This window comes from Cyanothece sp. BG0011, from assembly GCF_003013815.1.
GTDB lineage: Bacteria > Cyanobacteriota > Cyanobacteriia > Cyanobacteriales > Microcystaceae > Crocosphaera.
The window spans coordinates 1-56,268 of sequence record NZ_PRLH01000142.1 but is presented as its reverse complement, the minus strand read 5'-3'; the positions used below and the strand labels follow the sequence as shown (position 1 = coordinate 56,268).

General features: G+C 38.7%; 30 protein-coding genes and 1 pseudogene. 19 read left to right on the top strand and 12 right to left on the bottom strand.

What is annotated here, in order from left to right:
- The first annotated feature begins 167 nt into the window (after positions 1 to 167).
- A complete protein-coding gene (locus C4E06_RS18280; RefSeq protein WP_107669447.1) occupies positions 168 to 470 on the top strand; it encodes an SdrD B-like domain-containing protein in 303 nt (100 codons plus the stop codon).
- Entirely contained in the window at positions 436 to 3,774 is a 3,339-nt protein-coding gene (locus C4E06_RS28150; RefSeq protein ID WP_198648796.1) for an SdrD B-like domain-containing protein, read from the top strand. The genes C4E06_RS18280 and C4E06_RS28150 overlap by 35 nt, the downstream gene beginning before the upstream one ends.
- 301 nt (positions 3,775 to 4,075) lie before the next feature.
- Here the strand turns inward: C4E06_RS28150 and C4E06_RS18260 are convergent, their stop codons facing one another.
- The 4 genes from C4E06_RS18260 to C4E06_RS18245 form a co-directional block, all read right to left on the bottom strand.
- The gene (locus C4E06_RS18260; RefSeq protein WP_107669443.1) at positions 4,076 to 8,782 is read right to left on the bottom strand and encodes a type I polyketide synthase; all 4,707 of its coding nucleotides are present in this window, start codon (positions 8,780 to 8,782) and stop codon (positions 4,076 to 4,078) included.
- Positions 8,783 to 8,862: 80 nt separating this feature from the next.
- On the bottom strand, positions 8,863 to 10,662 hold the full coding sequence (locus C4E06_RS18255; RefSeq protein ID WP_107669442.1) for an NAD(P)/FAD-dependent oxidoreductase: 1,800 nt from the start codon (positions 10,660 to 10,662) through the stop codon (positions 8,863 to 8,865).
- 277 nt (positions 10,663 to 10,939) lie between these two features.
- Positions 10,940 to 11,203 (bottom strand): acyl carrier protein, encoded by a 264-nt coding sequence (locus C4E06_RS18250; RefSeq protein ID WP_198648795.1) that lies wholly within the window; start codon positions 11,201 to 11,203, stop codon positions 10,940 to 10,942.
- 257 nt (positions 11,204 to 11,460) lie between these two features.
- Positions 11,461 to 12,264, bottom strand: coding sequence for a helix-turn-helix transcriptional regulator (locus tag C4E06_RS18245; protein WP_107669440.1), 804 nt, complete (start codon positions 12,262 to 12,264; stop codon positions 11,461 to 11,463).
- 778 nt (positions 12,265 to 13,042) lie between these two features.
- Between C4E06_RS18245 and C4E06_RS18240 the strand changes: the two genes are divergently transcribed.
- The 10 genes and pseudogenes from C4E06_RS18240 to C4E06_RS18190 all read left to right on the top strand — a co-directional run bounded on the left by C4E06_RS18240 (position 13,043) and on the right by C4E06_RS18190 (position 36,709).
- Complete coding sequence (locus C4E06_RS18240; RefSeq protein WP_107669438.1) at positions 13,043 to 16,879, top strand: type I polyketide synthase; 3,837 nt, start codon at positions 13,043 to 13,045, stop codon at positions 16,877 to 16,879.
- Positions 16,880 to 16,929: 50 nt separating this feature from the next.
- Complete coding sequence (locus C4E06_RS18235) at positions 16,930 to 17,646, top strand: hypothetical protein (protein ID WP_107669436.1); 717 nt, start codon at positions 16,930 to 16,932, stop codon at positions 17,644 to 17,646.
- Between the two features lie 131 nt (positions 17,647 to 17,777).
- A complete protein-coding gene (locus C4E06_RS18230) occupies positions 17,778 to 19,535 on the top strand; it encodes an SDR family NAD(P)-dependent oxidoreductase (RefSeq protein WP_107669434.1) in 1,758 nt (585 codons plus the stop codon).
- A gap of 161 nt (positions 19,536 to 19,696) precedes the next feature.
- Positions 19,697 to 24,517: a PfaB family protein gene (locus C4E06_RS18225; protein ID WP_107669432.1), complete on the top strand. Its 4,821-nt coding sequence runs from the start codon at positions 19,697 to 19,699 to the stop codon at positions 24,515 to 24,517.
- Positions 24,518 to 24,548: 31 nt separating this feature from the next.
- Positions 24,549 to 26,144, top strand: a complete 1,596-nt coding sequence (locus C4E06_RS18220) for a PfaD family polyunsaturated fatty acid/polyketide biosynthesis protein (RefSeq protein ID WP_107669430.1) — start codon at positions 24,549 to 24,551, stop codon at positions 26,142 to 26,144.
- A gap of 138 nt (positions 26,145 to 26,282) precedes the next feature.
- Positions 26,283 to 27,560 carry an NAD(P)/FAD-dependent oxidoreductase gene (locus C4E06_RS18215; protein WP_107669428.1) on the top strand — a complete coding sequence of 426 codons (1,278 nt, stop codon included), beginning with the start codon at positions 26,283 to 26,285 and terminating at the stop codon, positions 27,558 to 27,560.
- A 962-nt stretch (positions 27,561 to 28,522) separates the two neighbouring features.
- On the top strand, positions 28,523 to 30,040 hold the full coding sequence (locus C4E06_RS18205; protein ID WP_107669424.1) for an efflux RND transporter periplasmic adaptor subunit: 1,518 nt from the start codon (positions 28,523 to 28,525) through the stop codon (positions 30,038 to 30,040).
- A gap of 43 nt (positions 30,041 to 30,083) precedes the next feature.
- Positions 30,084 to 33,177 (top strand): annotated as a pseudogene (locus C4E06_RS18200) (efflux RND transporter permease subunit).
- 4 nt (positions 33,178 to 33,181) lie between these two features.
- A complete protein-coding gene (locus C4E06_RS18195; RefSeq protein ID WP_107669422.1) occupies positions 33,182 to 33,967 on the top strand; it encodes a thioesterase II family protein in 786 nt (261 codons plus the stop codon).
- Positions 33,968 to 34,387: 420 nt separating this feature from the next.
- Positions 34,388 to 36,709, top strand: coding sequence for a putative PEP-binding protein (locus C4E06_RS18190; RefSeq protein WP_107669420.1), 2,322 nt, complete (start codon positions 34,388 to 34,390; stop codon positions 36,707 to 36,709).
- 41 nt (positions 36,710 to 36,750) lie between these two features.
- Here C4E06_RS18190 and C4E06_RS18185 read toward each other — a convergent pair whose 3' ends face one another.
- A complete protein-coding gene (locus tag C4E06_RS18185) occupies positions 36,751 to 37,005 on the bottom strand; it encodes a hypothetical protein (protein ID WP_107669418.1) in 255 nt (84 codons plus the stop codon).
- Positions 37,006 to 37,164: 159 nt separating this feature from the next.
- On the opposite strand from C4E06_RS18185, the gene C4E06_RS18180 reads away from it, so the two are divergent.
- Both C4E06_RS18180 and C4E06_RS18175 read left to right on the top strand, forming a co-directional pair.
- Complete coding sequence (locus tag C4E06_RS18180) at positions 37,165 to 37,788, top strand: class I SAM-dependent methyltransferase (protein ID WP_107669417.1); 624 nt, start codon at positions 37,165 to 37,167, stop codon at positions 37,786 to 37,788.
- A 360-nt stretch (positions 37,789 to 38,148) separates the two neighbouring features.
- On the top strand, positions 38,149 to 39,474 hold the full coding sequence (locus tag C4E06_RS18175; protein WP_107669415.1) for a hypothetical protein: 1,326 nt from the start codon (positions 38,149 to 38,151) through the stop codon (positions 39,472 to 39,474).
- A gap of 32 nt (positions 39,475 to 39,506) precedes the next feature.
- On the opposite strand, the gene C4E06_RS18170 is transcribed toward C4E06_RS18175, so the two are convergent.
- Together C4E06_RS18170 and psaK are read right to left on the bottom strand one after the other, a co-directional pair.
- Positions 39,507 to 39,926 (bottom strand): FHA domain-containing protein, encoded by a 420-nt coding sequence (locus C4E06_RS18170; RefSeq protein ID WP_107669413.1) that lies wholly within the window; start codon positions 39,924 to 39,926, stop codon positions 39,507 to 39,509.
- A 240-nt stretch (positions 39,927 to 40,166) separates the two neighbouring features.
- Positions 40,167 to 40,442 carry a photosystem I reaction center subunit PsaK gene (gene psaK, locus C4E06_RS18165; protein ID WP_107669412.1) on the bottom strand — a complete coding sequence of 92 codons (276 nt, stop codon included), beginning with the start codon at positions 40,440 to 40,442 and terminating at the stop codon, positions 40,167 to 40,169.
- A 112-nt stretch (positions 40,443 to 40,554) separates the two neighbouring features.
- Between psaK and C4E06_RS18160 the strand changes: the two genes are divergently transcribed.
- Together C4E06_RS18160 and C4E06_RS18155 are read left to right on the top strand one after the other, a co-directional pair.
- Positions 40,555 to 41,187 (top strand): phosphoribosylanthranilate isomerase, encoded by a 633-nt coding sequence (locus C4E06_RS18160; RefSeq protein WP_107669405.1) that lies wholly within the window; start codon positions 40,555 to 40,557, stop codon positions 41,185 to 41,187.
- A gap of 350 nt (positions 41,188 to 41,537) precedes the next feature.
- A complete protein-coding gene (locus C4E06_RS18155) occupies positions 41,538 to 42,833 on the top strand; it encodes a Glu/Leu/Phe/Val dehydrogenase (RefSeq protein ID WP_370051347.1) in 1,296 nt (431 codons plus the stop codon).
- A 315-nt stretch (positions 42,834 to 43,148) separates the two neighbouring features.
- Here C4E06_RS18155 and C4E06_RS18145 read toward each other — a convergent pair whose 3' ends face one another.
- Complete coding sequence (locus C4E06_RS18145; RefSeq protein WP_107669396.1) at positions 43,149 to 44,189, bottom strand: DMT family transporter; 1,041 nt, start codon at positions 44,187 to 44,189, stop codon at positions 43,149 to 43,151.
- A gap of 15 nt (positions 44,190 to 44,204) precedes the next feature.
- Complete coding sequence (locus tag C4E06_RS18140) at positions 44,205 to 49,571, bottom strand: translocation/assembly module TamB (protein WP_107669395.1); 5,367 nt, start codon at positions 49,569 to 49,571, stop codon at positions 44,205 to 44,207.
- Between the two features lie 308 nt (positions 49,572 to 49,879).
- Here C4E06_RS18140 and C4E06_RS18135 point away from each other — a divergent pair, with 308 nt between their 5' ends.
- On the top strand, positions 49,880 to 51,820 hold the full coding sequence (locus tag C4E06_RS18135) for a M48 family metallopeptidase (protein WP_107669393.1): 1,941 nt from the start codon (positions 49,880 to 49,882) through the stop codon (positions 51,818 to 51,820).
- Positions 51,821 to 52,034: 214 nt separating this feature from the next.
- Positions 52,035 to 52,334, top strand: a complete 300-nt coding sequence (locus tag C4E06_RS18130; RefSeq protein WP_107669391.1) for a ChaB family protein — start codon at positions 52,035 to 52,037, stop codon at positions 52,332 to 52,334.
- Between the two features lie 87 nt (positions 52,335 to 52,421).
- Here C4E06_RS18130 and C4E06_RS18125 read toward each other — a convergent pair whose 3' ends face one another.
- Positions 52,422 to 52,961 (bottom strand): hypothetical protein, encoded by a 540-nt coding sequence (locus tag C4E06_RS18125; protein WP_107669390.1) that lies wholly within the window; start codon positions 52,959 to 52,961, stop codon positions 52,422 to 52,424.
- 288 nt (positions 52,962 to 53,249) lie between these two features.
- Here C4E06_RS18125 and C4E06_RS18120 point away from each other — a divergent pair, with 288 nt between their 5' ends.
- Positions 53,250 to 54,200 carry a class I SAM-dependent methyltransferase gene (locus C4E06_RS18120; protein ID WP_107669388.1) on the top strand — a complete coding sequence of 317 codons (951 nt, stop codon included), beginning with the start codon at positions 53,250 to 53,252 and terminating at the stop codon, positions 54,198 to 54,200.
- 159 nt (positions 54,201 to 54,359) lie between these two features.
- Here C4E06_RS18120 and C4E06_RS18115 read toward each other — a convergent pair whose 3' ends face one another.
- Positions 54,360 to 54,944 (bottom strand): Uma2 family endonuclease, encoded by a 585-nt coding sequence (locus C4E06_RS18115; RefSeq protein WP_107669386.1) that lies wholly within the window; start codon positions 54,942 to 54,944, stop codon positions 54,360 to 54,362.
- 101 nt (positions 54,945 to 55,045) lie between these two features.
- Positions 55,046 to 56,131 carry an RIP metalloprotease RseP gene (gene rseP, locus C4E06_RS18110; RefSeq protein WP_107669384.1) on the bottom strand — a complete coding sequence of 362 codons (1,086 nt, stop codon included), beginning with the start codon at positions 56,129 to 56,131 and terminating at the stop codon, positions 55,046 to 55,048.
- Between the last annotated feature and the right edge of the window lie 137 nt (positions 56,132 to 56,268).

Sequence of the window (56,268 nt, the reverse complement as noted above, 5' to 3'; positions counted from 1 at the left end):
TCTGGCGAAAGTAGTATTGACCGATGTGGGGTGGCAGTGGTCGAGACCTTTAATATCAGTGGTTTTGCTGGTGGCAATGGTTACGCAGAAATCTACGATTTGATCCTAACCAAGATACCATTGTCAACCTTAATAGTTATGATTTAAGTCAAGTTAGTGCCTATGTAATGGTCAGACAAAATGGTAATACTTTAGCCATTTTAAACAATACTTCTTTACCTCAAATTAATGGGACAGTTTGGAACGACTTAGACAACAGTGGTACTCAAAATAATAGTGAACAGGGTTTATCCAACTGGCGAGTTTATTTAGACCAAAACCAAAATAACCAATGGGATGCCAACGAACAATCTACATTGACAAATAGTTTGGGTAATTATTCATTTAGTGGGTTAAATCCCCAGGATAATTACTACATTGCTGTCGAAGGTTTCAATGGTTGGCAAAAAAACGTTTCCTTTGGGAAATAATTACCCAGTTTCTACAGAGTTTAACCAAACCACCAGTCAACTTAACTTTGGTTTTCGTGCAGCAGGAACTGTTGAAGGAATCAAATGGAACGATGTCAATAATGATGGCATTAAATCTAATAATGAACCAGGTTTCTCGGGACAACTGATTTATCTTGATCAAAACCAAAATGGTCAATTGGATGCAGGAGAAACATCTACCACAACTGATGATAATGGATTTTATTCGTTTGAAGGATTAACACCAGGCAATTATACCATTAGTGAAGTTGTTGATGTTGGTTGGCAATCTACATTGCCCAAATATTTAGAACCCAAGACAGGAACCCTTAATGTTACTTATGATGAACTGTTTCCCAATGAAGCAAAAGCAGCTTTTGAACAGGCGGCTGATATTTGGGAATCTCTTTTAGTCACCAATGTTCCCCTTGATATTCAAGTTGGTTGGTCTTCATTTCCTGCGGGTTTAGCTAATGGTGGACCGGGGGGTTTTGTGACGAATTTTGATAATATTCCTGAACCCAATGTCTTTTATCCGGTTGGTTTAGCTAATCAATTAGCAGGGAGTGATTTAAAACCTAATGAACCCGATATTTATGTTACTATCGATAGCGAGCAAAACTGGTATTTAGGAACCGATGGTCAAACCAGTTCTAGTTATGATTTAGTAACAGTTGCCTTACACGAAATTGCTCACGGGTTAGGCTTTTTCACCTTATTAAGTCATAGTCCTGGTAGTGGAATAGGTAGTTATACTAGTCGTTTTATTTACGATAAATTTTTGGTTAATGGCTCAGGGGAAAGTCTATATAATCATCAACTTTTTCCTAATAATTCAACTGCTTTAGGAGAACAATTAGTTAGTCAGAACCTCTTTTTTGATGGAGACAATGCCCAACAAGCTAACGGGGGAAATTCCGTTAAAATTTATGCCCCTTCTAGCTACGATGTAAGTTCTAGTTTGTCTCATTTAGACAACTTGAGTTATCGACAACGTAACGCAATTATGACTCCTACCTATAATCAAGGGGTGATTCATAATCCCGATGATATTATGTTAGGAATTTTAGAAGATTTGGGGTGGACAATTAATAATAGTTCTCCGTCTTCTCCTCGAAGTTATACAGTCTCTCTTAGTGCAGGAGATATCATTAGTGATATCAATTTTAGCAATGTTCGTATTAATAACGTTCCAGTTGTTGAAGCAGACAAAAATATAGTATTAGAACCTAACACTTCCATTGCCTTAAATATTGACCCCCCAACCGATGCTGACGGAGATAATTTACTGATTATTACTGATAATATTCCTGATGGAAGTTTTGGAGAAATACAACGTCCTGACGGTACTATTGTTAATGTAGGAAATATCCTTTCTCTAAATGATTTGACTGCCTTAAGTTTTGTCGCAAATGGAAGTTTAACAGGCATAGAAACCTTCGGTTATACGGTTAGTGACGGAGTAAATACAGCCTCTTCAACTGTCACCTTATCCCTGAATCAACCCCCCTTAGTTGAAGGCCCAAAAACATTAAATCCTGACGAAGATATCACCATCAATCTTAATATTACTGCTCCGAGTGATCCAGAAAATGATCCCCTAGAAATTACAGTTGATACTCTTCCTCATTCAACTAAAGGAGAACTTCAAAAATTTGATGGGTCTCCTGTCGCTGTTGGGGATATGTTAACAAGTGAAGAATTAACGAGCTTACAATTTGTTCCTGTTCCTGATGCGAATGGCAACGCAGGAAACTTCGGCTACACTGTAGATGACGGCAACAATAATCCTGTGTCTTCTAGTGTGAGTTTTGATATTACACCAGTTGATGATGCACCTGTGGTTGTTAATGAAATTTCAGATGTTAGCATTTATCAAGATGCAGACAACACCATCATCGATTTAAGTGATATTTTTGCAGATATTGACAATGATGATCATGCGATCACTAAGTCAGTTTTTTCTAATGATAATACCTCATTAGTCACAGCAACGATTGTTGATCAACAACTAATTCTGGACTATCAAGACAATCAATCGGGAACAGCAACCATTACCATTGAAGGTCTATCCAACGGCCAATCTGCTTTTGATTCCTTTGACGTGACTGTTAACCAGATTATAACAGGAGCTCCCCTCAATTTAGGAGAAGCAGATACCATTACCCTCGATCACAATCTTCAAACCATTACCCTTGATCATACCTACAATAACCCGATCATTTTTGCCCCATCTGTCTCTTACAATGGCAACCAACTAGCCACCCCTCGTATTACCAATATTACTAACAATAGCTTTGATATCTATCTCCAAGAACCCGTTAATGAAGATGGGACTCATATCCTAGAAACCTTAAGTTATTTTGTTTTTGAAGCAGGAACCTATCAACTGTCTGATGGAACCTTAGTCGAAGTCGGAAGCTTTGATACTGATGCTACAGCTAATGTGCAAAACCTCAGTTTGACCCCCTGGCAAACGGTTGAGTTTGACATTGACTTTGCCGATACTCCTGTAATCTTTAGTCAAGTGCAAACCCTCAACGACAGCAACTTAGTCCGAACTCGTCAACAAAATGCCACGGCCAATGGGTTTGACGTAGTCCTAGAAGAAGACGAAGTTTACGGAAGAAACGCAGAAGGACATTCTCATGAAACCATCGGTTATGTGGCTATTGCCTCTGGTAATGGTAATAGTAATGGGGTCAGTTTCCAAGCCGGTAGTACCGGTAATACTGTTACCCATGAGTTATTTAATATTAATTTTGGTGACCAGTTTACAGAGATTCCTCATTTCTTGGCAAATATTGCTACCTATGACGGTCCAGATGCGTCTGCCTTACGTTTCCAAAATCTCACCAGTAATGGGGTTGAGGTAACCGTACAAGAAGACATTACCTTTGATACAGAAACCAATCATACCACTGAAGTTGTTAATTATTTAGCGGTGGGAGGGAATAATGGTTGGCAAGGAACCGCTTATGACCCCCTGACCGGAAATCGTGCCATTGTTGGTACAGATGCCGATGAATATATACTAGGAATTGCTGAAAATGATACCCGAACTGGCCAGGGGGGAAGTGATATTTTTGTCCTAAAATCTAATCAAGGAACAGATACCATTACTGATTTTGAGTTGGGAGTTGATAGTATTGGTCTATCAGGAGGTTTATCCTACAATCAGTTAGCCTTAGACTCCTTGGGAGAAAACACCTTAATCTCTTACAATAATCAAGCCTTATTAGTTTTAAACGGAGTTAATTCTAATCACTTGACCAATAATGATTTTGTGGAAGTTACCATCTAGTTTTTAAACTCATATCTTGCACCAGTATAAAATAACTTAATAGCTAAAAAGAAGACAGTCAATGCTCAAGCAGTTAGGCTTAAAATAAGATACTTTTGCCTGTCTTGGTGAGCGTTCCCTTGCGCAGATGCGAAGGCGCGGGGTCTCACCGCTCTTGCCTCTTGCCTTTTGCCTACCCCCCCTGCCCCTACCCCCCCTGCCCCTAACCCCCCCTGCCCCCCTTTTAAAGGGGGGTGTGGGGGGTGTGGGGGGTGTGGGGGGCAGGGGGGTAGGGGGATTAGGGAAGGTGCAAGATGTGAGTTTACGATAGTAATGCTTCGAGTTCAGCGAGTTCTTGTTCGGCTAGGGCTTCTGTTTCGGCTTCGGATAGCCCTTCGAGTTCCGTTACGGTTGCTTCTAAACCAACCGCCTTTTGAGACATTGTGGGTTGGGAGTGGTTTGACTCAACGCTCCAAGCAAACACTTGATCACTGAAATAAGTCACAACATCCTCAATGGTGGGATATTCAAAAGCTAGGGTGGATGGTAGAGAAACGTTAAATAATTTTTCTAAGCGATGTTTGAGTTCTACCGACATTAAAGAGTCCATCCCCATGTCAAAAAACCCTTGATCGGTTTCGGGTAAAGATGATCCTCGTAGCCCCAGCACTTGCGCCACTTGTTGTTGTAATTCCTGGGTCAATAAAGGGATTCGTCGATGGGGTGGAGTTTCTTCTAATTCTTGTGCTAAATTTCGGCTTTTTTCTGGAGATTCTCCTGGATTTTCTGGCAATAATTGTTGTAAAAAGGGAGTTTTTCCTTTCGCCGCCACAATATTTCCAAATTTACCCCAATCAATATCGGCCACCATCATTTGCTCAGATTCTCCTAAGAGTAAATTTCCGAGAAGAGTCAAGGCTGATGTGGGATCTAATGGGTTAATTCCCATCAATTTTAACCCTTGTTCATACCCTTGGTTTGCCATACCGCCTTCTGCCCAAGGCCCCCAGTTAATACTCATGCCAGGTAGTCCTAAACTTCGACGGTAATGTACTAACCCGTCTAAAAAGGCGTTAGCCCCTGCATAATGAAGTTGTCCTCGTGAACCCAGTAATGCAGACATGGAGGAAAAACAGACAAAAAAGTCTAAAGGGAGATCACGGGAGAGTTGATGTAAGTTCCAACCCCCTGTAACTTTAGGCTTTAACACGGCTTCAAAGCTATCAATATCCATCTGTTCAATGATTTGATCCGTTAAGACTCCAGCCCCATGAATAATACCCAGTAGGGGCGGATATTGTTGTTTAATCTGGTTAAATAGTTGCTGCATCTGGTCATAGTTAGTGACATCGGCAGCGATCACGGTTACTTTGACTTTTTTGGCTTCTAAGGCTGCAATTTTTGCTTGTTTTTCTGCTGATTGTTCTGCTAAACTGCGACGACTGGTTAAAATTAAATGATTAGCTCCTTTGTCCACTAACCAATCTGCTAAGGTTAATCCTAAAGCCCCTAACCCTCCTGTAATTAAGTAACACCCTTCATTGTTCAGAGATAAAGGAGGAGATGAACTGGGTTGAGTGGGGGTTAAACGGGCAACATAACGTTTATCCTCCCGAAATGCAACTCGCTTTTCCCCTGTTTCTGCTGTAATTTGAGTAATCATCGGCATCAGGGATAAGCTAGAATCATCTAGGTCAATTAATCCCCCCCATAGTTGAGGATGTTCTAAGGCTATCACTTGACCCATTCCCCATAAGCTGCTTTGGGCTATATTACAGCTTTTTGGGTGACTGATAACCGATTGTGCTTGTTGGGTTATAATCCATAGTTTGGGGATAATGGTAGTTGGGTTTTTGAGTAATGCTTGTACTAAATACAACAAAGACTCATGGGACTGTTTCAAGTCCATTGAACTGTCTAAACCCCAGAGATAAAGGATTTTAGTAATGGGTTGAGCAAGACTGATTAGTAATTGTTTAAAATTCTCACAACTATCGGGATTAATTTGATAATGTTGATTGTCTAAAGTTTGATAACTGTTGCCAGAGGAGACTAAAATACAAGGATGATTTAAAGCATTAGCTATGGTTTCTCCTGTCCCTTTTTTATCACTAAAAATCAACCAATTTTCCTGTTTATTTTCTGATTGATTGATAGATAAATGATTTTCTTCCCACTGTACTTTGTAACAAGCTTTGGCTAAATTTTGACCTAATTGACTTGTCCCTTCTGTCTCTACTAATAACGACAAAATTTGAGGTAACACTTGTTTAGCTTCTGGGGATAGTTGCGGCTTTTTATTTAATGCTTCTGTTAGCTTTTGGGTCTTTCCTTCTATTAATAGTTGTAATAAAGAAGATTTGGGGGTTGCTTCCTTAAATTGAGGTTTAATATCATCAATCCAATAAGATTCTCTTTGCCAAGGATACAAAGGTAACTCGACTTTTTCACAGTGATTAGGATATAATTTTTCCCAATTAATTGACTGTCCCCAAGTATAAAACGTCCCCAGGGAATTTAATAGGGTTATCCGTTCTGGATCTTTGCGTCTTAGGGAAGGTAAAACCACTCCCTCTGTTTGTTTTTCGATTAAAGTTTTCTTCATATATCCTGATAAAACCGGATGGGGACTAACCTCTAAAAATAGGGTATGACGGGACTGGATTAAAGCTTCAATAGCAGGGTTAAATCTAACGGTTTGACGCATGTTTTTACCCCAATACTCAGCATTTAAGGCTGTCCCATCGATCTGATCTCCCGTAACTGTTGAAAAGATAGAAACCCTTTCTTTTTGAGGATTTAGATGACTGATTTTTTTAACTAAAGCTTCAGCCAAGGGTTCCATTTGTTGACTATGGAACGCATAATTAACCGGTAATTCTTTATAAAAAATATTGGGTGATTTCTCTTTTAACTCAGCCACAAAATCATCAATGGCTGCTGAGTTTCCAGAAATAACAGTTGAGCTAGGACCATTAATCGCTGCTACTTCTAATTGATCATTCCAAAACGTCAATAATGATTGTACTTGCGTCACAGGCAATTCTACCGCCAGCATCTTACCGTTACCAGTCCCTTGCTGCATTAATTGTCCCCGATGACAAATTAAAGAAACTGCCTCTTCAAGGGTCAAAACCTCGGCAAAATGGGCTGCTGCTACTTCTCCTAAACTATGACCGATGACAGCTTTTGGTTCAATGCCCCAAGAACGCCATAATTGAGCTAACCCTACTTGTAAGGCAAATAAAGCTGGTTGAGCGATTTCTGTTTTTTGGAGGCGAGTCTCGGACTCAGCAAGGGTAAACTGCTCTAATAATGACCAGTGAGCATACTTTTGAATCAAACGGTCACATTCTTCAATGACTGCCCGAAATACCGCTTCTTGGGCTAATAATTCCCGTCCCATACCCCACCATTGAGGCCCTTGACCGGAAAAGACAAAGGTAATTTTCGGTTTACGTTTCGAGGGTTTCGGTAAACTGTCTAAGTCAACGGCTTCTAGTTCTTGTAAACTAGCTTGTAATTCTTGGGGAGAATTAATCACCACAGCTCGGCGGTGAGCATGGTGCGTCCGCCTTGTACTCGCACTATAACAAAGATTCTGTACATCGTTTGGGGTCAGTTCTTTGTCTTCTATTAAGCCTTGATACCCCTGCACTAGGTTAGTGACTGCTTCGGGGGTATGGGCTGAGATAGGCAGTAAATGGGGAAACCGTAAGGGGGGTTGCTGAGTCGTTTGAGATAAGGTAACGGCTTCTAAGATGATATGAGCGTTCGTTCCCGAAAAACCAAAGGAACTGATACCCACTTTAGCAGGCGTCTCTTTTTGGGGCCAAGGAATTAGAGTCGATTGTACTTTAAGGGGTAATTTATCAAAAGGAATATAAGGGTTAGGCTGATTAAAATGAAGACTAGGGGGAATTTGTTGATATTTCAGAGATAGTGCCATTTTGATGACACTGGCAATGCCAGCGGCCGCTTCTAAATGACCAATATTACTTTTAACCGATCCCACTAAACAAGGATCATCAGGGTTGCGCCCTTCTCCTAAAACGGTACCTAAGGCCATGGCTTCAATGGGATCACCTAACGGGGTGCCAGTTCCATGTAATTCCACATAATTGATCTCTTTGGGCTGAACTTCAGCACTGTGCAATGCCCGACGAATTAAGGTTTCTTGGGCTGGTCCGTAGGGAACCGTTAAGCCTTTACTCCGTCCATCATGATTAATGGCACTGCCTCGGATCACTGCATAGATAGGGTCATGATCGGCGATCGCTTTTGATAAGGGTTTAAGGAGAATACAACCAGCCCCTTCGCTACGCACATAGCCATTAGCACTAGCATCAAACGTCTTACACCGTCCATCGGGAGATAGGGCTTTTAATCGACTCAAGGCAATATTACCAATGGGAGATAAAATGACATTGACTCCTCCTGCTAAGGCCATTTCTGCCTCTTGGTTCCAAATGCTTTGGCAAGCTAAATGCACTGCCACCAAGGAAGAAGAACAAGCCGTATTAACAGCTAAACTCGGACCCCGTAGATTAAACAAGTAAGAAAGACGGCCCGCCGCTATATTCATTTCATTGCCGGTGAGATCGTAACCTTGAGGTTGATCGTTATAGGTTGAGCCAGGGATACGACTATAATCGTTGGTACCAATCCCCATAAATACCCCTGTATTAGAACCAGCGATTTGTTCTTTTACCATTCCCCCGTCTTCTAAGGCTTCCCAAGCCACTTCTAATAATAAACGTTGTTGAGGATCGATTAATCGGGCTTCTTTTGGGGAAATGCCGAAAAAGTTGGGATCAAAGCCATCTAGGTCTGATAAAAAGCCTCCATAACGGGAAGCTATTTTGCCGGGGGTCTCTGGGTTACTGTCATAAAATTCGTCTATATTCCAGCGATCGCCGGGAATTTCTGTAATAGCGTCAATTCCTTGAGATAATAATTGCCAAAAAGCTTGAGGATCTTTAGCTTGAGGAAAACGACAGCCAATACCGATAATTGCAATAGGTTCCATGATCAAGAAATAGAATTTGTAAATAATCAGAAGCTAGAAAAGTTTATGCTGAAAAAATCCCCACACCTGGTTAAGTCAATCTAGGCATTGACAGGAATTTTTTCTGATGAGTCTGAAGATGTTTCTTTAATCCAACTATTCAGTTGAGGTTGATGATGATAATTGACAAATTCTTCCCGCATTGTCTCAACTGCTGTGTTATCTACCATATCTTTAGTTAAGTAGCGATACACCATGTCTGCAATCATAAATTGCAACATATTAACAAAATGTTCCATCAAGTAAGCCAGATTCTTTCTGTTTAAAAAGCCACGCCAGCCAAAGGCTTTCCAAAGAAACTTTCCATACCAAATGCCTCGATAGAAATTACTGGCTTTCATTGAAGCAAAAACATTACACTTTTGGGGTTCGAGTTTCGTGTTTTCAACGAAATCATCAAAATGTTGTAGCGTATGGTAATGTCCCCATAATTGATCCCCTCGATAGCAGTCCATAAACCCGATATTTTTACCCTGTTCTATCACTTGATTAAATTGTTCATAAAGATGCTCACAGTAGTTGTTTTGATAATGTGTTAACCCTGGATTATATCGAGATAGAAAATCAACATCTAAAAACCATTTTCCGAGATATAGAGGTACTTGAATCCCAAACCAGCCAATATAATCATGGTAAATACGCCAACTCATGACACTAGCATCGCCTAAATGTTTATCATGATGTTTAATGAGATGATTATTAAATCGTGTGTGGGCGATAATAAAATCATTATAGGCTGCTCGTTTTTTCTCGGCTAAAGGATCGCCAGCTAACTTGGAGCGAATAATTTCTGTTGTACATTCAATTTCATGAGCAATCATACTAGATCCCAAAGAATAAAAGGGATCAAAAATACAAGCTGCATCTCCTAAAACATACCAATTATCTTCAGATAACATGGTTTTACTGGTATGAGCAGGACGCGGGAGATAATGAAAGTCAATATTCTCTCCACTGGTAACTAAACGATAGAGAACTTCATGATTAGCCTGTAAGAAATCATAGAATTTTTCTTTTGTATTAATTTGTTGGTCGGCGATCGCTGAGCGATGATAGGCCATACCGATAGAAATCTCTTGACTATCTTTTTCTGTGGGAATCATCCATATCCAATGGCCATGACCAAACCAATGATTAGTTGCATAATAATGACTACAAGTTGTTCCGTGGGGGTCATACCCATCATGAAAAATGGTGCGATCAATGTTATTAACCCTAACCCATACTGAACCTGTATCCAATCCAAAGAGATTGTCAGCACCAAATAATAAATTATCTGTTTTTTTACCGATTAAAAACTTACGTCCTGCTGCATCAATCAGGTGCTTAGCTTTGAGCGTTACATATTCATTATTAAGTTTAACTTTAACGGTTTTTAGTTCATCTCTGGCACTTAAATCAAAGTCTATGACTCGACCTTGATAGAAGGTTGCTCCCATTTCTTTATCCATTTGTAGCAAATCTTGCTCAAATTTGGCTCGGTTCATTTGAAAGGAAGCTAAAGGAGGTTGACGATTATTCCAGATATGATAATAATCATCAGTTGTTGTCGTTTTTTCGGTTGTTTTTGGCCAGTGAAAATTAAGTCCAAATTTGGGGGGATGATTTTCGGTCATATATTCATATAAACCTAATTCTTTACAGACAAAAAGTGTAGCAATTTCTACCATAGATTCCCCAATTTTGAGGTCTTTATTCGTCCTTTGTTCTGGTCTTGGATCAATGAGAGCAATTTTTATATTAGGAACGTTCAGCAGTAGATGTCTTGCTTGACAAACCCCTGCAAACCCTGCTCCCATAATCACAACATCATAAACGTCGGTCTGTGCAGTAACAACCATAAAACAAATTTTTCCTATATATTGAGAGGTGAAGAACATGACAAGGGAACAATGATTCACTGAATCAAATGAGTCATTTGATGTTCTTAAATACCAGTCTAATCTCGTCTCATTCTCATCGGGTATGGGATATTTTTCGTAAAAACTGGAGTTTTTATTGGACTTATCAATTCTTATATTTTTTCCTCACACCAACCATAGATATCTATGGTGTGTTGACACCATAGATATCTATCTTTTTTTGATATTTATTAAGAAGACTCTTAACAATTCAATTTTAAAGATATAATTCTCCCAATCTTTCGGAGAGTTCAGCAATGGTTGGATAATTAAACATAACAACAGGATTTAACTCTTTTCCTAGCCATTTTTCTAATCGACCTAATAAAATTAAGGCTTTACTTGAATCTAATTCATAATTATCAAAAGGCTCTTCAACATCAATATCATCTGGTTCTACATCCAGTTGTTGAGCAAATTGATCAATAAGCCAGTTTTGGATATCTTCTACGGTTTTGGGTTGTTCAGTTTTAATAGTCATTGTGGGAGATTATGAATTGATGAATAAGAAATGAAAAAACTATGAAGTAATCCTCACCCAACATCTGAATACTTTAGGGTTAGTGTATCAGTTATGGAGTTAAAATGGAAGATTTAAACTTTAAAATGCAAACAATCAAGAATATCAACTAAATGATTGAAGGCAATTTCAAGTGAACTGTAAAGTTAGGGAACAGGTAAACTAGGATTCGTATTTAAGGGATATTGTCATATTACCTTAGTTTTGCACCAATGCCATTATGCTGATTGCATCTGATGTTGTTGTCTCCAACGTTTGGGGGAGATTTCATGAAGTTGACTAAATCTTCGAGAAAAATAATAAGCATCACTAAAGCCAATAGACATGGCAATTTTCGTAATAGAATCCTGGGTATTCAATAATAAGGAACGAGCTTCTAGCATTCTTCGTTCTAATATCCAATTAATAATGGTTTTGCGCGTTCTCCGCTTCACCAAGTTGGTGAGATAGGCGGGAGAATAACCCACTGCTTCTGCCACATCGTTTAAACTGATGGGTTGAGTATAGTGGTTTTCAATGAACTCAAAAATGGGTTTTAGTTGAGTACAGTTTGGATAAAAAGAAGTTTGCTTTTGACAACTCTGTTGGTGGTTAGGAACGACTCTTAATAAGGGTTGAGGGGATACCTTGGCTAGTGGGCGAACTAAAATACAACCGTATACCTCACTGTCATATTCGAGAAAATTGATGGTAACGTCAAGGACTTGTGTCTCTGTATCAGTGGATAATTCTGTCTGAAAGTTGACTGATGATTTTTCTTGGATTAAGGCCCAGTATTCTGACCAAGTTTGGGAGAAAAAATCTATCTCTATGTCATTAATTGTTGTTTGTAATAAATGCTCCCTTGAACAACCGATTAAGGCGCAAGCAGCATCATTAACATATTGAAAACGAGTCTGGCAATCAACACAAAATATTGCTTCTGTAACTTGATTAATCAAACATTGGGTTAAGGAACTAGGTTCAGAGAATCGTTCTTGAGTTTGGGAATTAATTAAGTCAAAAGAGGGATTTGATCGCATTTTTTGTGTATTTTAATGATTTTGGACAAAAATCGCTAACATTTCCCACACCACACCCAGGGACTTAAGTATCTTCACACTCTATTCTTGAATTTTCTATCTAGTAAGTTTTCTTAAGTAAGATTACTTACTATTTCCAGATTTGATCAACCACACTATCACACATTTGATTGAAAAACAAATTTTTGTAATAATTTGGCAAAATTCTGGGATATCCTCCAAAAATTTACGAGTAATTATACTTAAGTAGAATTACGTTAAATCTCAAATAAATATTACCGATTTAAGCAAAAAACCCTGAATGAATATAATTTAATCATCTTAGAAAATAAAAATTCTCCATGATTTTCCATCAATCATCCATTGTGTGTAGGATTTGTAGCCTTTAAACTTCGAGTAATCAAATGCTCCTTATTTCCTAGGTATCTAAAAATAAGATACATCAAATAAGGATAGTCTAATTGTCTTCGATAGACCTGAGTTTTTGTGATTTTGTTAGGAAGATCAGAAAAATAAAAATCATCCATTTCAATCAGCAAATAATCCATTGTGTGTTAGTTGAAGACAATATAAACTTAAGATATAGAAAATTTGAGATTTGATTTTTCTGTTATAATATTTCCCAATCAAATGGAAAATATTCAAAGTAGATTTTTCTAAATTCTAAAAATTTAGCCAAGGTGATTTCAGTAGAATCACCGAGATAAAAAATCTCCCTAACTATTGATATCTAATAAATTGCTGTTATGTGCTGCGTATTTGAAAACACACAATTGATATGATGGCTCAATCATTAACTCCAAAAATATCGGCTTTACAAAAAACACCCATTGCCATTATTGGTATGTCTGCCCTATTTGCTAAAGCCAAAAATTTACAGGAATACTGGGAAAACATTCTCGGCAAAGTCAACGGAATAACAGAAGTTCCAGAAACCGCCTGGAAAATTGAAGACTATTATGATCCCGACCCGAAAGCTCCCGATAAAACCTATGCCAAACATGGTGGTTTTATCCCTAAAATTGATTTTGATCCCCTAGAATTTGGTTTACCACCTGATACTTTACAGGCACTCGATTCAGCAAATTTGCTCTCTTTAGTGATGGCTAAACAAGCCCTAGAAGACGCAGGATATGGTAAAGATAGAAACTTTAATAGAGAAACCACTGGTGTCATTTTAGGGGGAAGTGGACTGTGGAAAAGCATCACCCCTTTAGCCAGTCGTCTACAGTATCCTCTCTGGGAAAAAGTTCTCAAAAATAGTGGCTTACCCCAAGAACAAATCGATACCATTATCGAGAAAATGAAGGCCGCCTACGTACCTTGGCAGGAAAACTCTTTTCCTGGAATGTTACCCAATGTCGTGGCCGGACGGATTACCAACCGTTTTGATTTGGGCGGAACGAATTGTGTGGTTGATGCAGCCTGTGCTAGTTCTTTAAGTGCCTTAAAAATGGCTGTGAGTGAACTGATGGAAGGGCGATGCGACATGATGTTAACGGGAGGGTTTGATACAGATAACTCCATCCTTAACTATATGTGCTTTAGTAAAACTCCTGCTTTTTCTAAAAAAGACTGTCTTAATCCCTTTGATGCCACTTCCGATGGCATGATGGTCGGAGAAGGGCTAGGAATGTTAGTCATTAAACGTTTAGCGGACGCAGAACGAGACGGCGATCGCATCTATGCAGTTATCAAAGGCATTGGAACCGCCAGCGATGGCCGCTACAAAAGCATTTATGCACCCCGTCCCGAAGGACAAGCCAGAGCCTTACGACGAGCTTATCAAGAAGCAGGATTTTCTCCAGCGACCTTGGGATTAGTCGAAGCCCACGGAACGGGAACACCGGCAGGAGATTTTTGTGAATTTACCGCGCTCAATCAAGTTTTAACGGAAAATAACGCAGAAAAACAAAAGATTGCCCTAGGGAGTGTTAAATCTCAAATCGGTCACACCAAAGCAGCAGCCGGTTCGGCCAGTTTAATTAAAGCCACCCTAGCCTTACACCATAAAATCTTACCCCCCACCATTAACATCACCCAACCCAATCCAAAATTTAAGATCGAAGAATCAGCTTTTTATCTGAACACCGAAACCCGTCCTTGGCTACAACGAGGAGACACCCCGAGACGGGCAGGGGTCAGTTCCTTTGGGTTCGGAGGAACGGACTATCATGTCGTTCTAGAAGAATATACCCCCCATTATTGTCAACATCGTGTTCATCGGCGACCTCAATCGATTTTACTCTGGGCCGATAATCCCCAACAACTGAGTCAAATTTGTCAAACCAGTCTGGATAAGTTGCAATCTCCCGAAGGCTCGCAATATTACAATCATCTCCAAAACCAGAGTCAATCAGCCCTCATTCCCCAAGCAGCAGCGAGAGTCGGCTTTGTGGCCACGTCCTTAGAAGAGGCTCAAAAACTGCTTAAAGCCGCCCTCAAGCAACTCCAAGGGCAACCTGATGCCGAATCCTGGAACCATCCTCATGGAATTTATTACCGTCAAAGGGGCTTATCCCTACAAGGAAAAGTAGTGGCACTGTTTCCCGGACAAGGGTCTCAATACCTCAATATGGGTCGAGAAATTGCCCTGAATTTTCCAGAGGTACAGCAGGCTTATCAAGCGATCGATGATCTCATGATCAAAGATAGCCGTCCCCCTGTGTCTGAGGTGGTTTATCCGATTCCAGGGTTTAATGAAGAGGAGTTTCAACAACAAACCAGTCAGTTACAGCAGACTGAAAATGCCCAACCTGCCATCGGTGCGTTGAGTGTGGGACTCTATAAAACCCTAGAAAAAGCTGGATTTAAGCCAGATTTTGTCGCCGGCCATAGCTTTGGTGAATTAACCGCTTTATGGGCTGGCGGAGTGTTCAGCGAGGAAGATTATTATTATCTCATCAAAGCCAGAGGAGAGGCCATGGCCACTCCCACTGGGGCTAATGATTGTGAGGGTGGGGCAATGTTAGCCGTTAGCGGTAATATTAGCACCGTCGAACAACTGATCAAAGCCATGAGTCAAGTTCAGGTGGCTAACTATAATGCTCCTGATCAAGTGGTGCTATCAGGATCGAAACCTGAAATTGCTACTTTGGAAAAAGTTTTGAGTAAACAGGGTTACAAAGTTACCCCGTTACCGGTTTCTGCTGCTTTTCATACGCCCTTTGTTCTCCATGCGAGTCAACCCTTTGCTCAAGCCTTGGATCAAGTGACGTTTAATCCCCCAACAATTCCGGTTTATGCCAACATGACGGGAAATCCTTATCCAGGGGAACCTTCAGCAATGCGGACTCTGTTGGAGGCTCATATGCTCAATGCTGTGCAGTTTGTCCAAGAAGTAGAAAATCTCTACGCTCAAGGGGGATATTGTTTTGTCGAAATTGGACCTAGGCAAATTTTAACCAATTTGGTGAAACAAACCTTAGGCGATCGCCCCCATCTGGCAGTTGCGCTCAACCCTAGTCGCCAAAAAGATAGCGATCTCCAACTCTCTCAAGGAGTAATGCAACTTAGGGTGATGGGTTTAGGGTTAACCGATTTAGATCATTCTGTTATCGAACAAACCCATCAACTCGCTAAACGCAAAGGGATGACGATTCAATTAGGTGCTACTAACTACATTAGTCCTAAAACAAAAGCTTTCATGGAATCGGCTTTAGAGCCATCTGAATTGCTTTCAGTTGCACAAGCATCGACTCAAGAGCTTACTGAACAATCTCCTGAGATTCCATCCACTGATCCGGTTCGTGTCTTAGACAGTGTTGAAGAAACGTTGTCTATCACTGAACCTAACCAACCCGCTCATTCTCAATCCGATTATCAACTTATTGTTTCTGAAGATCAAATTGTCGCCATGAATAACTCTGCTCTTACCCTTATTAGTCAACTTTTCCAACAATTCTATCAATACCAACAAGGACCCCAAAAAGTTCACGAAGAATACCTAAAAAGTCAAGCTGAGAGTTTTCAAGCGTTTTTACAATTACTTCAACAACAAATTGAGCCAGGAACGCGGAGGCAACAGAGAGTTCAAGTTCCTGAAACCCCGGTAATGGAAAGCCCTCAACCTACTCCTGTGGCTTCTCAACCTTCGGTAATGGAAAGCCCTCAACCTACTCCTATGGCTTCTCAACCTTCGGTAATGGAAAGTCCTCAACCTGCTCCTGTGGCTCCTCAACCTCCGGTCATAGAAAGTCCTCAACCTGCTCCTGTGGCTCCTCAACCCCAACCTGAACCAGTTCATATTTCTCCCATTGCCAACTATTTAGAACCTCGTAATCTTGACCCTGTATCAACCCCTGAACCCAGTCCTCCGATTGCAGACGTTCCTTCTTCTCATACTGTTGAAGACAATGGGATGAGTCAAGCACTATTAGAAGTGGTCAGCGATAAAACCGGTTATCCTACAGAAATGTTGGAATTAGACATGGATTTAGAAGCTGATTTAGGCATTGACTCTATTAAGCGAGTGGAAATCATGGGAACCCTTATGGAATCTTTCCCTCAGTTACCTAAGCTCAGTCCGGAAGCTTTGGGAGAACAACGCACTTTGGCACAAATTGTTCAGTATTTACAAGGGCAAATGATAACCGCAGAAAAAAAAATAGCCTAGACGAAAAACGCCCAACACTACGATCCCATGGTGATATTGGGCGTTACCAAATGAAGTTAATTCCTCTACCGGCTCCAGATTTTTGGGATTTTGCAGCGAATACTTGTAAAACTTGTCTGTTGACCGATGATGGTTCGGCTACCACCACTCAAGTTGCTCAATGTTTAATCAATCAAGGATGGCAGGTAGGAGTTCTCAGTTTCCCTGACTTTTTAATTCCGTCCCGTCCCTCTCTTCCCTCAACGGTTCAACGCTTTACCCTAACTCATCTGAGTGAAGAACATTTACAAGAGCAATTGAGCAACGTTGTGGAAACCTACGGACTTATTGGCAACTTTATCCATTTACATCCTCTCCATGACGTTCTTCCCCATCAGGGACACACCAGAGTCAACCCCAATAAAGCCATTGTTAAACAGGTGTTTTTATTGGCTAAACATCTGAAATCTTCCTTACATCAAGCTGCAAGTCAAGGCCGCGCTTGTTTTCTCACTTTGGCTCATTTAGATGGAGAATTTGGCCTTAGTGGTAACCAGGAATTTAGTCCTATCAGTGGCGGATTATTTGGATTAACCAAAACCTTAAATCTAGAGTGGCAATCTGTGTTTTGTCGTTCTCTGGATATTAGTCCTGATTTAGATGAAGGCACAACGGCTCAAATTATTTTAGCTGAGTTACATGATCCCAATACTCTGATCCAAGAAGTCGGTTATACCCCTAAAGGGCGAGTGACTTTAGATTGTGAATTAGCTCCTTTAACCATTTAATTGCTAGGAAGTTTAGGGGAACTGTCTTAACTAAACTCCTTATAACATCTGTTTTTTTAGGAAGCCTTTTTGATAGTTGATGACTCATTTCTGTCTGATCAATGCACAATACTCTTTAATAATTTTTCCTCATGATTACTAATACTCAACTTAATTCGTCCTCTGTTGTTCTCGTGAGTGGAGGGGGTCGAGGAATTACAGCACAATGTATTATTTATTTAGCTCAACATTTTCATTGTAAGTTTATTTTAGTAGGCCGTTCTGAAATATTAGAAACAGAACCAGAATGGAGTCTAGGTTGTACGGATGAGCCTGCTTTGAAAAAACGGATTATGCAACATTTAATGGCTCAACAGGATAAACCAACTCCGGTTAAAGTGCAAAGAATTTATAAGCAGTTATGTCAAAGTCGAGAGATTCATCACACTCTATCGGAGATTGAAAAAAGAGGAGGAAAAGCTGAATATTGCAGTGTAGATATTACGGATACACTGGCACTGAAAACGGTTTTAAAACCGATCATAGAGCGATTGGGAAAAGTAACAGGAATTATTCATGGGGCAGGAACTTTAGCTGATAAATTAATTGAAAATAAAACGGAACAGGATTTTTATCGGGTTTATGATGTTAAAGTTGAAGGTTTAAATAGTTTACTGACTAATGTTGATATTGCTGAATTAAAGTTTATTGCTTTATTTTCTTCTTTTGTTTCTTTTTATGGCAATGTTGGTCAATCTGATTATGCGTTGGCCAATGAAATTCTTAACAAATACGCTTATTTACTTCGACAACAATATCCTCATTGTAAAGTCGTTTCTATTGGTTGGGGACCTTGGGATGGAGGAATGGTAACGCCTCAACTTAAAGCATTATTTGAACAACAAAATATTAAGGTCATTCCTCAACAAGTTGGAGCGGAAATGTTGGCAGAAGAATTAATACAAACTCAATCAAATACTGCTCAAATTATTGTCATGAGCAAACCGATTTCTCCTGCACCTAGTCTGATCACTTCTGAAAAAAAGAGTTATCGTTTATATCGTCGTTTAACCTTGGCTGGTAATCCATTTGTTTACGATCATGTTATCGGTGGAAATCCTGTTTTACCAGCAATGTGTGCTTTAGGTTGGATGACAAATAGTTGTGAACAATTGTATCCTGGTTACTATTTTTCTAGTTGTGATAACTATAAAGTTCTTAAAGGAATTGTTTTTGATCAAGGATTAGCTAATCTCTATTGTCTTGACTTAACTGAGGTTGAGAAAAATGAAGAAGAAATTACGTTTGAATCCTTAATCTGGAGTGAAACCCCAAAAAGCATTCCTCTCTACCATTATGGCACTTTAATTAAACTGAGAAAGCAACGAAACTCTATTCCTTCGATAGGTTCTGATGTTAGGCAAATCCCTCAAACTGCTGGTGATTTACAGCCTTATGAACAAGGAATCTTATTTCATAAACCCAGATTTCAAGGAATTCAAAAAGTTATCAAACTAGATACAAAAGAAGCAATTTTTTCTTGTTATTTGGGAACAATTAATATTAGAGAACAAGGTCAATTTTTTACTCAATCTTTTAATCCTTATACAGCAGATATGCTATTTCAATGTTTATTAGTTTGGGTCAGAAAATTTTATAATTTAGGGAGTTTACCCCTAAAACTAACCAGTTTAAAACAGTTTGCTTCCCTTCCTTTTGACCAAGAATTTCTGATTCAACTTTCTATAGATGAACATAGTAAAACCAAAGTTGTTGCTAGTGCGATCGCTTATAATACTCAAGGACAAGTATATCTTGAAGCGAACCGAATGCAAGTGACAGCTAGTCATCGCCTCAATTCCTTATTTCTTAATAACACAGTCCCATCTAATGATACAATCTGTTTATAAGCATTGTTCATTACCATTCAAATCATTTGAAAACAAGGAAGTTCCTTGGTTGTGAGGAAAAATAAGGATGTAAGAGTGAACAATAAAACTCTAGATTTTTATTAGTTAACGGTTTAATTATTATTTCTTGAAGATGCTCAAGTATTATTGTTGGAGTCTTTATGCTACGTTCTAAATTTGCTGTTGTTGGCTTAGATATTTGCTTAGATAAATTAATGAATCCTGAGCAATTTTCTGCTCTTGTTTATCAAGGATCAAAAATCAAAAATTGCGAACAATTAATTGATGATTCTTGGTCTATTTTATCTCAAATTTCTGCTAAATCTGTAAACAATTGTTTTAATCAGTTAGGAGAAAAGGTTGCTCTGATTGTTACTAATAATAAATCCAATACAGGTAATAATTATCATAATCTTAAGAATTTAGTTGATAATTTATCGAATTTATGGGGCTGTACAATCACCCCATTTAATCTAGATAATAGGACAGATTGTTTACTGAAAGCCTTAGAAATTAGCCAAATTCTCTTAGTGGCTAAAGAAGTTGATACTGTTATTATTAGCGCGGTTGATACTGGTTTATTTCCTCATACAATTCAAGGCGGATCTATCGTTCTTCAAGCTTATGATGATGCTTGTAAGAATAACAACCGTATTTATACCGTCATTGAATCATTTACTAAAATAACTGATAGTTTAGAACCCTCATCTACTGCCATAAAAGAAAGCTGTGAAATCGCCTTAAATTATGCCAATTTAAAGCCAAGAGATATTGGTTATTTAGAAATAGCAGATGGTTATTTTCAAGACAGTAAAAAATCTGAGGTTCAAGGATTAACTCAAGTTTACGCTTTAGAAAAAGAAGGACTAAGTTGCGCTGTTGGAAGTACCCAGGCAATCATCAGTCCTTTGGGTATTACTGAGGGATTAATTAGTTTAATTAAAACCAGTCTTTGTTTATATCATCGTTATCTTCCTCCTACCCCTCAACAAGAAATTAAATCACCTAAACTTTGGGAAAAAAGTTCTTTTTATCTGCCGAGACTGTCTTCTCCTTGGTTCTTAGAAAAGGGACAAAAAAAGCGTCATGCAGCCGTTAATATAGTTACCAATAATGGGACATATGGACACATTACCTTGTCCGAAGCAACGGAGCAAAAATCAACTCCTAATCATTATTTACCCTACGCTTCTTTTTATCTATTTCCCTTAGCAGGAAAGGATCTTTATTCTTTACAGAAACAACTAGATAATTTATCCCAAACTATCGAAAATAGTTTATCTTTGTCTCAACTTGCTAAAGTCAACTTTACTCAATTTCAAAGTCAGTCTCAGTTACCTTATGTGGTGACTATTGTTGGAAATAAAAAAGAAAGCTTACAAAAAGAAATTAAGCAAGCTAAAAAAGGAATTGAAAAAGCCTTTACTCAAGGAAAACAGTGGAAAAGTCCGAAAGGAAGTTATTTCACTCCCAAACCATTAGGAAAAACAGGAAAAATAGCCTTTGTTTATCCAGGGGCTTTTAACTCCTATTTAGGCATGGGAAGAAACCTATTTCAACTCTTTCCTAAACTGTGGGATCGCATGGACAGATTTGTCAGTGATCCAGGGGAATTTTTTAAAGCCAACTATCTTTATCCTCGAAGTCAACATGAGTTATCAAAACGGGACCTAGAAATCCTAGAAACTAACTTTATGACTAACCCTTTATCTTTACTAGAAACAGGCATTGGGTTTGCCGTATTGTTTACAGAAATTATGCAACAATATTTCCGTATTAAACCAGAGATTTCTTTTGGTTATAGCATGGGAGAAACGACAATGATGTATGCGTTAGGGGTTTGGCCCAATGCAGATCAAGGCAGTCGTTTTGTCCATTCCTCTCCTTTGTTTCACACCCGTTTAATGGGAGAAAAACAAGTCGTCTCAGACTATTGGCAACAAACAGGAGATAATCTTTGGAGTAGTCATGTTTTAATGGCAACGCCTGAACAAGTTAAACAGTGTTTAGAAGGAGAAAAAAGAGTCTATTTAACCCATATTAATACCCCTCAAGAAGTCGTAATTGCAGGGCATCCTCAAGGGTGTTTACGGGTGATCGATCGCCTACAATGCGATGGGTTTCGATCGCCATCGGATATGGTGTTGCATTGTGAGGCCATGCAGTCAGAGTATCCTGCATTTATGCAACTTAACACAGTACCATTGGGAACGATGCCAGAAACGGTGTTTTACTCCTCTGCTAATTATGAACCGATTACCCTCGAACAACAAGCGATCGCCCATCATTTGAGTCAGGGGGTGTGTCAACAATTAGATTTTCCTCGTCTGATTAACCGTACCTATGACGATGGGGCGAGAATTTTTCTAGAATTAGGATCGGGGGGAAGTTGTTCCCGTTGGATCTCAGAAACCCTACAAGAAAGAGATCATGTTGCCTTATGTATTAACCGTCGCGGGGCTGATGATTTAGCCAGTATTGTTAAAATGTTAGCTCAATTAGTGAGTCATAGGGTAGATGTTGACATATCCCCTTTATATATTAGTGAATCATTAGAAAATAAGACAACAATTCCTACTATAAATTCTCTACAAAATACCCCAGAAAAAGTTAACCAAGCTTGTTTATATGACCAAGGGGATATTTTAGAATTTGTTGAGGGTAGTGTTTCCAAAGTTTTTGGTAAAGAGTATGAACCAATTGATCAATGTTCTCGACGGGTAAGAATGCCGTCTCCTCCTTTTCTTTTTGTGAGTCGGGTGACACAATTAGAAGGAACATTAGGAAAATATGGATCAGGTTTAATTGAAACAGAATATGATATTCCTGATGATGCTTGGTATGCGATCGATGGTCAATTAACGGTGGGTATTTGTAAAGAAGCTGGCCACGGTTTATTGATGTTATTAAGCTATTTAGGGACAGATTTTGAAAGTTTAGGAAAGCGTTCCTTTCGCTTATTAGATTTGTCGGCTACTTTTCTGTTTGAACAACCTGAAAATTTGAAAAGTTTGAAATGTCGGGTCAAAATAACCTCCTCTGTTAAAACCGAAAACAGTCTTTTAGTCTTCTTCGAGGGAGAAGGGTTAATTGATGATCAAGTTTGGATGAAATTAGATAACGGTTGCGCTGGTATTTTCTCTGATGAAGAACTCGCAGAGGGACAAGGTATTGTTGAATCTGAAACCAAGGAAAAAGAACAGATTCAAAGCAAAAAAGAATCGTTTACACCGCTTCTAAATTGTTCTAAAAATAGTTTTGAAAAGACTGATATTTTAGCCTTGAGTAAAGGAAATATCTCTGCTTGCTTTGGAAAAAATTATGAGCAAAATGGCTTAAATTCTTCGTTAAGATTGCCTCCCGAAAAACTCATTATGTTAGATGAAGTAATGATGATTGATTCTCAAGGAGGAATAGCCGGTTTAGGGTTAGCCATTGGGTCAAAAAATATTACTCCTGATGATTGGTATTATAACTGTCATTTTCGTAATGACCCCACCCTTCCAGGCAATTTAATGATCGAGGGATGTATTCAACTTGTACATTTATATAGCCTCTTTTTAGGGTTGCAAACCAAGACAAAAGATGCCCGTTTTCAAGTTATTCCAGGGAAAACTCAAGTAGCCCGTTTTCGGGGTCAAGTTGTTCCCCAGTTCGGAACTTTAATGTATCAAATGGAAGTAGTAGACATTGGCTTATCTCCTCAACCCTATATTATCGCTAATGTGGCTGTTATTTTTGGTGGAAAAACCATTGCTACTATCAAAAATATTGGTGTTCAACTGCTGGAAAAGCCTTTTAATGTCGAAAGCAAGTCACTACAACAAAATCAAAAATCTGTTTTATTTAACGAAAAAGAACTCAAACAATTCGCTAAAGGTTCCGTAGCAGCTTGTTTAGGTTCAGAATTTGATCGCTATGAAAATCGTCAATCGGTTCGCTTACCTAACGGAGAGTTTCAATTAGTCAGTCGGGTGTTAAATATTGAAGGAAACCGTCATGAACTCAATCAACCTTCTTCGATCGTAACTGAGTTTGATGTAGACGAAAATGCCTGGTTTTATGAACATAATTCCTACCCGAGTTTACCTTACTGTACTTATATTGAAATTGCCGGACAGCCTTGTATTTTCCAAGGGGTTTATATGGGGGCAACCTTATTATCTCCTGACGATGATCTGCATTTTCGTAACTTGGATGGACAGGGAGTTATTCTTAAAGAAATGGATCTGAGAAATAAGACCATTACTGATCAGGTGAAACTGATTTCAACAACATCTGTCAAAGGCGCAATTATTCAGAAATTTGAGTTTGAATTATCCTGTGAAGGAGACCCTTTTTATCGAGGTAATATGGTCTTTGGTGATTTTAGTACCTCAGTGTTAGCTAACCAAGTCGGATTAGATGGGGGAAAACGCCTCAAACCTTGGTATGAAAATAACGAATTGTCGGGATTAACCTTAAAACAAATTGCTTTAAAAGAAGCCAATTCCAAGGAGAAATATTATCAAATTAATCCCCAAAAACCTCACTATCGTCTCTCTCAAAACTATCTCGACTTTCTCGATGAAGTTTATATCATAGAAAAGGGAGGAAACTATCAACAAGGTTATCTCTATGCAACAAAAACTATTACCCCTGAAGACTGGTATTTTCCCTATCATTTTTATCAAGATCCCGTGATGCCAGGGGCTTTAGGGGTTGAAGCAATTTTGCAAGCCATGCAAACTTATGCCCTAGAATTAGACCTCGGAAAATCCTTCAAAAATCCTCGGTTTGGACAAGCTATTAATCATCAAATTACCTGGAAATATCGAGGACAAATTACCCCAGAAAACCGTTTTATGTCCTTAGAAGTGCATATTTCCCAGGTGAAAAAAGAAAGGGATAGCCTCACCATTATCGGTGATGCCAGTCTTTGGAAAGAAGACTTACGAATTTATGAAATTAAAGACATTGCTATTTGTCTCTTAGAAGCTTAAAAACCGATTAACCGTTACTCAAAGATTGAAAATGAATCAACCAACAACCACAACCTTATCGAACCTTCCTATCCTTCCTGATACCTCAGAGTCCATTGCTTTTGATGCGGAAGGAATTAAAGAAAAATTGTTAAATTTAGCTCAACCTTGTTATGTTTTTCTCGATAACAATAAAATTGGTTTATCCCATCAACGGGTTGATAATGTTCCCCCACAAATGATGGTCAACCCCCTCCTACCCCAACAATTAGGCGATCGCGGTTTTTGTGAGTTTCATGGGGTAAACTATGCCTATGCAGCCGGGGCGATGGCCGGAGGCATTGCCTCAGAAGAATTGGTCATTTCCCTGGGGAAAGCAGGATTTTTAGCCAGTTTTGGTTCAGCAGGTTTAGTTCCCCAACGAGTTGAACAAGCCATCAACACCATTCAAACCGCCCTACCCAATGGTCCATATGCTTTCAATTTAATCCACAGCCCCTCGGAGGAGGCTCTAGAAGAGGGCGCAGTTAACCTTTACCTCAAACATGGGGTAAAAACCGTCGAAGCCTCGGCATACATGGATTTAACCCCCCATATCGTTCGCTACCGCGCCGTTGGTTTAGCCTTGGACACCCAAGGCAACATACAAACCCATAATAAAGTTATCGCCAAAATTTCCCGATCAGAAGTTGCCCGTAAATTCCTACAACCAGCCCCCGTTAAACTACTCAACGAATTGGTAGAAAAAAGGCAAATTACCCCCTTACAAGCCACGTTAGCCCAAAAAGTTCCTTTAGCTGACGATATTACCGTTGAAGCGGACTCTGGGGGTCACACCGATAACCGTTCTTTGGTGTGCCTTCTTCCTTCTATTATTGCTCTACGGGATGAAATTCAACGACAATACCATTATGAGCGTCCGGTAAGGGTGGGGGCGGCCGGCGGTATAGGCACCCCAGAAGCAGCCTTAGCCGCCTTTATGATGGGAGCCAGTTATATTGTGACGGGTTCGGTCAATCATAGTTGCATAGAAGCCGGAACTTCTGATCATACTAAACAATTACTCGCCCAAGCTGGAATGGCAGACGTAGTAATGGCCCCTTGCGCTGATATGTTTGAAATGGGGGTTAGGGTGCAACTGCTGAAACGGGGTAGTTTATTCCCGATGAGAGCGCAAAAACTCTATGATCTTTACAAAACCTATGACAGCATCGAAACCCTTCCTACAGATATTCGTCAAACCCTAGAAAAACAAATTTTCCGCAAAAATTTAGACACAGTTTGGGACGAAACCGTTGCTTATTTTCAACAACGAGATCCCGAACAAATAGAACGAGCAAGTAACAATCCTAAACGAAAAATGGCCTTAATTTTTCGCTGGTATTTAGGACTCTCTTCCCGTTGGTCTACCAGTGGAGAGGAACAACGAAAAATGGATTATCAAATTTGGTGTGGTCCGGCGATGGGATCGTTTAATGAGTGGGTAAGGGGTTCTTATTTAGAAGTACCTGAAAATCGTAAAGTGGTTGATGTGGCAAGTCATATCATGAGAGGAGCCGCTTATTTATATCGATTACAAAACTTAAAGTTTCAAGGGTTAAACTTTCCTTCTCAATACAGTTATTATCATCCCGTCTCTTTTTATTAACTTTAGTTAAGTATAAAAAGCCTAATTCTGAGTATAATTACTTGTCAGAAACATCCTCCTAAATTTGAGTTTTTAGGACAAGGAATCAGTGTATACTTAAACTAACAACAATTAACCCTAATTATCCAAGGAAAATCCATGGAAAAACTAGCAATTATTGGTTCTGGTATTTCAGGCACACCCATCGCCTACTATCTTCAAGATCAGTATGATATAGAAGTTTACGAAAAAAGTAGCCGTGTAGGAGGTCATGCTCACACACTAGACTTAGATGAAGACGGTAAACGGATTTCCCTTGACACTGCTTTTGTTGTTTGTAATAAGCCAAATTATCCTAATTTGATGCAATTTTTTGAGGATTTAGGCGTAGAAACTCAAAGCCATTTAGGAGGATTTAACTTCTATAATTTAGATACAGGAATGCAGTTTAATTCCTTTGATTTAGAAATGTCTAAAGAAGAATTTGAACAGCAACAACCCCCAGAATTAGTCGCTTGTTATGAAGAAGCAAAACGCTTTTTTTCTCAAGCACGTTCCGATTTTTGGGAAGGAAAAACACGAGTTTCTATGCAAGAATATTTAGATGCTAATAATTATAGTCAAGGGTTTAGAGATAACTTTGTGATGTTGATGGGATCGGCGGTTTGGTCAATTCCCACGGAGTTATTAATGGAGTTTCCAGCCTCAACTTTTATTAGTTTTTTTATGACCCATGATCAAGGAGGTTTAGGGGGAAAAACCGTTGACTGGGAAACAGTAAAAGGGGGAAGTAGTCGTTATGTAGAAAAGGTAAGAGATGCCTTAAAAAAACCGATTCGCACAGAAGAAGAAGTTATTAGTGTTAAGAAACAAGAAGACGGCAAAGTATTAGTTAAAACCAAAACAGATGAGGCGATTTTTGATAAAGTTGTTATTGCCACTCATGCCGATCAAGCCTTAGACATTTTAGCCGATCCCACCCCCTTAGAAGAAGAAATATTAGGTTGTTTTAAATACAATGAAACAGCCGTAACCGTACATACTGATCCTGTAATTATGAACAGCGATCGTAAGACCTGGCAATCTTGGAATTATGGACAAGTAACCAAAGAAGGACAACTTTATACCTATGTCACTTATTATTCTAATAAAGTTCATAGTTTTGAAGCAAAAAAAGATTATTTTGTCTCATTAGATACCCCTCCCATCGCCATAGATGAGGATAAAATCATCAGAATTCTTAACTATAAACACCCTGCTTATGATATGAATACCTTAGAGGCACAAAAGAAAATTTATCAGTTAAATGAAACGGGGCCTATTTATTTTTCAGGGACTTATTTTCACATTAAAAAACGAGGGATTGATTCCTATGGATTTCATGAAAGTGGCATTGGTTGTGCGGTTGAATTAGTTGAGCGTCTGAAAAAAGGATAATTTCTGAAAAAGTAGCGAGATTTTTCTGGAAGAATGAAGATTATGGTTTTTCCCATAAAAAATAAAGAATAAACTAATTTTTCTAAAAATTCTCCATTTTATTGGAGAATTTTCATTTTAAAGTAAATATAGAACGAGGTGATAGGATTACCTCTAAACTTCCCCAAAGATGCTTAACATCTTTAAAATATTTTAAATCTACAGAAAATTAACCTTTATGAACAAAATTCTAGAATCTAAGGATAGCCTATGGAGAAAAATAAACGGTAATTTTTCAGAAGATTACCCTTGACAACTCAAAAAATAATTATCTCTAATCATTACTAGATAATATGACAGGCTTGAAAAAGTTTGCTAATTTCTTAACTGACATCTTGCACGCCTTACAAAATAACTTAATAGCTAAAAAGAAGACAGTCAATGTTCAAGCAGTTAGCCTTAAAATAAGATACTTTTGCCTGTCTTGGTGAGCGTTCCCTTGCGCAGATGCGAAGGCGCGGGCTCTTGCCTCTTGCCTCTTGCCTCTTGCCTACCCCCCCGGCCCCCCTTTCAAAGGGGGGTGTGGGGGGTGTAATCGAAGGTGCAAGATATAAGTTAACAGTTAATAGCATCTCTGTGGCTCGGGTTAGCTTTAGTTTTGGTCAAAATCATAACATCTTTAGCAATCGTTAGAATCTAGAGGATGATATTAACCGTCAAAACTATTTTTCGTCTCTTTCCTCTAGTTTAGAAAGGCGTATTCATTCTGCTAATTGCCATGAAGTAGAAAGCTTTTGACTTCAACCGACAGTTACGTTGGATCGATTGAGTGCGAGTTTAATGGCTGCTTGCTCTTGTTTCAAGAAAAAAAATTGCTCTCGTCACTAACTCAATACGGCAAGGAAATGTCTTTTGTTGGTCAAGGTTAGGGAATTGAAGAGCATAAAGATTACGTAAATACAACTTTGAGGAACCTAGTCAATATGCAAGACTTCAATTCCGAGTTACCCCAGTCCCCAGAAGAAACCGTTTCTATTGTTTATTCTCCTGAATATAAACAGCCAAAATCAGTTTTTAAGTCCTTTTGGGCTTTATCCGCAGGCGGTTTATTCTTATTGGGGATTGGGTTTTGGTTGGGGTCAACTCGTCAATCTATTGAACCCATGGCCCCGGTCGTCGCCGAAAACAACCATTTTCTCCCTGTGGAAGTGGAGAATTTGGTGGCCGTTAATTCCCATCAACAGTCACGAACCTATACAGGGGAAATTGTTCCCCAAAATAGCAGTGATTTAGGATTTGAGCGGGCAGGTAACATTGTCCAAATCCTTGTAGACGAAGGACAACGAGTATCTGCTGGGACTCCCATTGCCCGTTTAGATACTCGCCAGTTGCTCACCCAAAAACAAGACATACTCGCCCAAAAACAACAGGCCATGGCTCAACTGCGAGAAATGCAAGCAGGTCCCAGAACCGAAACCATTGACGCAGCACGGGCTAAATTAGCGCAACAACGGGCCCAACTAGAGGAAATGCAAGCCGGGCCAAGAATGGAGACCATTGCAGCCGCACGGGCTAATGTGAACAATTTACAAGAACAATTAGAATTATCCCTAAGTAAAAGTGAGCGTAGACAGTCTCTTTATGGTCAAGGGGCAATTTCCCAAGAACAACTTGACGAAGTCATTACGGAAGTAGAAACCCAGCAAGCAAGGGTCAAAGAAGCGCAAAGTCGCCTCGATGAGTTATTAGCCGGAACTCGTTCAGAAGTGATTATGATGCAGCAAGCTAAGGTCAGAGAAGCGCAAAGCCAACTCGACGAGTTATTAGCGGGAACCCGTTTGGAGGTGGTTGACGCTCAACAAGCAACCTTAAAACAATTAGATAGCCGTTTAGCCAGTATAGAAATTGATTTAGAAAAAAGTGTCCTCAAAGCACCCTTTACAGGAAAAATTTCCCAACGCTATTTAGACCAAGGAACCACTGTTTCGAGTGGTCAGTCAGTGGTGCGTTTGGTGCAACTCGACCATATGAAAGCCCATATCGGTATTCCTGCTTCCCTACAATCAAAAATCACTGTAGGAGAGAAACAAATCGTCCAAATTGGTGAAAAATCTTATCCAGCAACCATCAGCAATATTTTACCGGAAGTCGATGGAACCACCCGAACCGTCACCGTTGTTTTAAATTTAGACGATCAGGGGACTCAAGGGGTAAGTGCCGGACAGATGGTGACTTGGCAGTTGCAACAAACCCTAGAGACTGAAGGGTACTGGTTGCCCACAACCGCTTTAGTTCGGGGAATTAGGGGCTTATGGTCGGTTTATGTGTTAGGAGAAGCCCAGGGGCAAGAAGCCTTTGACGTTGAACGGCGAGATGTAGAAATTTTATACACCGATGGGGAAAAAGTGCTGGTGAGGGGAACTCTAGAAGGGACTGAACAAATTATTATCAATGGGACTAATCGACTGGTTCCTGGGCAAAAAGTACGCCCTTCCTCTTAAACCAATACTGAACATCTGACTTTTTGAATTCTGAGGCTGACTGGTGAATAGCTTATTTTATCGCAATGTTCGACTTTTAATTTTAACCATTTTAGCGATCATCGTTTGGGGTTTATCTTCTTTTTTCAGTTTACCGCGTATGGAAGACCCAGAAATGACTTCCCGTTTCGCAGTGATTACGACTCATTTTCCTGGAGCATCACCTGAACGGGTAGAAACCCTAGTGACGGATAAACTTGAAGAATCTTTATTTGAAGTTGAAGAAATCAAGACGATTGAATCTACCTCTAGACTCGGTTTTTTCATCCATTAGCGTCGAGTTAAATGACAATATTAAAGAGGTTGATCCCATTTGGTCACAGGTTCGGGATAAAGTTAACGATGCCATTCCCCACTTACCTAACACGGCTTCAACCCCTGAATTTGATACTTCTAAGGCCAAGGCTAATGCTTTAATTGTTGCCTTAACTTGGGATTTAGACACAGCAGTTAACTACGGAATTTTAAGCCGTTGGGCCCAGGAATTGGAAGATCAACTCCGGTTAATTGGAGGAACCGAAAAAGTTGAGCAGTTTGGAACCCCGGAAGAAGAAATTATCATTGAAGTCAACCCAGAACAATTAACCCATTTGGGGTTAACCATACAAAGCCTGTCCCAACAAATTTTAGACAGCGATGCTAAAGTGTCCGCCGGACAATTGAGGAGTCAACAGAGTAATTTATTATTTGAAATTGCCGGGGAATTGGACTCTCTTGATCGCCTCGATCGCTTACCGATTCAATCGAGTCAGTCTAGTCAAGTAGTACGATTGGGAGACATTGCCCACATTCGTAAAGGGATTGCCGATCCCCCGGCTGAATTAGCCTTAATCAATGGTCGTCGGGCGATCGCTGTTTCTGCTTTTGTCCAATCCAATCAACGTCTAGATATTTGGGCCAGCATTGCTCACAATAAGTTAAGGGAATTTGAACAACAACTTCCCCAGGGTATTACATTAGAAACCATTTTTGATCAAAGTGATTATGTACAAGAACGACTCAATGATGTTTTAGGGAATTTAGCCCTAGGGGCAGGTTTGGTCATCGTCATTACCTTGTTTATCATGGGTTGGAAATCCTCTTTAATTGTGGGAACAGCCTTACCTTTATCGGTGTTGATGGTGTTTGGCAGTATGAAACTGATAGGCGTTCCTTTGCATCAAATTTCTGTCACCGGATTAATTATTGCTTTAGGACTGTTAATTGATAATGCCATTATTGTCGTAGATGAAGTTCAAAGTTACTTGCACAAAGGGTTGTCGCCAAAAGAGGCGGTTTCAACTACGGTCAGTCATATTTTTAGTCCTCTGTTAGCTTCAACCTTTACCAGTGTTTTAGCGTTTGTTCCTATTGCCACTGCCCCAGGAGGGACCGGAGAGTTTACGGGGACTATCGGCGTAACGGTGATTCTGGCTTTAATTAGTTCTTTAATCCTAGCGTTAACGGTGATTCCTGCGTTGGCTGGCCGTTTACACCGTTGGCAACCGACATCTACTTCAGGACATTGGTGGGAAAGGGGATTTTCCCATGGCCGTTTAACTCAAGTTTATCGATGGAGTCTTGATCGCACTTTCAGTCGTCCCCTATTAGCCATGGCGATCATTTTCATTCTGCCTTTGTGGGGGTTTATGGCTTCGGGTCATCTGCAACAGCAGTTTTTCCCCCCAACGGATCGAGGACAATTCTATCTTAATTTTGAATTACCCATTCAAACCTCTTTGCAAGAAACCCAGTCCCAGGCAATGCAAGCAAGAGAATTAATGTTAGCTCATCCAGAAATTGCGGAGGTACAGTGGTTTCTTGGCAAGAGTGCGCCTCCTTTTTATTACAATGTCCCCCAAAATCGGGAAAATGCCCCTAACTATGGTCAGGCAATTGTACAACTCAAACCTAACGTTCAATCGAGTCCTTTAATTACAACGTTACAAACTGAATTAGATCAGGCGTTTCCTCAAGCCCAAGTCATTGTACGACAGTTGGAACAGGGACCGCCTTTTGAAGCACCCATTGAATTGCGATTGTACGGTTCTGATTTGAATCAGCTACGCATTTTAGGGGATCAACTCCGAGCAGAATTGGCTAAAACTCCTAATGTTATCCACACTCGTGCTAATTTGACAGAAACCTTACCGAAACTGGGCTTAAACCTCAATGAAGAACAACTGCGTCTAGCGGGACTGGATAAAACCACCCTTGGTCGTCAATTGGATAGTAGTTTAGAGGGAAGGGTTGGGGGATCAATTTTAGAAGGAACCGAAGAACTGCCGGTTCGGGTTCGCACCACAGCCTCACAACGGGGCAATTTAGCCGATATTTCTTCTTTTACCTTACTGACTCAGGGCAATGATCCAGGTTCTCTTCTTCCTCTGTCGGCAGTGGGAGACGTTACCCTAGTCCCGGATGTGGTCACTATTTCCCGTCGCAATGGGACACGGGTTAATACGGTGCAAGGGTTTATCCCAGCCGGAATGTTGGCTGATCCAGTATTATCTGATTTTGAGGCGCGATTAGAAGCCAGTGATTTTTCTTTACCTCCGGGCTATTCCTGGGATTTTGGAGGAGAACAAGGGGAACGGGGAAATGCAGTCAGTAACTTAATTTCAACTGTGGGTGTGCTAGGGATTATGATGGTGGCTAGTTTGGTGCTAACCTTCAAATCTTTTCGCTTGGGGGGAATTATTCTGCTTGTGGCTATTTTATCTATGGGTTTAGGCTTAGGTTCATTGGCTTTATTTAATTACCCTTTCGGATTTACAGCGATTCTCGGCATTATTGGTCTGTTGGGAGTGGTGGTTAATGATTCGATTGTGGTCTTAAGTTCTTTGACCCACGATCCCCTGGCTTCAAGAGGCGATCGCTATGCAGCCCGTAATGTGGTGATGAGTGCCACTCGTCACGTTATTGCAACCACTTTGACCACTATTCTTGGCTTTACACCCTTATTACTTGATCCCAGTGGTTTCTGGCCTCCTTTGGCGATTACCATCGTAGGGGGATTAGGGGGGGCAACATTGATTGCTTTATACTTTGTTCCTTGTGCTTATTTATTACTCAAGGGTCGTAATTTTCCGATTATGACTCGTCGAAAATTAGCTTAATATTATGAATCAACTTTCTAATCCTTGGATCTTGTCTTCTCAACCCAACAAAAATGCTTCTTTGCGTCTGTTTTGTTTTCCTTGTGCAGGGGGATTACCTTCTCGTTTTAATAGTTGGTCAAAACATTTATTTCCAGAGATTGAAGTCTGTTCTTTACAATTGCCAGGACGAGGTAAACGGATTAAAGAACCTTGCATTCAAGAATGGACTGTCCTCATTGAAACAATTACCATGGCGTTAGAGGACTATTTAGACCGCCCTTTTGTTTTCTTGGGTCATAGTTTGGGGGCATTAATTAGTTATGAAGTGACTCATCGTTTACGTCAAAACCATTCTCCGATGCCACAACATTTATTCATTTGTGGTTGTAGTGGACCGAATACTTCTATTCCTCAACCTTCTATCCATCACTTACCCCCCCAACGCTTTGTCAAAGAATTATCTCAACGGTATCAGGCGATTCCTGAGATGATTCAAGAAGATGCTGAATTACTTCAACTCTTTTTACCCAGTTTAAGAGCGGATTTTACCTTATTTGAAACCTATTCCTATACCGCAAGAACTCCCTTAGATTGTCCCATTACTGTTTTTTCGGGTTTAGAAGATTTAGCGATTACTGAACCAGATTTATGGAATTGGCAACAGGAAACATTAAAGGATCTTAATTTACATTTTTTGGAGGGTGATCATTTTTTTCTATATGCTCAGAGTCAATTGATGAGTGAAAAAATCTTAGAAGCGGTTTCAGATTTGCTAGGATCTAGAAATGAGGGAATCAATTTACCCTGAAGGTCTAGCTTTTGATTCATGGGTTGACTGATAAGGTAACTTAAGAAACGCTCTTATTGCTGTAGGAGTCTCAATAATTGTTAAGATAAAAGTAGTTAATCCTCGAATCACAGCTTATATGACCCTAGATTTTAGGAAGGTCAAGCAATCTGACCAAATGGGCTGACTAGAGAAAAAAAGAATCAGTTATAATAGACAAAGATAAATTTTAATAATTAGGATAACAGACTTGCCGATTTAGTCTAAGAATTAGTTGCCAAGTTTTAGCAAGATACTATTGTTATTTAACTATTTGTTATGATATCATGACAAAAAAGGAAATATCAGTCAAAAAAATAGTAAATTTGTTTTAATTAATTACCATAATAAATAGTTTTAACCGCTTTAATTGTTCTTGCTAATTGGATTCTTATTATTGCAGTGACTAAGCTTTATTGGCTTTCTGAAATTAATTTGCGGGACCGTCCCGTTGTTGGGGAAAAAGCATGGATGTTAAGCCAACTAAAACAAAGTGGCTATAATGTTTTTCCTGGTTTTGTAATTAGTTCGAGTGTATTTCGAGAATTTCTCGATAATTTGAATGATGTGAATTCATTATTAGCAGATTTTCCTGGCTCATCCCTTCATTTGGATGTAGATAATCCTCGCATACTACAATTAGTTGCTCAACAAAGTCGTCAATCGATTGTCAATTTATCCTTTCCCTCTCAATGGCGAGAAACCTTAGTAGAAGCAACAAAAAAGCTAGAAAGTAATGCGTTAATTTTACGCACTTCGTTAGGGGGAAATTTTCCCTTAAATCAAGACATTTCTGGGTTAACGCCGGCTCAGGTTTGTTGGAATATTCCTGAAAATCTGGAAATGGCTATCAAAGAAATCTGGGCGCAATTATTAAGGGCAAAAAGTTTATTTTATTGGCAACGCTTAGGGATTGGAATTGATCAATTAAACTTAGGAATTTTAGTGCAACCGATGGTTAATGCGATTGCATCGGGCAGGGTAATTAATCGATCTCAGGATTTTGAAATAGAGGGAACCTGGGGTCTAGGTTATAGTCTCCTTAAAGGAGAAATATTACCTGATTCCTGGAAGATTAAAGGAAAATCGGGAAAAATTTTCGACCAAAAACTAGGAAATAAAGCCCGTGGTTATCGTTTAATACAAGAGCCAGAACTAACTCAATTGTCAACTAAAAAATGTGTAGAATCCTATTGTTTAAGTGAGGAGCAACAGGCTCAATATTGTTTAAATTCAGCAGAAATATCACAAATCAGCGAACTATGTAATGATTTAGAAAACCATGCCATTTCTTGGCATTCTTTAGAATGGATATTGTATCATTCTGACGATAGTTCATCCGCTCAATTAGCGATCGCTCAATTAATTTCATCCCCTTACCATCAATCTCTTGACAGTACACAATCAAACCGACCCATCAATGAACATCAATCTCGACTCATCGGTCTTGGGGTATCACCAGGACAAATTCAAGGGACTGTTTATCTATTAAATGAGGATAATAACTCTGATTTACTAGAGTTAACGAATAGTATCATTGTTAGCCAACAAATTCACCCGTTTCAACTATCTTCCATTAAACAAGCATCAGGGGTGATCACTGAACAAGGGGGAATCACCAGTCATGCAGCTATTTTGGCCAGAGAATTAGGGATTCCTGCTGTGGTGGATGTTCCTGGGGCGACCAGTTGGTTACAAACGGGAGATTCTATTCTTTTGGATGGAGACAGTGGAACCATTGTTTTAAATAGAAAAAATACATTAAACCAGCCAAAAATTCCCCTGAAAACATCTGAGGGACTTCCAGAAAAACAAAGGTTTTTTAATTATCCCATCGGCACTAAATTAATGGTTAATTTAAGTCAGAGGAGTTCCTTGGGAAAAGTTAGAGATTTACCTTGTGATGGATTAGGTTTAATTCGTTCAGAATTAATGTTATTAGATTTATGTGCGCCTCATTCTCTAAGGGACTGGTTAAAGAAGTCTCCATCGGAGCAAATTATTGAAAAACTAAAACAACGAATTAGTGAATTTGCTGAGGTTTTTGGGCCTTATCCAATTTTTTACCGAACCTTTGATGATAAATTCTCTGCTGATTCTGATCGTCGAGGAACAGCTGGATATTGTCTTGACTCTACTTTATTCCGCCTAGAATTACAAGCGTTATCAAACCTTCAACAACAAGGCTATCACAATATTAATATCATTTTGCCTTTTGTGAGAACAGTGGATGAATTTTGCTTTTGTCTGAATTTAATTGAAGAGTATAAATTATCAACTGTGAAGTCATTTCAAGTCTGGATCATGGCAGAAGTTCCCTCCATTATTTTCCAACTCCCTGATTATGTTAAAGTAGGTGTACAGGGTATAGCAATTGGGAGTAATGACTTAATTCCCTTGTTACTCGGGATAGAACGAAATCAAGTCTACTGGAATCAGATTTCTTCTGTTTATCAAACAGGGATTGTGGGGGCTTTAAAACAGTTAATTGAAGCAGCGAATCGGTTAGAAATACCCAGTTCTATTTGTGGTCAAATAGTAGTTGATTTTCCTCAAATTATTGAACAATTAATTGCCTGGGGTATTACCACTATTTCTGTAGAACCTGAAGGGATTGAAAAAACTTATCAGGCGATCGCTCGTGCGGAAAAACAAATGATTTTGAAATTAGCCAGAGAAAAAATGTGGTTAAAAAGCGGAGAAGTTCGTTCACTACTCTCATGAATGAATTAATCACTATTAATAGTATTTAATTCGGTTGATGGTTAAATGGTTCGTACTTCATTGGGAAGATAACCAATAATAATTTGTTGATTGGTATCAGGATCGAGTAATAAAATCACTCCTTTTTGTTCATTTTCCTCGGTCTGAACTACCCCATAACCGATACGATCTTCTTTGACTCCTTCAAGAAGTTTCACAAATAAGTCTTCTTGAAAAGAAAGTTTATCATGATTTTTAGCTTGGATGACTTCTTCTTCTAGTAAATAATCAAAGTTAATGCCGTCAAAATCCAACATAAAAACTCCTTAATAAAATCTTTATCATTATTTTATCATGATAGAGTCAAGTTTTTATACAGATTATTCATGAATTGTTTACATAAAAATAATGAGTCGTCATTCAACTGACCTTTATGTTAAAATATTTATGTTAATTATTATTATTTAATTGTTATTATGTCAACTTTTTTAAGACCTTTAAGTTATCAATATCCTTGGCTATATAATACTATTTCTCGTTTAAGTGCTTTAGCGGTTGGTGGAGAAAAGCGATTTCGTAGTTTATCCCTCGAAGGTATTAATATTAATTCTAACAGTAAAATTTTAGACCTTTGTTGTGGAAGCGGTCAAACCACTGAATTTTTAGTGCAAAAGTCTTCTCAAGTGACAGGACTTGATGCCTCTTCTACTGCTATTAATCGGGCGAAACAAATTGTTCCTGAAGCGAATTATGTCAATGCTTTAGCGGAAAAAATGCCATTTCCTGAGGAAGAATTTGATTTAGTTCATAGTAGTGTTGCGTTGCATGAAATGGAAACAGAACAATTAAGAGAAATCCTCAGAGAAGTTTATCGAGTTTTAAAACCTGAAGGTATTTTTGCCTTTATTGATTTACATAAACCCACTAATGTTTTATTTTGGCCATCTTTAGCAACATTTATGTGGTTATTTGAAACAGAAACCGCTTGGAACTTATTAGACACTAATTTAGTCAATGAACTAAAAGCCGTTGGATTTAAGGACTGTGAAAAACACCTTTATGCAGGAGGAAGTTTACAAGTTATTCAAGCAAGAAAGTAGTATATAGGCATTCAAGCTAAGAGTAAACGGAGACAATCGTGTTAATAGTTGACTCTGATGGGGTAGGGTGATTACATAGTTAGAAATGCGTAAGAACTTAGGGATGTAAGATAGTTAATTAAAGTTACTAAAAAGTCAGTGATCATGATCACAACGATTCAAAGATTAGAATCACAACCTTTCGGTACAGTCTCAGTTACACTAATCACAATAGATTCTCGAAACGATCACCAAATCATTCAACTTCTGGGTTTAAGTTGAGAGATTATTCTACTTATAGAACTTTTTAGTATCTAGTGATTCATATCCATACCGATAGGCGAATTTGGGGGATAAAACAAAGTAACAAGGAGAAAAACTATGATTACAGTTACCCATTTACAACAAGATTTTGAAAATTTAGCTAGAGAGGAAAGCCTATTTGAAGATTATTTCAAATACTTTAAAAATAAACCCGAAACTTACTTAGATAAACTAGAAGAATTGCTGTTGCAAGATTCTAATACCTTAATAAAAATTTGTCGTAATATTCCTGAAAATATTAGTTATTTCCTTAATCGAGTTTGCTGTTACTTTATTAATAACTTGGGATTAGATAGGCGATTTAGAAATGACTTATATAACTCTTTAAGTCGATTAATTAATATTTTAGAAAATGCAGCGGAAAAACCGACTATGTACCCGTCGTTAGAACCCTTTTTTGTGTCAAAAAAACAAATAGAAGGCGACCCTGAAACCCCAACGGCTTTTGAACGATTAAAAATAACTGTTGATAAATATAAAAAGTTAGAAGCAGAAGACGATGAACCCGCATGGAAAAGAAAACAACGACTCGGAAAGCGTTTAATTCGTTATCCTCATCTTTATAGTTTTTATTTAGGTGCATCAGAAAACACCAGTTTTGGACAAACAACCCAAGTAAGACAAGATCAATATGTAAGTAACTATTCCGTTAATTTACATCGTTATCTTCGTCAGGAAACGATGAAAGATAATAATCAAGATTTAGCAGGGTCTTTTTCTTCTAGAACGGTAGGAAAAGATTGGGAAAATCCGACTCAACTGCCTAAAGACTCCTTGTATCGTTCTATTTGTTATTATAAAGCGACAGAAAAGAAATTTAAAGAAAGATCATTAGTGGTATCTAGCTATTACGATAAAGCATCCCTGTTAGAATGTAAAATGATGCTTTATAAAGTGATTACAAGTTTATTTCCTCCTGAATATCAACAAGCATTCGTTACTCAAAAGCTATTAGCTAATTTAGGAGGAGAAGAATCAAGTTATAATAATACAAAAGCGGATTTAGCATTAATCAAAATCGCCATTGACTATTGTTTTAAGTTGTTGATTATTGATGATGAAAAAAATCACTTTTTCTTTATTGATATGTTGAGTAATATGGGAACGAAGAAAACTTTAAATGTTCTCTTACAACTTATTCATTGTTATCCCATTGATCCGAATACCCACGACAAAAGAGACAAAAAACAAAGAATGCTTTTGGCTTTAGAAAAACGATTAGCTATTTTATTTAAGAATTACGAAGACTTTGACGAAAGTGAAATGAAATGGTTAATCAACTTTCTCGAACATTTCCATGTAGCCACTGCATTACAATTTGATGGCTTAGACTTATCAGGAATTAGAATTCCTAAAGATGTTATTAAAGCAAAAGCAGCATAAATACAATGGAAATTACCATTAGTTAGTCTTGATTAATCGTTTCTCGGTTCATGAGTAATCGTATCTTCTAGGGATGATTTTTTCTGTTGAACAGAAGACCTTGACTGAGGTTGATTAATTCGAGCAAATTGACCCTTAACGGACGACTGTTCTGGTGATAGATGAATTTGAATGGTAGGCCCAGAACTAGCCAAACGAATAATCATGCCATCTACAGCTTGCTTTTGACTAATTAATTTTCGCTCGATATAAGTACCATTGGTTCCCAAATTAACCACTTGCCAGTGGTTGTCTTCGTAGCGAATTTCTAAATGATGACGGGAAACGACGGCACTATAAAGAACCACCTCGTTATCCGTAGAACGACCAATACGAATGGTCGTTGTTGTGTCAAATGTCCAACTTTGGATAGGGTTGCTGCTGGTCGGATGGAGTAAAGTTAAAGTAATCACCGAAATTCTAGTTTATAAGGGGCCTTTCATAGCTGAGTGTTGATCGAATAGCTCAACAAAAAGGATCACACAGTATTGAAACTTATTCCTATAATAAATCGTTGTTAAAACTATACAATGAATTCTTCAGAAAAATTGAGTTATACAGTTATCAGTGACCAGTTAATTGTATCGGTCACTGTTCACTGTTAAGTTCGGTGAAACTGTAGTCCTTATCTGGGACTGACTGTCAAGATTCCATTAGAGAAGACCAGCATTGGATAACCCTAAGATAATTCCTGCTCCTAGAATATGACCAAAACTAGCGGTTGCCAATAGTTCGGGAAGTCCAAATTTTTTCTTTGAGGCTAACTGAGGTAAAGGAAGATCAGGACCGGCACCAGTTTTTTGAATGGCAAAATAACCCAAAATAAAGCTAAAGAGATTAGCTGTAATCATAATCATCGCGACAGACAAGTTCCAGGGGGTCGTGACCGCAGAGGTAGCCTCAGCAAGTATGATGATATGGGAGAACATGGGTTAAACTCCTGTTTGAATTTATGACTATAAACAAGAGGCATTATAAGGATCTCTGTTGAAAAAATCTCACTTTGTTTGAATACTTAACAATTATTAGGAGTTGGGGAGAATGCGAATTAAAATTTGTGGGATCACTCAAGCTCAGCAAGGACAAGCGATCGCAGCTTTGGGAGCCACTGCTTTAGGGTTTATTTGTGTTGAGCGATCGCCTCGTTACGTGGGGGCTCAACAGATTCAACACATTATCCAAACCCTGCCGACAAAGGTGGACTGCATAGGCGTGTTTGCCAATGCCAGTTTAACAGACCTAGAAAGGGTTTTAACGGTTGCTCAATTAACGGCCGTCCAACTTCACGGAGAGGAAACCCCTGAATTTTGCGCCCAAGTTAAACAATTATTTCCTCACCTCGAAATGATTAAGGCGTTTAGAATCAAAACGAGAGACTCTTTATCCCATCTCCCTGACTACGTTGAGATGGTTGATACTTTCCTCTTAGACGCTTATCATCCTCAACAGTTGGGGGGAACAGGTAAAACCTTAAATTGGGAGATGTTAAAGAATTTTCGTGCCGATCGACCCTGGTTTTTGGCAGGGGGGTTAACGGCCGATAATATTTTACAAGCCCTTGAACATTTAACCCCGGATGGGATTGATCTATCTAGTGGGGTTGAGCGATCGCCTGGGGATAAAGATATGCTGAAAGTAACTCAATTACTGAAAAATTTACGTAAAATAAATTGAGTAAATCTCCTTAACTTTTTCTAGTTTGTTACAAAAAACTGCAAATATTAAATAATTGCTAAGTTGGGTTAACAAGCTTCATCTCAATATATTAAAATTTAATTAAGAATAAAAACTCTTTGGTAACTATTGTTGCTTGATCACACCATTGTATGACTTCAAAGATAATGACTTGAGTCATTTTATTTAACAAAGACTGACCAAAGATAATTGACAACAGTTTCCCTGTTTTAAGTTCCGCATTATATTCCTTTATTGAGTCAGTCAAGGAATATTAGGAGGCTGTTGTTTTTCATTAATCGTTACTAGATTTTTCTAACAAACTTGTCTCAAATAAAAGGAATAAAACAATTATGAACGGACTCCTTGCTGATGCTAGTACAAGGCTAGAAAAAGCCTTAAAATATACGTCAATTTCTGAGGATGCCAGCGAACGATTAAAGCATCCTAAAACCAGTTTAAGTGTTTCTATTCCTGTGAGAATGGATGATGGTTCGTTACGCATTTTTCAAGGGTATCGAGTGCGTTATGACGATACCAGAGGGCCAGGAAAAGGAGGGGTTCGTTATCACCCCAATGTCACCATGGATGAAGTGCAATCTTTAGCTTTTTGGATGACATTTAAATGTGCCTTATTAAACTTACCTTTTGGGGGAGCCAAAGGGGGAATAACCCTTAACCCGAAGGAGTTATCAAAACAAGAATTAGAACGGTTGAGTCGGGGTTATATTGAAGCGATCGCCGATTTTATTGGCCCTGATATTGACATTTTAGCCCCGGATGTTTATACCAATCAAATGATCATGGGTTGGATGATGGACCAATATAGTATTATCCAGCGAAAAATTACCCCTGGTGTGGTGACTGGTAAACCCCTAACCATGGGAGGAAGTCAAGGAAGAGATACCGCAACCGGAACTGGTGCTTATTATGTGATACAAACCATTCTTCCTAAGTTTGAATTGATACCAGAAAAGACAACGGTGGCCGTGCAAGGGTTTGGAAAAGCGGGGGCAGTAATAGCAGAATTATTGGCAAAATCAGGCTATAAAGTAGTAGCCGTAAGTGATTCAAAAGGAGGAATTTATACAGAGAATGGGTTAGATATTCTCAGCATTCGTAATTATAAAAAAGAACATCGAGGGATTACAGCTATTTACTGCGAAGATACCGTCTGTGATATTGGAGACCATGAAAGTATTACCAATGAGCAGTTATTAGAATTGGATGTCGATGTTTTGATTCCGGCTGCTTTAGAGAATCAAATAACAGCAGACAATGCTAATAATATCAAAGCAAAATTTATCTTTGAAGTGGCCAATGGGCCGATTACCTCGGCGGCTGATTCAATTTTAGAGGAAAAGGGAATTTATGTTTTTCCTGATATTTTGGTTAATGCGGGAGGGGTAACGGTTAGTTATTTTGAATGGGTACAAAATCGCAGTGGGTTGTATTGGACAAGGACAGAAGTTAATGAACGAATGAAAGACAAAATGATGACAGAAGCAGAACAAGTTTGGGCGATCGCACAGCAAGATGGGGTTTCCATGCGAACGGCTGCTTATATTCATGCTTTAAATCGTTTAGGAGACGCATTGGATGCAAAAGGAACAAGAGATTATTATGTCAATGGTTCCCTTCATTAAGTTGTTGAGATAAAACTGTCTTAACTCAAAATAAGTTATTAGTCTCCTTATGAATAATAAGGAGATTTTTAGCGAGTGTTTAACTCATATCTTGCACCTTCGATAACCTCCCCTGGCCCCTGCCCCCTACCCCCCCTGGCCCTAACCCCCCCTGCCCCCCTTATAAAGGGGGGTGTGGGGGGTGTGGGGGGTGTGGGGGATCGGAACAGGGAACGAGGAACAGGCAATAGGGTTCATTTTGATGGTAACTGCTGAATGCTGAATACTGAATGCTTACATTGCTGAGTTTTCCTGTAAGGCGTGCAATATGTCAGTTTAAAGTCCTTTAAAGCCTACAGATGAAGCAATATTCGTTTTTTGAGACATCTTTTCTGTGGGTACAACTTCCGATAAAATTTTATTTTGTTTAACGATACCAATTTGATTAAAAATAATTCCCATTAAAATAACGAAACCGCCTATATATTGGGCTGTGGTTGGTGTTTCTCCTAAGATCAAAAAAGCAGCTAATACGCCAGCAATAGGATTAAAAGAGTTAGCTAAGGACACTTCAGATGCACTGGTTCGTTTTAAACCAGCAAACCAACATAACTGTCCCACGACCACAATAACGGTTCCATAGACTATCATCCATTTCCATAGTAAAGGGGACGATATGTCGATAAAATGCTCTTTTCCATATAAAAATAGTGCTATCACAAAGAAAATAACTGTACCCAGAGCGGTTTTTACCACATTAAAGAAGCCTAGAGCTATATTTTGTAAGCTGACTTTACTAATAATATTAGCGATCGCTGAAGAAACTGCGCCTCCTGCAGCCATTAACTCTCCAATGCCTAATTGGAAACCTGACATCTGGACCATATCCCCTTGTGGTGGTTGTAAAACAACGGTAAGGACAACTCCTATGGTTGATACAATAGCACCACCGACAACCCAACCATTAACCCTTGCTCTCAAAAACATAACAGATAAAAATAAAGCGAGAGGCGGTTCGATGCGACTGATTAAAATAACATTATTGACGGCTGTTTTTTCTAGTGCGCTAAAGAATAAAGCGGGTGCTAAAGCCCCAGATAGTAAAGCAACTAGAAGTAAATAAAACCAATTTCGTGATGATAGATTTCTAAAGGCTGTTTTTTTGAGTTGAGGATAATAAACCCCCAATAAAGCAATCAAAGCACACAAATTACCCACAAATAAAACGTTACAAAAAGAAATCGGGTTTCGACCATCGATGAGATTTTGCGCCCCTATTTCTGTTAGTTTACGAGTCACAGCATTAGCAACGCCAAAAATCATCACTCCAACTAATAAATAGAAACGACCTGACATTTGATTAAACCGAGATAACATAAGAAAAATAACTAATTAAAATCTTTGTTCAAACTGAATACTACCTCGATTATCATCAGAAAAGTTGCTTGATCCTCTAATGGTTGTACTATCATTAATACGATATTGTAATCCTAATCTGGGAGGGCGATCGCTGTTAACAATGGTTTGAATGGACAAGGAAAAATCTTCGGTTAAATCGAGTCCGGCTTCGGCTGCAACGCCAATATTAGAAGTATCAAGGGCATCATCTTGGTTAATTAAAGGAGTGGGAAAAATGCGAAATTCACTCAATCCTAATGCTTCTCCGATCGCCCCTTGAACGGGTCCTAAAACGGCGGTTCCTGCTAAATTGGCTAATCCTAGGGTGGTTTCTCCTGTTCCTAATGTATTGAGAAAGGTTCCCCCTAATAGGGTAATAATTTGCTGTTGACTTCGTTTCGGTTGACTACTTAATTCTATATTTTTAGTAATGTTACTGGCAAATCCTTCGACGTTTGCTTTGATTCTGACTGTTTCTAAACTATTTTTGGTAGCCCTAAAAGTTTCGGGGACTTCGGCTGAATTTGGATTAATATTAATGGTGTTTTGTGTTGTTTCGGTGGCAGAAGCAAATAGGTTGATATTCAAATAAGGATCAAATCCTTTTTCGGGTAAAAATTGGGCTGTATTATTTTTTCCCCCTGCCAACCTTAATTGACTGGCAAACAGATTCACTAACCCATTTTCTAAGGTTATAATCCCTTCTGGTTCGGGTTTTGCTAAGGTTCCATTTAAAGCTAAATTTCCTGTGGTTGAAAAGGTTAAAATAGGAAGACGACTGATAGTAATTTTATCTCCTAAATTTAATTGTAAATTGTTTAATTTTGTACTAGCTAATAAAGGATTATGTTGTTTGGGTTTCTTTCCTTTTTCTCCTAAGAAAACTTGACCATCAAATAGATTAACTTCTCCCCCAATTTCGGGACTTAATACACTGCCTGCAATGTTTAAATTACCCTGAACACCTCCTTGATAAATTTGGGGAAGGTTAAGGGCTAAATTATTTAATTGAATGGTGACAGATGGATCATTTTCTGTTAGTTTTAACAGGGGTAAAGACCCTGAAATTGCAACTTGACCACCGCTAAATTGTCCCGTAAAATCATCAAAAGCAATGGTATCTAAATCAAAGAAAATTTTGCCCTGAACTTGTTGAAAAGGGCTTTGGGGCAACATTTTGGTGGCAATGGTAGCATTTTTAACCTGGGCTACACCATCGGCCTGTAGTTCATAGGGAATCCCCCGTTTTGGGTCAACTTTTCCTGATAAGTTTAATTGGACTTCTCCTGTTCCTCCTAACCAAGCAACTTGTCCTTGACTGAGAATATTAAGTAGGGTTAACCCTTCATTTTTGGCCTGAAATTTTAAGAATAAGCGATCGCTTTTGGGTTGGACTTTGGCCACGGGGAAAACGTAGGGAAAGGTTCCTTCTATGGTTAAGGGTTCACTTTGGCGATCAAGAATACTACTGGCGAGAAAGTTAAATTGACCCCCTTCATAAGTAAATTGTCCTTGAGTAGAATCTAAGAGGGTTTGATTAATGCTAGGTTGATTAATGGCTAATTTTCCTGATGCTTGAGGGTTGTCACGGGTTCCTCCCAGGTTGATTTGTCCGTTAAGTTGTCCTCCAAGGGTAACGACGGAGGGAAGGTTAACCCATTGGGAGAGGGTATCTAAGGGAATATTGACCACTTGCAGGTGTCCCTTTTGGTTGGTTTGTCCAATGTGACCAGCAAATTGAATAATACTGTCTTCTAATTGTAGGTTAAAGGGTTCTAAGGTCAAGTTTCCCTCTTTCCAGTTACCTCTGGCCTGAAACTGGGTGAGTTGATATTGTCCCCATTCCCATTGTTGTCCGATGAGATCAAAGTTAAGTTTTAATCCAGTTTTTGGGGCAATATTTAAGGCAATTTGACCGTTGAAATCTCCTTTTAAGCGATCTAACTCTGGTAAACCTTCATTATCACCTTGTTTCTCTTGGTTTTCTCCTAATAAAGCGGTAATTTTGTTTAAGGTATCCATGCGATCGCCGAGAGACTGTTTTGCGGTTTCTACTTTAAAAAGGGGACTCTGGGAATCGCTGTTATTTTCGTACAAATCGGCCGCTTTAGCGTATTTAGGCGGTTTCAGTCCCCGTTTTAAGTCTTCTAGTTCAAAAATTTGTAAGGTTTCTAGAATATCCTGTAATTTACCCTGATTAATGTTCACATTGGCTGCTATTTCTGGACCCTGGGGAGTTTGGGTAAATTGTCCGTTTAGGTCATATTGGCTGTTATGGGTTAATATTTTTGTCTCTTGAAGGGATAAGCTTTGGTTAGCGTAGTGAAAGTTTCCTTTAACTTGTTTTGCTTGAATTGTGCCTACAATAGGATTACGAATGGCCACCTTTTGACCTGCGATCGCCCCATTCTCTAAGTCTAGGGTAAATTGACCGGATAATTTTCCTGTCATGGGTTGGAAGAGTAGGGGGTTATTTTTGTACTGTTTTTGAGCAATTTTTTGAATAATGGGTAAAGGTAAGGCATTAACCTGTAATTTCCATTGATTATCTTGTTTATTGGCTACTAAATCTATAGTTTCCTGTTTAACTGCTACGGTAAGGGGTTTCAGTTGGGGATCAAGTTGCAGATGAAGTTGATCTTGTGTCCCATCTAAGGTTAATTTTAATCCTTTTTCTTCGTTTTTTAGAATATTTCCACTAATAACAGGCTCAAAGTTTATCTCTCCTAGTTTTAGGTTAATTAATGCCATTTCTCCTGCAACATTAGGAGTCTTGGGTGTTCCTGCAACGGTTCCTTTAAAGTCTAATTTTCCTGAATGTTCTAAGTCTTCTACGGGTAAGGATAAGGGAAAACTAGCTAAATCAAAGTTTTTTCCCTCAATATCTAATGAAAATGCTGTAATTGCTTCTAATTTATTTTTCTGGTTTGTTAAATCTATATCTAACCATCCTGTTGCTGTCAAGTCGGAAGCGGTGACTTGATCTAAAGTTAAGCGTTGTCCATCCCATTGGATAGCTGTGTTGAGAGAACGATTGATATAGGGTAATCCTTGACTAAATTGTAAGTTTCCTTTAGCTTGTAGATATTCTGGGGATATTTTGTTTAATTTTCCTGCAATTTCTAAGTTTCCTGATAAATTTCCTTTTAATTGAGAGGCGATCGCCTGTAAAGGGATGGCCGTTGGTGTCAGGGTAGTGGTAAAGTTACCTTGAGTAATGGTGAGATCCTTGGCTGCGATCGCCCCTTGAGATAAAGTTAATTTAGCGTTACCTTTTCCTTCAATACTCTCTAAAAAAGTCTCTGGGTTACTATTTCCTACCAGAGTAAAATGACTGTTTAATGTCCCTGATAATTGTTTGGGAAGTTTATCCGTTAAACTACTAACATTGACATTCTGTGTTGTGATTTCGCTTGACCATTTTCCTTGCTCTAAATATAAATCATTAGCAATAATTTGACCGCCACCTAGGGTTAAACGACCTTGTCCCTTTGCCTGAATATTATTATGATTAGGTTTTAACCCTCCTGCCACTTGAAAACTTCCATCTAAAATCCCCTGTAAATCTTTTCTCGGGACTATATTCTTAATTTGTGTATTATTTACCTGTAAGTTTGCTTGCCATTGACCTTGAGATAATTGGATATTGTTAGCATCGATCCAACCATTATCTACTTTTATTTTTACGTTTCCTGTGGCTTTTATACTCTCATAAATAGGTTTTTTGCTAGTCCCAGAAACTCGAAAAATCCCTTCTATTTTACCATCATTAATCGGTAAATTAAAATGATTAGTATTAAGTTCAGATGCAATAAGAGTTCCTTGCCAATTTCCGTTAGTGTAAGTAATATGATCAGCTTTTATTGTCCCTTCTGCTGTCTGAAAATTAGCCTGTCCGATGGCTTTAAATGTTTCAGGTTGTTTGAGATTTCCTGATAAATTAACTTGGGTTGAAACTTGTTTAATATAATTAGGAATTTTGGTTTCGTAGAGGTTGGCTAACGTAGCAGTCGGAAGATTTTTTCCTTGAATATTAATGGAATAGAGGGGAGAAGATGAATTAAGATTGATATTTCCTTGTCCTATAATTTCTCCGCCCACCGTAGGAACCGCTTCAAATTTATTGATTTTAATTTGTTTCTTATTTAAAGAAAAACTGGTTTTAACATTACTAAAATTAATTTTATCAACTTTGATAGAATCTTTATTATTTAACGAAATTAAAATATTAGGGTCATTCAACGATCCAATAATCTTTAAGTTCCCTTGAACGGTTCCCGTCACGGGTAAGTTTTTGGGTTGCTGTTCAATTGTTTTAAAAATATCTTTAATAGGAGTTAATTGAGTTTTTGCTACTAAATTAAAGCCTTGATCTAAATCAATATTTCCCTTAACAACTCCTGTGATTTTTCCAAACTGAGTAATCACCTCATCAAAATTAATTTTTCTTCCTTTAAATTGTAATTGTCCATGAGTTTTTAATAGGTGAGGTAATCCCGTAACCTTTGAATAAACTTGATTTAGCCTCGCAACTCCTTGCAGATTGCTGAGTTTTTTATTAGCATGGGAAACTTCTAAATTCGCATCAATTTTCCCTGATTCTAATCCAATGGGTAGGGGTAACAATTGACTAATTATCTCAGCATTAATTTGATGACCTCTAACTAATAAATTTGTTGATTTATTTTCTTGGCTAAATATACCAGCAATATTGAAGTTTCCACTATTAACAATGCTAGAATCAACTTGAAACTTCAGTTCACTATTATTATTGATCGGTTGAACAACGGCCGATAAATGTTCTAAGTTGATGGGAGTTTCTTTTTCACCATCTTTAGAACGAGATACAAGAATAGCCTCACCTTTTTGTATGCCTAAATTTTTTAACCGAATGGGACTATTAGGATTTAATGTCTTAAACTGAGTTAATAACCAGTTACCATCTTTTCCCTGTTCTAAATAAGCAGAGGGTTCAATGGCCGTTACTTCAATTTCTAATTTTCCATCTATAATATATTTAAGGGGATTATAAGCAATTTTTAACCCCGACATGGACACATTAGCCGGGTCAGTCGGCGTGGTTAAAAGATCCGTCTGTCCAAAGCGAATATAATTAAAGGAAAATGCTTCTAATTCCCCTAATTCTACAGGACGATTAAGAAAACTGCTTAACTGCTTCTCTACCACAGGGGTTAAGTTGTGTTGGATTAAAATACCCCCTGCGAGGGTTCCCCCTGCTACTCCTAACAAAACAACGCTAACACTCCAACCCATCCAAGAATAATGTCTTCTATTGGGTTTCCCTTTATGAAGACATTGTAAGTTATGGTCCCGTTGCATCGGAGAACGGTTTTTACTCATAATACTGACTCACACCACCATTGTCTGCATCTATTATAGTGGCTAGAGAAATATTCGGAGGATGTCAATAAATAAAAGCTTAAATTGTTTTAGTTAATACCAGAGAAAAGCAATGCTTAACCTTTACTAAAAGAAAATTTCTCATAATATTAAGGTTTATGTAATATTCAGTCATAAATCTCTTTATTTTCCCATAAAACCCAGTTTTGAGAACCTAAAATTATCATAAAAGTCGTTACCATAGAGTAAATCGTTTATAACATAGAAGCAATATCTGTTGTCAATCAATATATAAAAATCAGGTGGCCATGAAACTTAATTGGTATTTATCGATTATTTTAGTCGGTATTCTTTGTCCTAACGTTGTTTTATCCCAAGAAGTAGAGCAAAATCAATTCTCTTTTCTCAAAGGAAATATTACCCTAGAAACCACTCCTCAAGCTGATAAATCTGTTGAAATTGCTGATTTATCTAATAATAACTCCGCAGAAATGAATAACCCCGTTTCTGAGTCCACGGTTAGGGATACAACAGAAGAAAAACCCCAATCTCACCCAGTCGAAACAACCACTTCTGAAACGACAGAAACCCCAACCTCTCAAGAAAGTGAGGAGACAACAACTGCAACCACCAATAGTTGTGACGCGGCCCCCCCGCAAGTGCAACATCCGTTAATTCCCCCTGTACAAGTGGCTGAAAACGAAACAGAAAAACCCACTAATAATGCAGAAGCTTTATCCTTAGAGAAACCCCCTGAAATCGAAGAAAAAACCACAGAAAATCAAGAGGAAAAAGAAGATAAAGAAGACAAAATCTTAAATATTTCTCAAGCAGAAATTACCCATTATCCTAGTCTGGCGAAAGCGGATCATTTTTATAAATGTGGTGAAACTTTGTTAGCAGAAAGATTCTATCGGGAAGTTAAAGAACCCTTCGGAAATGAAGCAGAGTTAAACCGAGAAATCTTAGCTCAAGCTGTTTATGAGGCAGAATACTTATTACCAGGAGGTGCAGTTTACTGGCGACTGTATCAAGAAAGTTTAACTGAAAGCGAAGTCTTCAAAAGTAAGCGAATTGCGCCATTACAATTATTGTCCCAAGACTATCCAGAATTCATTCCAGGTCATATCAAATATGCTGAAATCTTGAGAAAAGATGAGCAACACGAAAAAGCCTTAAACGTGTTAGAAAATGCGGTGAGTTTATATCCCAATGAAGCCCCATTGGTTAAGGCTAAAATTGAAGCCGATGAACAGGCAAAAAATTGGTTGGCTGCCTCTTTAACCGCCCGTCAATTTGCTGTATTTAATCAAGATCATTTCTTACGGGATGAATTTAAAGAATTAGCGGATAGAAATTTAGACCGCTATCAAGGAGAACTGCAAGAACAAATGACATGGAATGTAGTAGGAAATGCAGTGATGGGTGGTATTGGGGCCGCCTTGATGGGCAATGTTTTTGCTCCCCTTTCTACCCTTCAAACAAGCTATCTTTTACTACAAGGAGAATCAGCCATTGGGGAAAGTTATGCCGACGGCTTTAAAAATCGTCTGACCTTAATTGAAGATCCCGAAGTAACAGGATATATCAATGAAATTGGTCAAAAATTAGCAAAAGTTGCCGGAAGAGATGAATTTGAATATGAATTTTTTGTGGTGATGGACGAAAACCTTAACGCCTTTGCTTTACCTGGGGGTAAAATCTTTATCAACGCCGGGGCGATCGCCAAAACCTCCTCAGAAGCAGAGATCGCAGGGTTACTCGCCCACGAATTAGCCCATTCTGTTTTGTCTCACGGTTTCCAGCAAATGACCCAAGGGGCCCTAACCAGCAGTGTGGTGGACTATATCCCCTATGTAGGAGGGATCGCCAGTAACTTAGCCATTTTAAGCTACAGTCGCGGTATGGAAGAACAAGCGGACTTATTCGGTACAAGGTTGTTAGCTGCTACAGGGTATGCTGCCGATGGGCTTCGCAACCTCATGGCAGTGATGGAGGATGAACACCAAAACCGTCCCCCGGCTTGGTTATCCACTCACCCCGATACTAGCGATCGCGTTAAATATATTGAGTCAGAAATTGTCAGAAATAATTTTAACCGTTTCGCCTACGAAGGGGTAGAAAGACATCAAGAAATTCGTAAAAAGGTTGTACAACTCCTAGAAGAACATGAAGCCAAAGAAAAAGGAGAAAACATTGAAGAAAGCCCCGAAAAAGATGACAGGGAATTAAACCAAGAAACCGAATAAGTCCGATCAATAGAATGGGGTATCAATCCCCATTCTATTAACTCCAATCTTGCTAATCTCTATATTTATAAATCATTCTTTAGACATAGCCAAAACAAGTTACTTAATGGAATTAAATTGATTAAATCCCACCAAAGAATGATTATTATTGATTTCCTTTTTGCTTAAATAAATCTAAATAACTGTAAGACAACACTAGAAGGAAATCTGAATTATGACCTATGCAAGCGTAGAAGAATTACCCAGAGAAATTACAGAGCAATTGCCCAAGCATGGACAGCAACTATTTATGGCTGCTTATAATGCTACTTTGGAAAATGGCATGAACGACGAAAATGCGACTCAGGTAGCCTGGAATTCCGTCAAAGCTCGCTATGAAAAAGACGAGAATGGCAACTGGGTAGCAACGGGAAATGCTATGGCTGATCGCGGAAATATTGTCGGGACAGAAACCGATACTAGCGATCCCATTGGTAACCGAGAAAATAACGCAGGAACCATGCGTGGTGGCTAAATTCATCAATTGATCAATGCGTTAAAAATTCGAGGGTTTAATCTATTTGATTTGCCCTCGTATTTTATGACTTTTATGATTTATCCTTTATCTGTCTTCTGCTTCAACGACTCCTGATTCTTGAACAATTATTTTCTGAGTAAGCTCAATCTCTTCTGATGTTCCTTCAACAACCACTAAGTAGAGTTTAGGTAAGGTTTGATTGTCACTGTCTCTTTCACCTTGAGTAAAGTTAGGCACTTTAGACCCACTGATGGCTAAAATGACGCTGATTCCGGCCGCACCAATCCCACCCGCAATTAAAGGGGTGGCATAATGGATGGCTTTAAAGTTGCTTAAAGCATCCAATCCTAAATGAGAAAAATCTGTCACAATTAAACTAATTAATAAACCAATTAATGCCCCTAAAATTGTGCCTGTAATCGCACCTGTTTTTAAATTATTAATGGCTTGGGTTTGTTCTAGTTTGAGAGGAGGATCATAGTTTTCCACTTCTACCGTAATGTGTTTTGACGAAATTCCCTCTTCTTCTAATTTCTTTTTGACTTTTTGGGCTTGTGATAAATTGGAGAATTTTCCCCAAGTCGAAGACAATTGAGTTGATGATACTGAGGATTCTTGAGACATTTCTAAATTTTCCTAAGATGATGGGACAAAAACCTTGAATTAACAGAAGAATAATCATTAATCTTCTGCCTATTTTTGCAAAGATTTTACCGTAGCTTTATGTAACTGTTTTTATTGCATAGTAAATTAGTTCAAAGATTCATCTATCAAAAGTAAGATGATGACGGAGAGAAAACCGCTTTTAATAAAACTTAAAACTTTACTGGGATTATTGCCAGAATATCATATATTACTAAATAGTGATATAGTGAAAAATATCTTCAAACCATCAACCCTTATTCTCAAATCATGGCGGATAAAGTTAAACCTGACTGGACGGGTAACGATCTTCTCTCGCGCTTTGTCAATTTAATGATACAAACAAAGCCTATTTATCGCCTCATGACCCACCAAGCGAGACAAGTTATTATTAAAACAGCAGAAAAAAACGGCATTTCGTGGGAAGGAAACTGTCAAACCTTAGAACAATCTCCCGCTAAAAGCTTACTCGGACAAATCACTAACCCTGATATCGTTTATCCTGACTATTATCTGGTTCCTTTTCATGCTTACGATCAAGGGAATCTCTGCTGGAAAGCTGCGTTTGAGGCCATTCCTGCTACACAGTCTTTAGGTCTTCGAGTGTGGAAAAATGAAGATTTAACCTGGCAAGAAGCTCAAAAACGGTTACGATCTAGTTTCCATGCCGTTTTAGAACCCTATAGCCCTTCTCAAGTTAAGGATGTCCTTGATATCGGTTGTTCTGTGGGAATTTCTACGAAAGAACTGCACCGTTACTACAGTAAACGACAAAATACACCCATTAACACCATTGGACTTGATTTATCTCCCTATATGTTAGCGGTGGCAAAAGTGACCGATGAACAACAAGAAATTAGTCAATGGATACATGGTTTAGCTGAAAAGACGGACTTTGGGGATCATTCCTTTGATGTGATTACCATTCAGTTTGTTCTCCATGAATTACCCCGTCATGCTGCGATCGCTATTTTTAAGGAAGTGTTGCGTCTTTTACGTCCTGGGGGGGTTCTCGGTATTGTTGATAATAACCCTAGATCAGAAGTAATTCAAAACTTACCACCGGTTTTGTTCACCTTAATGAAAAGTACCGAACCTCACAGCGATGATTATTACACTTTTAATGTGGAAGAAGCGTTAAAAGAATTAGGGTTTGATTATCAAACTACGGTTCCTAGTGATCATCGTCATCGGACCATTGTTGCCACCAAACCATTATGATTAGTCATTAATCATCAATAATTATTATAGGGGTCAACGGTGGTTGACTCTTTTTGTTTCAGATAAATTTAAAAATTAACTTTATGATATAGCGTTTCTCGGACTCATGAGGTACACCTAACACCTGCCTTCTGCCTTCTGCCTTCTGCCTCAAAGCGATTACTTTTGTATCTCACAAGTATGGGAACTGCTATAAATATCATCAAACTGTAAAGATATATTTTCTAATTGTACTTGTATTGCTTGATCTTCTTGGTGAAATTCTTGAAATAACCATGTTTTCTCATCGGTTTTGGTAAATTTTTCTCCATAAATTTTAGTTTGACTCAGTAACATATATTCAGAAAACCCTTGAATGGTTCGATAAGCAGAGAATTTTCCTTCTTTATCATAATTTTCTGTAGAAGGGGATAAAACTTCAATGATTAGAATAGGATTTAAGATGGTATCCTTACGGTTTTCGTAATAAATGGGATCACCGTTGATTACCATGATATCTGGATAAGTAAAAATATTTTTTTCAGGTATCCATAGACGGACATCTCCCATATATACCCGATAATCTTGCTTTTTGAAAGCATAATTCAGTTCAGTGGTAATGTTTACTGCAATTTGATTGTGATTAACTGTTCCACCTGCCATGGGAATAATTTTTCCGTTGATATACTCACTTTTAACGTCGGCTTTTTCTTCTTGTTTTAAGTAGTCTTCGATGGATAAAGCTTTAGGGATAGTTGCTTGCATAAGGCTAATATGACTTAGAGTTTAGTTATTTTATTCTACTTCATAAATAAAAAAGAGACAGTAAACTACTATCTCTCTTTATTACATTAATTCCTTTAAAGTTACAAACCAATTTGTTGAATTAAGTCTTGAACAACCGCTAAATTAACCGTATCCCGAATAATGATAAAGATACCTAAACTGAGGAGTAACACTAAACCAGTTTGCATAATACCTTCTTGAAGTTTTAGGGGTAAGGGTTTACCGAGTAAACCTTCAATTAATAAAAAGACTAATTGTCCTCCATCTAAAGCCGGTAAAGGAAGGGTATTAATAATGGCTAAATTGATACTAATTAACGCTCCAAACTGAAACAAATTCCCTAGATTATTTTGAGCAATACTCGCTCCATATTCAACAATTTTCACAGGGCCGGCCACTTGTTTGGCATTTTCTTGAAAATTACTGACTAATTGCCAAAAACCTTGTAGGGTTAACATGGTTACATTTTGATAAGCTTCCGCGCTATAACTGAAAGCTTCGAGTAAGTTTTGAGAGCGGTTTAATTGTACATTGGGTAATAAGGCCACTCCGATTTTGCCTTCTCCCTCCTCATTCGCTTCGGGAACGACCGTTAAATCGACAATTTTATCCTCTCTTTCAACGGTTAAATCCAGGGGTTGACCCGGAGCATTTTTAACCTTTTCAATAAATAGGCTGGTTGCATCGGGAAAGTCTCCCAAAGATTGATTATCCACTGAAAGGATGACATCGCCGGATTCGAGGCCAGCGACCATGGCCGCAGAATTTTCGTCTACTTGGGGAATACTTAACCCCGGTTGTAACTCTTGAATCCCTATGGTGGCAGTTTGCCCCACCAAGAGAAAATAGGCAAAAATCAGATTAGCGATAACGCCGGCACTAATCACAATCGCACGGTCAAAAATGGGACGATTACGGAGTAAGTCGGGGTCATCGGGGGCAATATTGCTCTCAGGGTCATCATCAGGAAAGGCGACAAATCCCCCTAACGGAATGGCGCAAAGGGTGTATTCTGTTTCTTTGCCCTTATATTTTGCTAAAACGGGGCCAAATCCGATGGAAAACCGAGTGACATGGATTCCCTGTAACCGAGCTGCGGAAAAGTGACCCAACTCATGAACAACAATTAATATGATTAAAACTGCGATCGCTGCCAGAACTGACATAATAAACCAATAGATTATCAAATATTTAACATTTGTTTAGTGTAAGATTTTTTCGCTTTATTTACCACCACTCACGAAGCGAAAAGCCATAACTCATGACTTAGAGGTTATTTTTTTAAACTCTTTTTCAACAACCC

Bases quoted from the DNA above. Each gene is read 5' to 3' on its own strand.
- C4E06_RS18280 (WP_107669447.1), top strand. From the start codon at position 168: ATGGTCAGACAAAATGGTAATACTTTAGCCATTTTAAACAATACTTCT.
- C4E06_RS28150 (WP_198648796.1), top strand. From the start codon at position 436: ATGGTTGGCAAAAAAACGTTTCCTTTGGGAAATAATTACCCAGTTTCT.
- C4E06_RS18260 (WP_107669443.1), bottom strand. From the start codon at position 8,782: ATGGAACCTATTGCAATTATCGGTATTGGCTGTCGTTTTCCTCAAGCT.
- C4E06_RS18255 (WP_107669442.1), bottom strand. From the start codon at position 10,662: ATGGTTGTTACTGCACAGACCGACGTTTATGATGTTGTGATTATGGGA.
- C4E06_RS18250 (WP_198648795.1), bottom strand. From the start codon at position 11,203: ATGACTATTAAAACTGAACAACCCAAAACCGTAGAAGATATCCAAAAC.
- C4E06_RS18245 (WP_107669440.1), bottom strand. From the start codon at position 12,264: ATGCGATCAAATCCCTCTTTTGACTTAATTAATTCCCAAACTCAAGAA.
- C4E06_RS18240 (WP_107669438.1), top strand. From the start codon at position 13,043: ATGATGGCTCAATCATTAACTCCAAAAATATCGGCTTTACAAAAAACA.
- C4E06_RS18235 (WP_107669436.1), top strand. From the start codon at position 16,930: ATGAAGTTAATTCCTCTACCGGCTCCAGATTTTTGGGATTTTGCAGCG.
- C4E06_RS18230 (WP_107669434.1), top strand. From the start codon at position 17,778: ATGATTACTAATACTCAACTTAATTCGTCCTCTGTTGTTCTCGTGAGT.
- C4E06_RS18225 (WP_107669432.1), top strand. From the start codon at position 19,697: ATGCTACGTTCTAAATTTGCTGTTGTTGGCTTAGATATTTGCTTAGAT.
- C4E06_RS18220 (WP_107669430.1), top strand. From the start codon at position 24,549: ATGAATCAACCAACAACCACAACCTTATCGAACCTTCCTATCCTTCCT.
- C4E06_RS18215 (WP_107669428.1), top strand. From the start codon at position 26,283: ATGGAAAAACTAGCAATTATTGGTTCTGGTATTTCAGGCACACCCATC.
- C4E06_RS18205 (WP_107669424.1), top strand. From the start codon at position 28,523: ATGCAAGACTTCAATTCCGAGTTACCCCAGTCCCCAGAAGAAACCGTT.
- C4E06_RS18195 (WP_107669422.1), top strand. From the start codon at position 33,182: ATGAATCAACTTTCTAATCCTTGGATCTTGTCTTCTCAACCCAACAAA.
- C4E06_RS18185 (WP_107669418.1), bottom strand. From the start codon at position 37,005: ATGTTGGATTTTGACGGCATTAACTTTGATTATTTACTAGAAGAAGAA.
- C4E06_RS18180 (WP_107669417.1), top strand. From the start codon at position 37,165: ATGTCAACTTTTTTAAGACCTTTAAGTTATCAATATCCTTGGCTATAT.
- C4E06_RS18175 (WP_107669415.1), top strand. From the start codon at position 38,149: ATGATTACAGTTACCCATTTACAACAAGATTTTGAAAATTTAGCTAGA.
- psaK (WP_107669412.1), bottom strand. From the start codon at position 40,442: ATGTTCTCCCATATCATCATACTTGCTGAGGCTACCTCTGCGGTCACG.
- C4E06_RS18160 (WP_107669405.1), top strand. From the start codon at position 40,555: ATGCGAATTAAAATTTGTGGGATCACTCAAGCTCAGCAAGGACAAGCG.
- C4E06_RS18145 (WP_107669396.1), bottom strand. From the start codon at position 44,189: ATGTTATCTCGGTTTAATCAAATGTCAGGTCGTTTCTATTTATTAGTT.
- C4E06_RS18140 (WP_107669395.1), bottom strand. From the start codon at position 49,571: ATGAGTAAAAACCGTTCTCCGATGCAACGGGACCATAACTTACAATGT.
- C4E06_RS18135 (WP_107669393.1), top strand. From the start codon at position 49,880: ATGAAACTTAATTGGTATTTATCGATTATTTTAGTCGGTATTCTTTGT.
- C4E06_RS18130 (WP_107669391.1), top strand. From the start codon at position 52,035: ATGACCTATGCAAGCGTAGAAGAATTACCCAGAGAAATTACAGAGCAA.
- C4E06_RS18125 (WP_107669390.1), bottom strand. From the start codon at position 52,961: ATGTCTCAAGAATCCTCAGTATCATCAACTCAATTGTCTTCGACTTGG.
- C4E06_RS18120 (WP_107669388.1), top strand. From the start codon at position 53,250: ATGGCGGATAAAGTTAAACCTGACTGGACGGGTAACGATCTTCTCTCG.
- C4E06_RS18115 (WP_107669386.1), bottom strand. From the start codon at position 54,944: ATGCAAGCAACTATCCCTAAAGCTTTATCCATCGAAGACTACTTAAAA.
- rseP (WP_107669384.1), bottom strand. From the start codon at position 56,131: ATGTCAGTTCTGGCAGCGATCGCAGTTTTAATCATATTAATTGTTGTT.